Raw genomic sequence first — 56888 nt, forward strand, 5'->3', positions numbered from 1 at the left:
CGATCACTCAGGCGACCGAGGTCGGCACCGTCTACACAGTCGACGACATCAAGGCGATCGCCGAGGTCAGCCGCAGGCATAAACTGCCGCTGCATATGGACGGCGCGCGCTTTGCCAATGCGATTGCCGCGACCGACGTCACGCCGGCGGAAATGACCTGGAAGAGCGGCGTCGACCTCATTTCCTTCGGTGGCACCAAGAACGGTTGCTGGATGGCCGACGCAGTGGTGATCTTCAATCCGGATGTTGGCCGCGATCTGCGCCTGCTTCGCCAGCGCGCCGGACAGACATTTTCCAAGGCGCGCTTCATCTCCGCCCAATTCGAAGCCTACTTCACCGACGACCTGTGGCTGAGGATGGCGCGGCATGCCAATGCGATGGCGGCATATCTCGCCGAGACGATCGAGGACGCGCCGGCAGGCAAGCTCGCCTGGCTGCCGCAGGCCAACGAAGTGTTCGCCATCCTCGACCGCGCGGTTGCCGAAAAGCTGCAGGCCGCCGGCGTCAAATTCTATGAATGGGGCGTGCCGCAGGGTTTTGACGGCCATCTCGGCGACAGCGAAGCGATCTACCGCTTCGTCGCCAGCTTCGCGACCACGACGGCAGAGATCGATCGTCTCGGTCACTTGTTGGCCGAATAGGCGACAAAAAAGCGGCGCCTTTCGGCGCCGCTCTCGTCTCGGGAGGGAGACGTATTTCCAGATGGAGCTCGCGGGTTACGCGGCAGCCTTGGCCTCGATCTGCTTGGCCTTGTCTGAAGACGAGGTGATCGCGATCTTGCGCGGCTTGAGCTCCTCGGGGATGTTGCGCTTGAGGTCGACGAAGAGCAGGCCGTTCTTCAGCGTGGCGCCCTCGACCTCGACGTGGTCGGCGAGCTGGAAGCGGCGCTCGAAGGCGCGCGCGGCGATGCCGCGATAAAGCAGCTCGGAACCCTCGCCGTTACCCTCTTCCTTGCGCTCGCCCTTGACGGTCAGCACATTGCGGTGCGCCTCGATCGAGATCTCGTCTTCCGAGAAGCCGGCAACCGCCATCGAGATGCGATAGGCGTTCTCGCCGGTGCGCTCGATGTTATAGGGCGGATAGGTCTGCGCGCTCTCGGGCTGGCCGAGCGTGTCGAGCATGGTGAACAGCCGGTCGAAGCCGACGGTCGAACGATAAAGCGGGGAAAAATCAACGTGACGCATGATGTGTTCTCCTTGTGAGCAACATGGTTTGCGTTTGACCCGGTGCGAAACCCTCGAAAGGCGTTCCGGTTAGGCCAGCGATCCCGAGATCGGCGACCGCAACTTCCATTTGGGAAGCGCAAAAGGCCATTTCAAGAACCCCGCCCCATCAACTTCCCTTCGATCTCCCCGCCCGATGAACGCCAGATGAACCAAGGCTTCGGCATCCATTCAGCCTGGCCTCGCTAAGTTGCAGTCAACATACGGACATGCGGCGCCTCCATCTCTGCGCCGCGACGAGGCCGAACCGGGTGCAACGTCCCTTCCTCCCGGATCGACAGAGACCGGAAGCGCCGCAGGCGCTTCCGGTCTTCCCCGCTTCATGAAAGCACGCAAATCCCCGCAACGCCTTTGCTTTTGGGCCATGGCCGTCTATCACCATGGCAACGCCTGGCCCGTTCGGGCAAAGAACAAGCAACGAAGCGCCGAATGACGGATCTTTTCTATCTGACTGAAGGCAATCCGCCGCCGGAGAACGCTGCCGGCGGCTTCTTCACCACCCGCGATGGCAGGAAGATCCGCTATGGCGTCTTCGCCGCGGTCGCCCGCCCGTTGCAGGGCACGGTGGTGCTGCTTACCGGCCGTAACGAGTGCATCGAAAAATATTTCGAGACGATCCGCGACCTCGCCGACCGCGGCTTCGGCGTCGCCATCCTCGATTGGCGCGGCCAGGGCGATTCCAGCCGCCTGTTGCGCAACCGGCAGCGCGGCTATGTCCGCAGCTTCCGCGACTACACCCGTGATCTCGAGCAGTTCTTCGAGGAGATCGTGCTGCCGGATTGCCGCGGCCCCTATTACATCCTCGCCCATTCGACCGGGGCGGTGATCGCGCTGCTCGCCTCGCCGTCGATGGTCAACCGCGTGCGGCGCATGGTGCTGATCGCGCCCTTCCTGGCCGTGCCTGACTTGCGGGTTTCGATAACCACCATACGGCGCGTCTGCGCGGTATTCTGCGCGTTGGGCCTCGGCCGCCTCTATGCCGCCTTCGGGCCGCGGCCGAAATTGCCGACGCCCTTCGAAATCAACAAGGTGACGTCCGATCCGGAGCGCTACCGGCGCAACACCGACATCTACAGAGCTTGGCCGCAGCTGGGTCTCGGCGGTCCGACCATCCGCTGGCTGAAGGCGGCCGCCGAGGCCGCGGAGGCCGTCAGTGACCCCGATTTCATGGCCAGGATCCGGGTGCCGATGCTGATCGTCGCCGCCGGCGCCGACCAGGTCGTCTCGACCAAGGCGGTAGAAGCCTACGCCAGGCGGCTGCGCGTCGGCTCGCTCCTGATGATCGACGGCGCGCATCACGAGATCCTGCAGGAAAAGGACCTCTACCGCGAGCAGCTTCTCGCGGCCTTCGATGCTTTCATTCCTGGAACAGGCGACGTCCCCTGACCGGCTCGCCAGCACGCCCGTCCTGAGAGCCAGTCCGCAGCGTGGCTTCCCGATCGACGGGCGAACTTCGCCGCCTCGGCGCTTATTCCCATTCGGGCGCCGAGCGCTACGTTGCTGTCCAAGAGGTCATCCGCCAGTCGACAGGGACCGGGAGGAGAGAACATGAACGCATCGAGCCCGCTATCGCGTCAGGGCCATCGCCTGCTGCAGATCGGCGTCGTCCTCCTGCTGTTTTCGTCCTTCGAAGGGTTTGCGATCCCGTACCTCGCCGCGCCGCGGCTCGGACTGTCCACGCACACGCTCAGCGGCCTGCAGGGCGTTCTTCTGCTGGCGCTGGGTCTCATGTGGCCCAGGCTCAATCTCGGCGCCGCGATGTCGCGGGTTGCATTCTGGTTCCTGATCTATTCGGCCTTGGCCATCCTGGCGGCCTATGTGATGGCCAGCATCTGGGGGGCCGGCAACGAGACAATGCCGCTGGCAGCCGGAGCCTTCCATGGGAGTGCCTTCCAGGAAGGCGTGATCAAAGGGATAGGGTATTCGTCCGCGCCGACCGGCCTGATCTCTTTCGCACTCGTTCTGTGGGGTCTGCGTCTCACGGGCACATAGGCATGCCGGTTGCTCATCCGCGCAGCGCCGCCATCGCCGCGGCGTGCAGCTCCGGCGTCGCCGCCGCCAGTATGTCGCCGCCCTCTTCCGCCGGCCCTCCCTCGAATGTGGTGACGACGCCGCCCGCCTTTTCGATGATCGGGATCAGCGCCACGATGTCATAGGGCTTCAGGCCTGGGTCGGCGACGATGTCGACGCTGCCCGCCGCCACCATGGCGAAGGCGTAGCAGTCCGTGCCGTAGCGGGCGAGCTGAACCTGCTTCTCGAACTGGTCGTAACGGTTGCGCGCCTCGCCCTTGAACAGCGCCGGTGTGGTGGTGAACAGCGTCGCCTGCGAAAGCTCCGTCGTCTTGCGCGTCGCGAGCTTGCGCGGGCCGCCCGGGCCTTCGTAATGCGCGCCGGACGCGTTGGCATAGAACAACTCGCCGGTGAAGGGCTGCGACATCAGGCCGGCGACGGCATCGCCGTCGACCGTCAGACCGACCAGCGTTCCCCAGACGGGCAGACCGGAAATGAAGGCGCGTGTGCCGTCGATCGGATCGATGACCCAGACATGCCGGCTCGACAGGTTCTGGCTGCCATGCTCCTCGCCGAGGATGCCGTGATCGGGGTATTCAGCCGCTATCAGCGCCCGGATCGCCCGCTCGGCCTCGCGGTCGGCCTCCGTCACCGGATCGAAGCTTTCCGCCAGTTTGTTGGCGACCGCGCCCTGGCTGCGGAAGCGCGGCAGGGTCTCGGCCGCGGCCGCACGCGCGATGCGCCGCATGAAATCGGTACTGATATCCAACTCGCTCTCCCCATTGCAGCGCCGTCGGCAGCCGCCGTTTTCTGTCCGGAGCAAAAACGCAAAAACCGGTCAGGCGTCGCGCATTTGTTGCCCGAATGTCACACCTCAGCCGTCGAAACGGAATTTGCACATCATATTGAATTAAAAAGCCCGAAGTCGATTGACATTTGTGCATCGCACAATAGTTTTGTTCTCGGACAGCTTATGCTGTCCATGCCCTCCTTGGGCGTTTCCTCCCTAGACTTCGACCGTGTCGTGAAAACGATGCGGTCTTTTTTTCAGCCGCGAACCGTCGGGTCCCGATCATTCCGCGGCGAGCGGCAGATCGACGAAATCATGGCCGGGCATAGACATCAGCTCGGCCGAAAACCGCGTCAGGTCGTCGGCTAAAGCGTCGAAGCCGGCCGATTTCTGGAACGTCCGCTCGTTCATGTAAAGCCCGCGATTGACCTCGATCTGCAGCGCGTGAAGATGACGCGCCGGCCGCCCGTAATGCTCGGTTATGAAGCCCCCGGCATAGGGCCTGTTGTGCGCGACCGCGTAGCCCATGCCCGTCAGCAGGCCGATCGCCGTCTCGGTCAGGGCCGCGCTGGCGGAAATGCCGAAGCGGTCGCCGATGATGAAATCCGGCCGCACCCCATTGTCGCCGACCCGGATGCTGGCCGGCATCGAATGGCAGTCGATCAAAACCGCGTAGCCGAACCTGGCATGGGTCCTGGTCAATAGCCGCTTCAGCGTCTCGTGATAGGGCTTGTAGACGGCCTCTATGCGTCCCACGGCCTCGGCCAGAGGCAGGCGGCCGGGATAGATGTCGAGCCCCTCCCCCACCAGCTTCGGCACCGTGCCCAGTCCGCCAGCGACGCGGGCCGAACGGATGTTGCAAAAGGACGGCACCGGCTCCGCGAACATGCGCGGATCGAGCTCCCATGGCTCGCGGTTGACGTCGAGATAGGCGCGCGGGAAATTCGCCGCCAGCATCGGCGCGCCGAGCGCGATGGCGCCGCCGAACAGCTCATCGACATAGCAATCCTCCGACCGGCGTATGGCGCTGCGGTCGAGCCGCGCCATGGCCAGGAAGCGCTCGGGATAGTGGCGGCCGCTATGCGGCGAATTGAACAAGAAAGGGACGCGTTGCTCGGCGCCCGATCGGATTTCGAAGGGTGGTACGACCGAAAAATCCTCGGCTGCCGTCTTCAATTTGAACGAACCACGATGAAGCACTGCATCATGACGCAAAACTGCCATCTTGCGCCCGGCATGTCCAGCATTTCAGCCTCGCCAAAAGGCAGCCCGAAGTGGTAGGCACCAACCCAACGTTCACTTGATGTTTACCGTCTCTTCCTCATATACAGGATGGTTAACGGGCTTGCCCGGCGACAGTCTTGGGGCGGGTGATTCGGACGGGATATGATGGCACGCATTCTGCTGGCGGAAGACGACGACGATATGCGCCGGTTCCTCGTTAAGGCGCTCGAACGAGCAGGCTACCAGGTAAGCGATTTCGACAACGGCGCCAGCGCCTATGAGCGGCTGCGCGAGGAGCCTTTCTCACTGCTTCTGACCGACATCGTCATGCCGGAGATGGACGGCATCGAGCTCGCCCGCCGCGCCACCGAGATCGATCCGGACCTCAAGGTCATGTTCATCACCGGTTTTGCCGCCGTCGCACTCAACCCGGATTCCAAGGCGCCCAAGGACGCCAAGGTGCTGTCGAAGCCGTTCCATCTGCGCGACCTCGTCAACGAGGTCGAAAAGATGCTGCAGGCGGCCTGAGATATTTTCCGGCAACACATCGGCGGCGCTTCCGCCGGTGCGGCAAAACGGAGCTTCTTTTCACAATTCCTGCTATTGACGCGCCGGACCAAAAATGGTGTATGCGCGGCTTCGGATGGGCGTGTAGCTCAGCGGGAGAGCACTGCATTGACATTGCAGGGGTCACAAGTTCAATCCTTGTCACGCCCACCATCCTCTCAATAACTTAGATACCAGCCGCTGCGGCGCGGACGCAGGCTCCTGTCCTGCAAGGACCTTCTTTCCGGAATCACCTCGGATCATCAACTCGTCGCCGATTGCCGAAAGCAAAGGGCACGTTGATTTGCGCAAGTGGCCAAACGGGCAGATGTAGGCGTTTAGTTTGGATCGCCGGCCCTTGAACCGCCGTGAGATCCGCCACCATAGTTGTCGCCGCCGGAATGGCCTCCACCGGAATTGAGGGCTCGGCCGTGAGGGCGAAAGGGGTTGCCTCCCCCTCCGTTGACCGGAGTTGAGCCGCCAGAATTGCCTGGAAGTGATCCGCCAGATTTCGCGATAGCCTTGGAGTTCAGGCTTGTGCCAAGAAGAAGCGTTATGGCTGGTGGAGTTACCGCTGCGAAACGGCCAGCCTTTTTGAGAAAATCACGGCGTGCCTGAGCCTCTGATACCAAGTTCTCGGGCGCAAAATCTGTACATTTGGTGCTTTCGGTTGCCATGCTAGCCCCACTATTTTCAGAAAATCACATTAGTCCTTCTGCGCAAAGACAGTAGCTCTCCAAAAGGCTTAGATTTCGCCAATCAGCTTCAGATTTGTGCTCAGGGGCAGCGATGCAGCCTCTGCGGCCGAACAACAGCCACTTCGGACCACAAGATTAGCTCTGGCTGAATGCTAGTGGCGGATGCGGGGAGACTACATGCGAACGGTCGCACGACGGGCGGGGACTTGGATTCGCCAAGAGGAAGGCGGCCCGGCGCGCTGGCGGGGTAGGCCAGTACGAGCCGGGCCTAGCCGGCGAGGATCGCTACAAGGCCACCGGCTGGCGAATAAATATACGCTCCTGCCAATATAACCGGGAATGCATCCATATGGATGAAGGCGAGTAAGCCGCCAAGTCTGGCTCGCCGCCGTCACCGGCGCGGCTAAATTAGCTAACTAGAAGCGCGGCCTGGTTCTCGGTCCAGGCAAGGTTTCACACGGGTTTGCAGCCAATCTCGCGAGTCGCCGATCTGCAAATCGCAGGGATCTCGTTTCTCGTTTCGGTATCTCATCATGGTGATCGTCATCAGCTGTCGCCCTGGCTTGCATCGCGGCAACCACATAATCAGCCCTGTTGGTTCGATAGTCTTCTTTTTGGGCGGACATCGTTTCCTCCCAGTCTGCTGGCCTCCCGCCTTTGGCCCTCAGGAAAGCCAGTAGCTGCCGATGCATCGTGGGAGTCTACCAATTGGGGATTGTATTAAAATGGCACACTCCATCACACGCCCCCGTAGGGGGCCAGGTTAGGCCTGAAGAGGCCATCCTCGTCACGCCCATCATCGAGTGAGATGGGCAATAAGGGAATACGGAGGGCTTTGCTGCTGCGTACCCGAATTCCCCTATTGCCCTATTCCCTTACTGCCCTATTCCCATGCTCTCATTGCGGCTCCGGATCCGGCGAATGGCCGGGATTGCCGCCGCCGCCCTTGCCTTCGTGGCAGGGCGCACCGATACCGCAGCACTTGCCGTGATAGGTGACGTTCGGCTTGAGATTGTCGCACTCCCTCGTGGTCGCCGTCTTGCAACCGGCCAGGACCGAAACCGCCATTGCCGCGATAAGGACATTTCTTGAAGCATTGAACACGAGGCGTTCTCCTTGATGAACCTCGTTTCTTGACGCAGCGCTTGGTCGCGCCTCATCGCGGAATGGTTCAAAGGGACCCCAAATAAATATTTCGAAGGTTTTTCGATGCGCGGCAGCTGCCGGCGATCACCGATTGAGCCGCGACGTACGGGCTGTTAAGGGTTAGGACCAAATCTATACTTGTCGATCGGGGGGTCAGACAATGGATGGCGGCAAGCGGAGGCTCGTGGCGGCCTGCGAGGCTGACCGCCTTTGCGCGCTTGCGGGCGGGCAGCCATGACAGCGAGCCCGGCCCGGCGGCCGGCGTGGCAGCGTGTATATCGCGAGCTCAAGCGGGCGAGGAAGCATTTCAGATCGCCATTGTCGAGCCTCGGCGGCGCGTTGGGCTGGGCCAAGCGCAAGCTCGAATATGGATATGTCGTCAGGCACCGGATCAAAGCCGCGCGCGACGGCTACAAGGCCTTGCCGGTTTCAAAGATGAAGGACAGCTTCGTGCTTGTCCGGATCATCGGCAATGATCTGGAGCCGCGGCACCGAAAGGGCCAGTCATACGACAACGCCCTGTTCATTTTGGACAATGAATCCGACTTCCCGGACTGCGAGAAGGTCTGGATCGTCAACCGGATAACGGATCCTGGCGAAGAGGCGCGCGTCATCGGCCTGTTGGAAAGCCGTGGTCAACGCTTTCACAGGATCCCGTTCGATCTCGACGCCTATCGGCAAGTTCCCTGGAACACCGACGGGCTGGCGGCGAACGAATCCAGGTTCTCCAACGCCGACAATCGGCCGGGCGGACAGAATGCGTCGCGCTACGAAACGCATATCCGGCGCCGTAAGAACCTCTATGCGATGAACAACAACGGGGCGCGCAACACGGCGCTGGAGATTGCCCGCGGGCGCGCCAAATGGCTGATGCCCTGGGACGGCAATTGCTATCTGACGCTGCCGGCCTTCCGGCAGATCCGGGCGGCGATCGAGGAGAACCCTCATTTTCGCTACCTCGTCGTGCCGATGGCGCGCATCGTCGACAATGCGCTTCTGCTCGACGAGACTTTGACGCCGCCGGCACAGGAAGAGCCGCAGATCATTTTTCGGAACGACACGACCGAGTTGTTCGACGAAGAATACGGCTACGGGCGCCGGCCGAAGGTCGAAATGCTGTGGCGGCTCGGCATCCCCGGACTATGGGACCGGTTTCGCGACGACGCATGGGACATCCCGCGCCCGCCCCTTGCGGCGGATGCCGGGCTTTTCCAGAGCGCGGGCTGGGTTGCGCGCCTTGATTCAGGGCGTTCGCATCTGGAAATCGGCCGGGCCGGTTTCCGCGCCAGGCTGGTCAAGCGCGACGAGGCGATCGTCGGCATGCTCGACCGCTGCGACGCCAGGGCGATCGCCCGAACGCTCGATCCCGCACGCCTGGCCTACTACGACGAGGACATGCTCGTTGCCGCGCGCCGGGAGCAAAACGCGCATGTTCACCAGGAGCTGCGCGCCTGCGCGGAGCAAGCGCTCCTGCGCGGTCCGTTCAGTGTCGTGGACAAGACCGGCCGTGCCCCGAGCGGCGATCCGCATGATTACTTTCAGCCGGCCCCCTATTGGTGGCCCGATCCGCGAAAGCCGGATGGCCTTCCCTTCGTCCGTCGCGACGGCGAACACGCCCCCGGCACAGCATTGTATGATGCTGCCGGCGAAGCCTACGATCGAACGCGCCTGCAACGGGTTCTCGACGACACCACCGTGCTTGCCTTGGCCACGACCGTGCTTGGCGAGGCACGCTACGCCACTCATGCCGCGCTGCTCATCCGTACATGGTTCGTGGACCCGGCGACGAGAATGAACCCGAACATGCGCTATGCGCAGGTGCGATGCGAGCGCGACAACAATGAAGGCCCGGGATATGGCATCATCGAACTCGCGGATCTCCACTTCTTTCTCGACGCGGTCAGGTTGATCGAGCGAAGCGGAGCGCTGGACAAGCGGGACAGCCAAGCCTTCAGAGCCTGGCTTTCTTCATATTGCGAATGGCTGGACACCGCGCCGGCCGCGAGATTTGAATTCCACCGACTGAACAACCACGGTGTCTTCTTCGACCTACAGCGCGCTGCCATCGCGGCATTCCTGGGTGACGGCGCGGCGCTTGCAAAAGCAGGGCTCCATGCCCGGGAAAGGATCGCGGACCAGATCGCGGCCGACGGCTCCCTGCCCGAGGAACTGTCACGCACCCGCCCGAGGCACTACGCCATGTTTACCTTGCAGGGATGGACGGCGCTGGCGCGGATCCTGTCCTCGGTCGGCGACGATCTCTGGGCCTACCGGGCGAAGGACGGACAGGGGCTGGTCAAGGCTCTGCGCTGGGTGGCGGCGCATGCCGATACACTGGCCACGATGCCCGGCGAAACATTCGACCAGGAGCGCATCCGGCCTTTGCTGGACGATCTGGCGCGGCATCATTTCGACGAAACCGTGCCTGCTGGCATGCAAGCGGAAGCAACGAAGCAGATCTTCCATCCGGACTGCGCGATCGCGCCATTCTGGATATGGCGCCGGCCCTGATCGCGCCGCTCCCCAATCACGCCGCCCCCCCAATCACGCCGCCCCCCCAATCACGCCGCCCCCCCAATCACGCCGCCCCCCCCAATCACGCCGCCCCAAGACCACGCAGCCAGGCGATCCGCCATCTTGCCTTGGTGATCAGGCCGGAGCTCGGCTTTTTGCCTTGCAGAATCCGCCGTTTGACCTTCCTCAGGATCTGATCCGATGGGTCGGCCTTCACGGCGCGATCCGCCATGGCCAGCGCCCGCCCCTGGTCCGCCTTCGCTTGCTGCAGTATCCAGGCCGAACACGCCGCGGCATAGGGATAGCCTGCTTCCGCCGCGGCAAAGAAGAACTCGAAATCCCCCGCGAACGGATATCTACGGAACAGCTCGTCGCCGAGCAGCCGCATAATCGTCAGCGGGATTTTGGGACGTTGCCGAAACTGCCGGATCATCACCGATTTGAGCACAGCTTCGCCCGAAGCATAGTCACGCTCGCGAAAACAGGCCGAGGCGATCTTCAGGGCATAGGCATCGTTTTCCGGATCGAGCGCATAGGCCTTGTCCAGGATCTCACGCGCCTGCCTGGGCTCGATCCTGTCTTCCATCGCCAGGAACGCCGCCTGATAGCCGAAGGCCGCTTCGCGCGGATGGTAGTTGGCCTGGCGATGCTTCAATTCATCGAGGACGATTTCTGCGGCGCGCGGCGCATCGAACAAGGCGGCCGCGCGCATGAGCGGGACATCGCCCATAAGCGACGCTATCTCCGCGTAGATGCTGCTTCCCGAATAGATTTGCCGGCAGCGCGCCATCAGCGCCATCTCGAAGAATGCCTTCAAGGTCTCGTCCTCGAACGCGTCGGCGCCGAAATCGCTGGCCAGCACCGCGCCGGTTTCAGCCTTGAGATAATCGAGCGTCGGACGGTGCTGGCCGATCAGCAGCGTCGCCATGCCCATCGACGAAAGCCGCGAGATGACCGCCCGGGCCAGTGTCGAAGGGATGACCTTTCCGGCAAAGATCAGGGTCGCGCGATGCTTGCCGTGCACGATATCGCCGCTGCGCAGGTGAAGCGCCGCCATCGGCTGGAGGAACCGGCTCTGATTGGCGGCATCGATGGCTTCCTTCACCGTTCTCGAAAAATCGAAACTGCGCAGCGTCTCCGACTGGGCAACGAGCCGCGCCTCATCGCCGCGAAAATGTCTCAGAATTTGAAAGTCGTCGCAGATCCAGCCGCGCAGCTTCTTCTCTTTCGCGACCTCGCCGAGGCTGCGCCCGGCAAGCGCGGCTGCGTCGAGAATGCCGAACTTGGACGCCTTGACCCTTTCGCCCAGCCAATGCCTTTCGATGAAATCGGGCGAGAAAATCCTGTCGGCGACATCGACGACGTGGAACGCCTTGTCGGCGGCGACCTTCCGGTTCCAGGTGAAGCCGAAACGATAACCGAACGTGTCGGCCAGCGTCTTGGCATTCGCCATCGCCAGCAGGCGACCGCCCAGCCCGTCGTTCCTGGTGGCGGCGATCAGTGTCGAAAGGGGATCAGGTGCCGAGACGGACATCGCCTTTCCCGACATGTTCGAGGAACCATTGATAGGTCTGTTCAAGCCCGTCGCGAAGCGAGTATCGCGGCCGCCAGCCGGTTGCGAACAGCCGCGACACGTCCATCAGCTTGCGCGGCGCGCCGTCCGGGTTCGTCGGATCGAATGTGATCCCGGCGTCTGCGCCGACGACCGAGACGATGGTTCGGGCAAGCTCCGCAATGGTGACATCCTCGCCGGAGCCGACATTGACATGGCCGTCGCCGGAATAGTTCTTCAGCAGCCAGACCAGCGCGTCGGCGGCATCGTCCACATGCAGGAACTCGCGCCTCGGCCTCCCCGAACCCCAAACGGCGATTGTCCTGCCGCCGGAGCGCTTCGCCTCATGCGCCTTGCGCAGCAGCGCCGGCACGACATGGCTGCTTGTGAGGTCGAAATTGTCGCCCGGCCCGTAGAGGTTGGTCGGCATCGCCGAGACGTAGTCGACGCCATGCTGACGGCGATAAGCCTGACAAAGCTTGATGCCCGCGATCTTGGCGATCGCGTACCATTCGTTGGTCGGTTCCAGCGGACCGGTCAGCAGCGCATCTTCCGGAATCGGTTGCGGCGCCAGTTTCGGATAGATGCAGGATGAACCGAGGAACAGCAGCTTCTGCACCTCGCTGCGGAACGCGGCCTCGATGACGTTGGTCTCAACGACGAGGTTTTCGTAAAGGAAGTCGACCGGCAGGCTGTCATTGGCCAGGATGCCGCCGACCTTGGCGGCCGCCATCAACACCGCGTCGGGCCGATGCTCGCTCATCCAGCGCCGCACGCCGGCCTGGTCGAGAAGGTCGAGCTCGCTGCGCGCGACCGTCAGGACCTCGCAATCCTCGCGCGCCAGCCGGCGCACCAGCGCTGAGCCGACCATGCCGCGATGACCGGCAACGAATATCCGCTTGCCCTTGAGGTCGAAGGTCGTGTCCATCGTGAACCGCTCTACGTCGAATGGCCGTTGCGCCAGGTGCCGCCGGCGGCGCGCGCCAGGTCGGCCTTCACCATCTCGGCCACCAGATCCCTGAAGGTGACCGTGGTCGACCAGCCCAGCCTGCTTCTCGCCTTGGAGGCATCGCCGACAAGCGCGTCCACCTCGGTCGGCCGGAAATAGCGCGGATCGACGCGCACCAGCACGGTGCCCGAAGCTTGATCGACACCGACTTCGTCGACTCCCTCGCCCTGCCAGCGGATGGTCCGCCCGGTCTCAGTGAAGGCCAGTTCGACGAACTCGCGCACCGAATGCGCGTCGCCGGTCGCAAGCACGAAATCATCCGGCTCGTCATGCTGCAGGATGCGCCACATCCCCTCGACATAGTCGCGCGCGTGGCCCCAGTCGCGCCGGGCATCGAGATTGCCGAGATAGAGCGCGTCCTGCAGCCCGTGGTGGATCGCGGCCACGGCGCGCGTGATCTTGCGCGTGACGAAGGTTTCGCCGCGCGTCGGGCCTTCATGGTTGAACAGGATGCCGTTGGCGGCGAACAGGCCGTAGGCCTGGCGATAGTTCACCGTGATCCAGTAGGCATAGAGCTTGGCTGCCGCATAAGGCGAGCGAGGCCGGAATGGCGTGTTCTCATGCTGCGGAGTTTCCGCCACCTTGCCGTAAAGCTCCGACGTCGAAGCCTGGTAGAAGCGCACCGATTTCTCGAGCCCAAGGATGCGGATCGCTTCGAGCAGCCTCAGCGTGCCCAGCGCATCGGCATTGGCCGTATATTCAGGCGTCTCGAAACTCACCTGGACATGGCTCTGGGCGCCAAGATTGTAGATTTCGCCGGGCTGTGTCTCCTGGACGAGGCGGATCAGGTTGGTCGCGTCGGTCAGGTCGCCGTAATGCAGGAAGAACCGTGTGTCGCCCTCGTGCGGGTCGACATAGATATCGTCGACGCGCTCGGTGTTGAACGAGGAGGAGCGGCGTTTGACGCCATGGACGATGTAACCCTTGTCGAGCAGCAGTTGAGCCAGATAGGCGCCGTCCTGTCCGGTCACGCCGGTAATAAGGGCGACTTTGTCTGCCCGAGCCACTTTGTCCGTCATTGTCCCACCACCCGCATAGTTCGGCAAGCGATTGCAGATTTGCAGGCGGAAGGCAAATCCCTATGCGGGGGAAGATTTAGACTAAATAGGCCAATCTCGTTCAGACGCCTGAGACGGCGCAGACGGCTTTCATCCTGTCGACGGCGAGGTCGGGGTTGGCCAGCAAACCAGCCCGATCGGCGAGGCGAAAGATGTCGGCGTAGTGGCATATGCCACGCGCCGACTGCATGCCGCCGACCATGGCGAAATGATCCTGGTGCCCGTTCAGCCAGGCCGTGAAGACAATGCCTGCCTTGTAGTATTCGGTCGGCGCCTCGAAGATCTTGCGCGACAGCGGCACCGTCGGCGCCATCAGCGCGTCATAGCCGGCCCGGTCACCCTCGCCGAGCTTTGCCAGAGCGGCGTTGGCCACCGGCGCGATGGCGTCGAAGATGCCGAGCAGCGCATGCGAGTGCCTCTTGCCGTCGCCGGCGATCAGCTCCGGATAGTTGAAATCGTCACCCGTGAACATCACCACGCCGTCAGGGAGGCGATCGCGAAGCAACACCTCCTTGCCGGCATCGAGCAGCGATATCTTTATGCCCTCGACCTTGTCGGCATGCCGCTCGATGATGGCGACGACGGTCTCCAACGCTGCATCGAAATCGCCACTTCCCCAGTAGCCCTTGAGCGCCGGATCGAACATGTCGCCCAGCCAGTGCAGGATCACCTTGCCGGAAGCCTGTGAAAGGATGCGCTCGTAGACGCGCGCATAGTCGTCCGGTCCCTTGGCCACCGCCGCCAGCGCGCGGCTCGCCATCATGATCGCCTTGCCGCCCTCGCCTTCGATGAAGGCGAACTGCTCCTCATAGGCACGGATCACGTCGTCCAGCGTCTTTGCCGCCGCGGGCGCCAGATGGTCGGTGCCGGCGCCCGAAGCGAGATCGGCGCCTTTCACCGTCCGCGCCTCGGCGATCGAGCGACGGATCAGTTCCTTTGCGTTAGCCCAGTCGAAGCCCATGCCGCGCTGTGACGTGTCCATGGCTTCGGCGATACGGAAACCGAGCCGCCACAAATGATGGCGAAAGGCCATGGTCTTGTCCCAGTCGACCACCGGCCGCGACCAGGGATCGGTCATGGCGAACGGATTGACGACGACATGGGCGGCGGCATAGGCGACGCGCGGAAAATCCGCGCCGATGACCGGCTCCGCCGGTTGGCCGACGAGCCGGTAGCCGACACGGTCGCCATTCTCCGCAGGCAGGATGATGTCCATCGAAATCTCCCTTTGCGGCAGCCTATAAATGGAACGTTCCAATAAATCAAGAACCTTTATGATTCTTGCAGCTGAAGCGATCCAATGTTGCGTCATGCCCCTGGGTCCCGCATTTTCGGGCTATCCATCAATTTTTCGAATTTCGCGAGAATCCCGATTGACTCCGGTTTGGCACAGCGTTTAGAACGTTCCAATAGATTTAAAGCCGAACGCGGAGGAAAGCACGGACATGGCCAGCCGGGCCAAGGCGACGATCCTGGATATCGCCCGCGAGGCCGGCGTGTCCAAATCGACGGTATCGCTCGTGCTGCAGGGCAGCGGGCTGATCCGGCCTGAGACCGCGGTCAAGGTGCGCAAGGCGATCGAGGATGTCGGCTATGTCTACAACCGCGGCGCCGCCAATCTGCGCAAGGCGCATTCCAACGTCATCGGCATGGTGATCAACGATCTCACCAACCCCTTCTTCGCCGAGCTGGCGGTCGGCATGGAGCGCGTCTTCCAGGCCGCCGGCATCGTGCCCTTCATCGCCAACACCGCGGAAAACCCCGTGCGCCAGGAAGAAGTGCTGAAGTCGCTGATGGAGCAGGGCGTCGCCGGCCTGATCGTCTCGCCTGCGCGCGGCACCACGCCCGGCGCCTTCCGCCGCATCGAGGCCGCCGGCGTGCCGGTCGTCTTTGCCATGCGCCGTCTGCCCGAGAGCCGCATACCGGCGATCGCGCCCGACAATCATCGCGGCGCCTATCTCGCCACCCAGCATCTGATCGGCAAGGGCCACCGCCGGCTGGCCTTCTTCGGCGGTTCGTCCGACCTCGTGGTCTATCACGACAGGCTCGGAGGCTTCATCGAAGCCTGCGAGACGCTTGGCATCCCGGCCGCCAACCGAACGATTGTCGAAGGAGAGACCAGCCGCAGGGGCGGCATGGCTTGCCTGGAAACCGCGCTTGCAGCGGCCGAGCCGCCGACGGCTGCCCTTTGCTTCAACGACGCCGTCGCTTTTGGCGTGATGCTGGCGCTGCGCAAACGCGGCCTGGAGGCCGGGGCGGATTTCGCCGTCGTCGGCTTCGACGACGTGGCCGAGGCCGAGCACTATATGCCGGCGCTGACCAGCGTCGCTGTCGACACCGCCGGCCTCGGCGAGCGCGCCGCCCACGTCATGCTGAAGATGATCCAGTCGCGCACGACGCGCGCCGAGGATCATATCGGCGCGGTCAGCCTGGCCGTCAGGGAGAGCTGCGGCCCGGATCGCAATGCGCGCGACGCTGGAATGGGAGATGCGGCATGAGCGTGAGATGGGGCCTGATCGGCGCGAGCACGATCGCCAGACAGTTCATGATCGACGCCATCCGTGCGCAGGCCGACGGCGAGGTCGCCGCCGTGATGAGCTCGAGCCCGGAGCGCGCTCAGGCCTATGCCAGGGAAAACGGCATCCCAGCCGCCGCCTCGACGCTGGACGCGCTGCTCGCGGCCGACATCGACGCCGTCTACATCTCGACCACCAACGAGCTGCACCTCGAACAAGGACTTGCCGCGATAAAGGCCGGCAAGCATGTGCTGTGCGAAAAGCCGCTGGCGCTGACCAGCGCCGATGCGCGCAAGATGGTTGCGGCGGCAAGGAAAGCCGGCATCGTGTTCGGCACCAACCATCATCTGCGCAATGCGGGTGCCCACCGCGCGATGCGCGAGGCGATTGCGGCCGGGCGCATCGGCAAACCGATCGCCGCGCGTGTCTTCCATTCGGTCTTCCTGCCTGAAAACCTGCAGGGCTGGCGCATCACCAAGCCCGAGGCCGGCGGTGGCGTCGTGCTCGACATCACCGTCCACGATGCCGACACGCTGCGCTTCGTGCTCGGCGACGATCCGGTCGAGATCTCGGCCTTCACCCAATTGGCGGGCATGGCCAGCGGCGGGCTGGAGGATGGCGCCATGTGCATCTGGCGCTTCAAGTCCGGCGTCATTGCGCAATCGCACGAGGGCTTCATGACGAAGTTCGCCGGCACCGGCTTCGAGGTGCATGGCTCCGAAGGCTCGCTGATCGCCACCAATGTCATGACGCAGAAGCCGGTCGGCTCGGTGCTGCTGCGCACGGCAAACGGCGAGGAGGAACTGAGCTTCGACCGCGAGGACCTCTACACCCGTTCGCTGCGCCAGTTCCATGCCGCGATCCGCGGCGAGGGACAGCCTTCGGCCACCGGCGAGGACGGCATCTGGTCGCTGGCATCGGCTGAAGCAGCGCTGCAATCGTCGAAGGCCGGCAAGGCGGTGACCATCGACCCACAACTCGGGAGCCTCGCGTGAGCAAGCTCGTCTCGGCGGCCCATGCCGCCAGCCTGATCAAGGACGGCATGGTCGTCTCGGTGTCGTCGTCGAGCGGCCTCGGCTGCCCCGACGCCGTGCTTGCCGCGATCGGCGAGCGCTTCGATGCCGAAGGTCATCCGAAGGCGATCACCACCCTGCACCCGATCGCCGCCGGCGACATGTACGGCATTAAGGGCATCGATCACCTCGCCAAGCCAGGGTTGCTGAAGCGCACGCTCTGCGGCTCCTATCCGTCCGGCCCTTCTTCCTCCGAGCCGCCGCAAATCTGGAAGATGATCGGCGACAACTCGGTCGCCGCCTACAACGTGCCCTCGGGCATCCTGTTCGACATGCATCGCGAGGCCGCAGCGAAACGGCCCGGCGTGCTGACCAAGGTCGGCCTCGACACTTTTGTCGACCCGCGCCACCAGGGCTGCGCCATGAATGAAGCGGCCAGCGAGCCGATCGTTTCGGTCGAGCAGTTCGACGGTGAGGAATGGCTCTATTTCCGCGCCATCGTCCCCAACATCTCGATCATCCGCGCCACCTCCGCCGACGAGCGCGGCAACCTCACCTACGAGCATGAGGGCGCCTATCTCGGCGGGCTGGAGCAAGCTTTAGCCGCCCGCAACAATGGCGGCATCGTCATTGCACAGGTGAAGCGCGTCGTCGAAAACGGCACGCTGAAGCCGCATGACGTCCGCGTGCCCGGCGTGCTGGTCGACCATATCGTGGTGCAGCCCGACCAGCTGCAGACGACGCAGACGCCTTACGATCCGGCGATCTCCGGCGAGATCTTCCGCCCGCTCTCGACTTTCCGCACGCCGGAGATGAACGTCCAGAAGGTGATCGCGCGCCGCGTCGCCATGGAATTGCGCGACGGCATGGCCGTCAACATCGGCTTCGGAATTTCCGCCAACGTGCCGCGCATCCTGTTGGAGGAAGGCCAGCACGGCAAGGTCACCTGGGTGATCGAGCAGGGCGCGGTCGGCGGCGTGCCGCTGCTCGACTTCAAGTTCGGCTGCGCCTCCAACGCCGAGGCGATCATGCCTTCGCCGCACCAGTTCATCTACTTCCAGGCCGGCGGCTTCGATGCTTCGCTGCTCTCCTTCCTGCAGATCGACCGCCACGGCTCGGTCAATGTGTCGAAGCTTTCGGCAAGGCCGCATGTCACGGCCGGCGCCGGCGGCTTCGTCGACATAACCGCGCGGGCGAAGAAGATCGTCTTCTCCGGTTTCTTCAACGCCGGCGCGAAACTCTCGCTGGCCGATGGCGCCATCCGCATCGACCAGGAAGGCAAGGTGAAGAAGGTGGTCGAGGAGGTCGAGCACATCTCCTTCTCCGGCAAACGCGCGGTCGCGCAAGGCCAGGACATCACCTATGTCACCGAGCGCTGCGTAATGAAGCTGACGCCGGACGGGTTGATGGTGACCGAGCTGGCGCCCGGCATCGATCTCGAACGCGACGTGCTGGCGCAGGCCGACATTCCGCTCGCGGTCGCCAACGACCTCAAGGTCACGCCTGCCGCCCTCTATCAGGATCGGCCAATCGGCCTGTCGCTCAATGGCGGCGCCTCGCTTGGAGGCACGCATGGCTGAGCGACTCGTCACCTTCGAGCAGGACGACGCCATCGGCATCGTTACGCTGCGCCGGCCGGAAAAGTTCAACGCGCTCGACGTTCCGATGCTGCGCGCACTCGAAGCAGCACTGGATGAGGCAGAGCTGGCCGAGGGCGTCCGCGTCGTGCTGATCCGTGGCGAAGGCAAGGGCTTCTGCGCCGGCGGCGACGTCGAAGCCTGGGGCGCGATGAGCGCCGCCGATTTCCAGGTACAATGGGTCCGCTATGGCCACCGCGTCTTCGACCGGCTGGCGCGGCTCAGGCAACCGACCATCGCCGTGCTCTCCGGCCATGCGCTGGGCGGCGGGCTGGAATTCGCCGCGGCCTGCGATTTCCGCGTCGCCGAAACTCAGGTAAAGCTCGGCTTCCCTGAAACCTCGATCGGCGTCGTGCCCGGCTGGTCCGGCACGCAGCGTGCGGTGCGCCGCTTCGGCGCGCAGGCGGTGCGGCGCATGGCAATAGGGGGCGAGATTTTTCTGGCGGCCGATGCACTCGCGCTCGGCATCGTCGACCGCGTCGTGGAAGGCGGCAAGGCGTTCGATGAATCCAAAGCCTGGGGCGAAAAGATCGCGGAACGCGGCCCGCTGGCGACCGAAGCCGCCAAGCTGATGATCGGCATTGCCGAGGGCGAGGAAGATTCTGCCGCGACCGAGGCGCTGGCCAGCGGCTTCATCGCGCTGACTGGCGACCTCAAGGCCGGCGTCGGCGCCTTCAAGGCCAAGCGGAAGCCGGCCTTTTCGAGATCCTAGGGAAAGAATGATGAACGCACCCCTCAACATTGCCATGCCTGCCGAGGCGTCCCGGGCGCCGAAGGCCTACAAGCTTTTGATCGACGGCAAGCATGTCGACGCCCGTGACGGTCACACCATCGAGCGCATGAGCCCCGGCCACGGCTTTGCCGTGTCGCGCTACGCCCAGGCGGGCGCTGCGGAAGTGGAAGCCGCGGTCCAGGCCGCGCATAGAGCCTTCGAGACCGGCCCATGGCCGCGCATGAAGGCTTCCGAGCGCGCCGCGGTGCTGCTCAAGGCGGCCGACCTGATCGAGGCCCGGCTTGAAGAGATCGCCCGGCTCGACGCGTTGGAATCCGGCAAGCCGATCGCCCAAGCGCGCGGCGAGATCGGCGGCGCCGTCGACATCTGGCGCTATGCGGCTTCGCTTGCCCGCACGCTGCATGGCGAAAGCTATGCCAATCTCGGCGATGCCATGCTGGGCGTGGTGCTGCGTGAGCCGATCGGCGTCGTCTCGATCATCACGCCCTGGAATTTCCCGTTCCTGATCGTCAGCCAGAAGCTGCCGTTCGCGCTCGCCGCCGGCTGCACGGTGGTGGTGAAGCCGAGCGAGATGACCTCGGCCTCGACCTTCGTGCTCGGAGACATCCTGCTGGAGGCCGGCCTGCCGGCGGGCGTCGTCAACATCCTCGCCGGTTTCGGCGCCGATGTCGGCGCGCCGATGGTCAGCCATCCGCTGGTCGAGATGGTCTCCTTCACCGGCTCGACCCGCGTCGGCAAGATGACCATGGCGGCGGCCTCGAATTCCTTGAAGAAGGTCTCGATGGAGCTCGGCGGCAAGAACGGCCAGATCGTCTTCCCCGACGCCGATCTCGAGGCGGCGGCGGACGCGGCGGTGTTCGGCGGCTTCTTCAACGCCGGCGAATGCTGCAACGCCGGGAGCCGGCTGATCGTGCATCAGGCGATCGCCGACGACTTCCTCAGGACCGTCAAGGCGCTGGCCGGGAAGGTCAGGGTCGGCGATCCGCTTGACGACCGCACCAAGGTCGGCGCCATGATCTCCGCCGACCACATGGCAAAGGTAGCCGGCTATGTGAGCGCCGCGAAAACCGACGGTGGCAGCGTTTACAGTGGCGGCGGACAGCTCACGTCCAACGCCGGCCAGTATCTCGATCCGACCATCGTTAGCAACGTCACCGAGGACATGGCCATCGCCCGCGAGGAAGTATTCGGGCCGGTGCTGTCCGTGCTCACTTTTGAAACGATTGAAAAGGCATTGCACATCGCCAACAACACGCCCTATGGTCTGTCTGCGGGAGTGTGGAGCGCCAGCATCGACACATGCATCTCGGTGGCGCGCGGTGTGCGTTCGGGGACGGTTTGGGTGAACACGTTCATGGAAGGTTATCCCGAACTGCCCTTCGGCGGCTACAAGCAGTCCGGTCTCGGACGCGAACTCGGCAAACGTGCCGTCGAGGATTATACCGAGGAAAAGACCATTCAGTTTCATCGCGGCCAGCGCACCGGGTGGTGGGTCGGCTGAGTTGGGAGACCCCGGCGGCAATCCCGCCGGTGATGTGAATGCAACAAGGGAGGAAGTTCATGTTGCGCAAACTGCTTATCGGAACGGCTCTTGCGACGAGCTTTGCGTTCTCGGCGCATGCCGCGGACGTCAAGGAAGTGCAGATGCTGCATTGGTGGACGTCGGGCGGCGAAGCGGCCGCTCTGAACGTGCTGAAGCAGGATCTGGCCAAGGAAGGCTATGCCTGGAAGGACGTGCCCGTGGCCGGCGGCGGCGGCGACGCCGCCATGACCGCGCTGAAGGCTATGGTCGCGGCCGGCAACTATCCGACCGCCTCGCAGATGCTCGGCTACACCGTGCTCGACTATGCCGCCGCCGGCGTCATGGGCGACTTGACCGAGACCGCCAAGAAGGAAGGCTGGGACAAGTCGGTTCCGACCGCCCTGCAGAAGTTCTCCGTCTATGACGGCAAGTGGGTCGCAGCTCCGGTCAACGTCCACTCCGTCAACTGGCTGTGGATCAACAAGGCGGTGATGGACAAGATCGGCGGCACCGAGCCGAAGACCTTCGACGACTTCGTGGCATTGCTCGACAAGGCGAAGGCGGCCGGCGTCATCCCGCTCGCGCTCGGCGGCCAGAACTGGCAGGAAGCCACCATGTTCGACTCCGTTGTGATGTCGACCGGCGGGCCGGAGTTCTACAAGAAGGCGATGAACGACCTCGATGACGAGTCGCTCAAGTCCGACACGATGAAGAAGTCGTTCGACAACCTCGCCAAGCTCATCAAATATGTCGACCCGAACTTCTCGGGCCGCGACTGGAACCTCGCCACCGCCATGGTCATCAAGGGCGACGCGCTGGTTCAGGTCATGGGCGACTGGGCCAAGGGCGAGTTCCACGCCGCCAACAAGACCCCGGGCACCGACTTCCTGTGCTATCGCTTCCCGGGCACTGACGGCACCGTGATCTACAACTCCGACATGTTTGGCATGTTCAACGTTCCGGACGACCGCAAGGCCGCCCAGGTGGCGCTTGCCACCGCCACATTGTCGAAGAGCTTCCAGTCGGCCTTCAACGTCGTGAAGGGCTCGGTTCCGGCCCGTACCGACGTGCCTGACACCGATTTCGACGCCTGCGGCAAGAAGGGCATCGCCGACCTGAAGAAGGCCAATGAAGGCGGCACGCTGTTCGGCTCGCTGGCCCAGGGCTACGGCGCGCCTCCGGCGGTTGCCAACGCTTACAAGGACGTCATCTCGAAGTTCGTCCACGGTCAGATCAAGACCTCGGACGAGGCCGTGACCGAACTGGTGAAGGCGATCGACGACGCCAAGTAAGCCGTTTTGCCGTAAACTCGAGTCTCCCCCGCCTTGGCGGGGGAGGTCTCCTGTCGAGACGATATCCGGGACTGTTGCCTGGCGTGCCCGCGCGCCAAGCCGATCCCCGCTAACCGGTACTGGATGAGCCGATGAGCACAGTTGCCGAAACCACCATATCGCTAACGCCGGAGCATAACGGCCGTCCGAGCACCACGGTGCGCTCGCGGTTGCAGGATCTGCTGCCGAAGATCGTTCTGGCGCCGAGCTTCGCGGCGACAATCGTCTTCGTCTATGGCTTCATCCTGTGGACGATCTATCTGTCGTTCACCAACTCCAAGACCTTCCCGTCCTATAACATCACCGGCGCGCGCGCCTATCAGCGGCTGTGGCGCTGGACCTTCGAGAGCGACCCGCCGTCGAGCTGGTACACCTCGATCACCAACATGGGCATTTTCGGCTTCCTCTACATCCTGATCTGCCTGGCGCTCGGCCTGTTCCTGGCCATCCTACTCGACCAGAAGATCCGCGGCGAAGGCATGCTCAGGCCGATCTACCTCTACCCGATGGCGCTTTCCTTCATCGTCACCGGCGTGGCCTGGAAATGGTTCCTTGATCCAGGCCTCGGCCTCGAGCAGACGCTGCATGAATGGGGCTGGACGAGCTTCCATTTCGACTGGATCAAGAACAAGGATTTCGTCATCTACACGGTGGTGATCGCCGGCGTCTGGCAGGCCTCAGGCTTCATCATGGCGATGTTCCTGGCCGGACTTCGCGGCATTGACGGCGAGATCATGAAGGCCGCCCAGATCGACGGCGCGACAACCTTCCAGCTCTACCGCCGCATCGTCATCCCGCTCTTGCGGCCGGTGTTCCTCTCGGCCTTCATCGTGCTCGCCCACCTCGCCATCAAGTCCTATGACCTTGTCGTGGCGCTGACCAGCGGCGGGCCCGGCGGCTCGGCCTGGCTGCCGTCCAACTTCATGTATGAGTTCACCTTCAAGCGCAACGAGATGGCGGTCGGCTCGGCCAGCGCGGTGATCATGCTGATGACGCTGACCGCGATCATCGTGCCTTACCTCTATTCCGAGCTCAGGGAGAAGTCGCGATGAGCGCCGTCACCTTACCTGCCCGCCAGGCCGGCAGCGGCATCAGCGCCAAGGCGGTCAACCGCATCGTCATCTACGGGCTGCTCGCGCTGTTCGCGTTGTTCTACCTGATGCCGCTCTTCGTCATGCTGGTCACCTCGTTCAAGACCATGGACGAGATCCAGAACGGCAACATGCTGGCGCTGCCGCAGGCGCCGACCATCGCGCCGTGGTTCAAGGCCTGGGGCGAAACCTGCGTCGGTCTCACCTGCGCCGGCATCAAGGGCTATTTCTGGAACTCCATCAAGATGGTGGTTCCGGCGGTGCTGATTTCGACGCTGCTCGGGGCGCTGAACGGCTATGTGCTGACCAAATGGCGCTTCCGTGGCCACACGCTGGTCTTCGCGATGATGCTGTTCGCCTGCTTCATCCCGTTCCAATCGGTGCTGCTGCCGATGGCGACGATCCTCGGCAGCATCGGCCGCTTCGGCGTCACCTTGCGGAACGCGACCGGCTTCTCGTTCGGCCTCGGCAACTCGACGGTCAACCTGGTCTTCGTCCATGTCGTCTATGGCCTGGGCTTCACCACGCTGTTCTTCCGCAACTACTACGAGGCCTTCCCGACCGAGCTGATCAAGGCGGCGCAGGTCGACGGCGCTTCCTTCTTCCAGATCTTCCGTCGGATCATGCTGCCGAACTCGATGCCGATCTTCGTCGTCACCGTCATCTACCAGTTCACCAACATCTGGAACGACTTCCTGTTCGCCTCGGCCTATGCCGGCACCGGCGACGTGATGCCGATGACGGTGGCGCTGAACAATGTCGTCAACACCTCGACCGGCGTCGTCGAGTACAACGTCAACATGGCCGCGGCGATGATCGCCGCGCTCCCCACCCTGATCGTCTATGTCGTCGCCGGCCGCTATTTCGTGCGCGGGCTGATGGCGGGCGCGGTCAAGGGCTGATCTCTTTTCTTGAAGGAACGACCATGGCTTTTCTGGAAATTGATGGGCTGAAGAAGCGTTTCGGGAATGTCGAGATCCTGAAGGGCATCGATGTCGAGCTCGAAAAGGGCGGCTTCCTCGTGCTGGTCGGTCCGTCCGGCTGCGGCAAGTCCACGCTGCTCAACACCATCGCCGGGCTGGAGAACATCACTGAGGGAGAGATCCGCGTCGACGGCCGCGCGATCAACGACCTGCACCCCTCCAAGCGCGACATCGCCATGGTGTTCCAGAGCTACGCGCTCTATCCGAACATGACGGTGGCCGGAAACATCGCCTTCGGCATGGAGATGCGCGGCGTGCCGGCCGACGAGCGCCAGAAGGCGATCGACAAGGTGGCCAAGACCCTGCAGATCGGCCACCTGCTCAACCGCAAGCCGAGCCAGCTCTCCGGTGGCCAGCGTCAGCGCGTCGCCATGGGCCGGGCGCTGGTGCGCGACCCGAAACTCTTCCTGTTCGACGAGCCGCTCTCCAACCTCGACGCCAAGCTGCGCGTCGACATGCGCATCGAGATCAAGCGCCTTCATGCCACGACCGGCACGACGATCGTCTATGTCACCCACGACCAGATCGAGGCGATGACGCTGGCGACCAAGATAGCCGTGATGCGCGACGGCGAGGTGCAGCAGTTCGGCACGCCGGCCGAGATCTACAACAACCCCACCAATGTCTTCGTCGCCGACTTCATGGGCTCGCCGGCGATGAACCTCATCCCGGCCAAGATCGGTGCCAATGGCAGCGGCTTGTCCGTCGTGCTCGATCGCGAGGCGCGCCAGCCGATCACGCTGTCGCTTCCCGGCGCGCCGGCTGGCCTTGCGGCCTTCAAGGACAAGCCGGTCATTTTCGGCGTGCGTCCCGAAGCGCTGACCGATCCGGAAGGTGCGGAGCGCAACGGGTCCGCCATCGCCACCGCCGACTGCCACATCGAAGTGGTCGAGCCGGCTGGTTCCGACACCTTCGCCGTCACCAATCTCGGCGGCAAGGGCGTGGTGGCGCGGCTGCGGGCGGATGCCAGGATCCAGCCTGGCACGGTGACGCCGCTTGCCTTCAACCTGACCAAGGCGGTGTTCTTCGACCCGGCGACTGAGAAGCGCATTCTCTGATGCATGTCGCCCAAAAGTGGCTCCGGTTTTGGGGCAACGACATGCATCAAAACAAAGACCTTTAGACTATGACAAATCCGGATATCGTCATCATCGGCTCCGGCATTGGCGGCGCCACGACCGCCTCCGGCTTGGCCGGCAGCGGCGCCTCGATCCTGATCCTGGAGCGCGGCGAACCGCTTCCCGCAACGCCGCACGCGCGCTCGACGCGGTCGATCTTCGTCGACGAGCATTACCGGCCGAAGGAGATGTGGCGCGAGGCTGGCGGCCCGGCCTTCAACCCCGGCAACTACTACTATGTCGGGGGCAATTCGAAGTTCTTCGGCGCCGTGCTGATCCGCTACCGCAAGGAGGACTTCTCCGAGCTCGAGCATTTCGGCGGCGTCTCGCCCGCCTGGCCGTTTTCCTATGATGAGTTCGAACCTTGGTACTCGAAGGCCGAGCAGCTTTTTCGCGTGCGCGGAACGCTCGGCGAGGATCCGACCGAGCCGTTCCACTCAATCCCCTACGCCTTCAAGCCGGTGCCCGACGAACCTTCGATCGCCCGCGCCCGCGCCGAACTGAAAGGCCTCGGCCTGCATCCGGCCTCGTTGCCGCTCGGCGTCGACATCGAAGCCTGGCTGAAGGAGGGCAAGACGGGTTGGGATGCTTTCCCGAACACCGGCCAGGGTAAGGTCGACGCCCAGACCGGGCCGCTGACTGCGGCGCTTGCGGACAAGAACATCAAGCTCGAAACCGGCGCGCATGTCGACTGGCTCGAGGCCTCGCCGGACGGCAAGTCGATCGCCGCCATCCACTACACCCAGAACGGCTCGCAAAAGACGCTGTCGCCGAAGCTGGTGATCCTCTCGGCCGGCGCGGTCAACTCGGCCGTCATCCTGCTGCGCTCGCCATCGCCCAATACCGGCAAGAAAGGGGGCAAAGGCCTCGCCAACAGCTCCGACCAGGTCGGACGCAATTTCATGAACCACAATTCGAGCGCGATGCTGGCGATCAACCCGCGCCGTCGCAACGATGCGGTCTACCAGAAGACGCTGATGCTCAACGACTACTATCTGTCGGATGGCAAGGGCGGCAAGCCGTTGGGCAATGTGCAACTGCTCGGCAAGATCGACGGCAACATGCTGAGGGCCAATGTGAAGCTGGCGCCGAAATTCGCGCTCGATTTCATGGCCGGCCACGCCGTCGACTGGTACCTGATGTGCGAGGACCTGCCGGACTCGGAAAGCCGCATCATGGTCGACGGCAAGGATATCGTCATGCAGTGGCGGCGCTCCAACATGCAGTCGCTGGAAGGCCTGACCAGGGTGATGCGCGAGAATTTCCGCGCCTGCGGCTACCCGATCGTGCTGTCGCGCCCCTTCGACAAGCGCACGCCCTCGCACCAGTGCGGCACCGTGCGCATGGGCAACGATCCGGCAACAGCGCCGCTCGACCCGTTCTGCCGCGCCTACGACCACCGGAACCTCTTCGTCGTCGACGCCGGCTTCCTGCCGACTTCGGCCGCGGTCAACCCGGCGCTGTCGATCGCGGCCCAGGCGCTGCGCGTCGCCGACCACATCCGCAAGACGGAGCTTTCGGCATGACAGGTCGGCGCCGCCCCTCACCCCTACCCCCTCCCCGTGAAGAACGGGGAGAGGGAGTCGCCGGCGTCGCGGCCATCCCCCTTCTCCCCGTCACTATACGGGGAGAAGGTGCCGGCAGGCGGATGAGGGGCAGTGCTGCCGTCCAAGGAGACATGCTCAAATGACCCGCCCAGCAGCCATCGTCACCGGCGGTGCGCGCGGCATCGGGCTTGCCTGCGCCGAAGCTTTGGCCGATGCCGGCTTCGACATCCTTGTCGCCGACCTTGCCGACGACCCCACCAAACGGCTTATGGAGAACATCACAGCGCGTCGTGCAGCGTTCGCCTACCATCGTTGTGATATCGCCAACCTTGCCGATCACATAACGCTTGTCAGTGCCGCCATGCGCGCCTTCGGTCGCATCGACTGCCTCGTCAACAATGCAGGCGTCAGCGCCGTGGTGCGCGGCGATCTTCTGGAGCTGAAGCCGGAGAATTTCGACCGCGCGATTGCCATCAACCTGCGTGGCACGCTGTTCCTCAGTCAGGCAGTAGCCAAGGCGATCCTGGCGACGCCCGCCAAGTCAGCCAGATCGATCATCACCATCACCTCGGTCAGCGCCACAATGGCCTCGCCGGAACGCGCCGACTATTGCATCTCCAAGGCCGGTCTTTCGATGTGGGTGAAGAACCTGGCGCTGCGGCTCGCGGCGGAAAACATCGGCGTGTTCGAGGTGCGGCCGGGCATCATCCGCACCGACATGACCGCGGGTGTTTCCGCAAAATATGACGCGCTGATCGACGGCGGCCTGGTGCCGGCCAGACGCTGGGGCGAGGCCGCCGATATCGGCGCGGTGGTGGCCGCGTTGGCCTCCGGCAAGTTCGGCTTTTCGACCGGATCGGTCATCGATGTCGACGGCGCGCTTTCCGTGCCTCGCTTGTGAGTGGTGGAACAATGGCTGATTACATCATTGTTGGCGCCGGTCCGGCCGGCTGCGTGCTGGCCAACCGGCTGAGCGAGGATCCATCGAATTCGGTCCTGCTGCTGGAGGCCGGCGGCAAGGACTGGCATCCGCTGATCCACATGCCGGCGGGCTTCGCCAAGATGACCAAGGGGATCGCCTCCTGGGGCTGGTCGACCATGCCGCAGAAGAACATGAAGGACCGCGTCTTCTGGTACACCCAGGCCAAGGTGGTCGGCGGCGGCTCGTCGATCAACGCCCAGATCTACACGCGTGGCAATGCGCGCGACTATGACGCCTGGGAGAAGGAAGAAGGGCTGACCGGCTGGGGCTATCGCGACGTGCTGCCCTATTTCAAGCGCGCCGAGAACAACCAGCGCTTCGCCAACGACTATCACGGCGACCAGGGGCCGCTCGGCGTCTCGAACCCGATCTCGCCGCTGCCGATCTGCGAGGCCTATTTCCGCGCCGGACAGGAGATGGGCATTCCCTTCAATTCGGATTTCAACGGCGCTGCCCAAGAAGGCGTCGGCTACTACCAGCTCACCCAGAAGGACGCGCGGCGCTCATCCGCTTCCGTCGCCTATCTGAAGCCGATCCGCGCCCGCAAGAATCTGACGCTCAGGACCGACGTGCTGGTCACCCGCATCGTCGTCGAGAAGGGCCGCGCCATCGGTGTCGAGATCGTCGACAAGCCGGGCGGCGAGAAGGCGATCCTGCGCGCCGAACGTGAAGTGATCGTCTCCTCCGGCGCCATCGGCTCGCCGAAGCTTCTGATGCAGTCGGGCATCGGCCCGGCCGATCATCTGAAGTCGGTCGGCGTGGCACCTGTCCACGACCTGCCCGGCGTCGGCTCGAACATGCAGGACCATCTTGATCTGTTCGTGATTGCCGAATGCACCGGCGACCACACCTACGACAACTACGCCAAGCTGCACCGCACCATGTGGGCGGGCCTGCAATATCTGCTTTTGAAGAAGGGCCCGGTCGCCTCCAGCCTCTTCGAGACCGGCGGCTTCTGGTACGCCGACCCGACCGCCGCCTCGCCCGACATCCAGTTCCATCTCGGCCTCGGCTCCGGCATCGAGGCCGGCGTCGAGAAGCTGAAGAACCCCGGCGTGACGCTCAATTCCGCTTTCCTGCGCCCGCGCTCGCGCGGCACGGTACGGCTGAAGAGCGCCGACCCGGCCGACCATCCGCTGATCGACCCGAACTACTGGTCCGATCCTTACGATCGCGACATGTCGATCAAGGGGCTCAGGCTGGCGCGCGAGATCATGCGCCAGAAAGCGCTGCAGCCCTATGTGCTGCGCGAGGTGCTGCCCGGCCCTGCGCTGCAAAGCGATGCCGACCTCTTCGACTATGCCTGCCGAACCTCGAAGACCGACCACCACCCGGTCGGCACCTGCCGCATGGGTCATGACGCAATGAGCGTCGTGACGCCGGATCTGAGGCTGCGCGGCATCGAGGGCCTGCGCGTCTGCGACGCGTCGGTGATGCCGCGCGTCCCCTCCTCCAACACCAATGCGCCGACGATCATGGTCGGCGAAAAGGGCGCCGACCTGATCCTCGGCCGCGAGCCACTACCGCCGGCGGTGTTCAAGGGCAACAAGGCGGCTTGAGGGGCGGTCGATGATCAGGCACTGCGTCCTTGTCCGCTTCCGCAACGATGTCCCCACTTCCGAGCGCGCAGCGATCCACGCCGATCTCGAAGCGCTGCGTTCGCTCGTCAATGGCATGGGCAAGGTCTATTTCAGCGCCAGCGCATGACCCCGAAAATCGTTTACGATTTTCGGAAAGGATCATGCGCAAAATCAAAGTGTTACAGCGTCCTTTGCGCGTCCGAAGGACGCGCGGCGCTGTAATGTCAGCCCAGAACCCTTCGCGCGCGGCTTCAGCCACGGCTTCACTATCGACTTCCGCGATGCGGTCGCCCGTGACGCCTATCTGGTGCACGAGGCGCATCAGTGCGCCGGCGCTCGTCTGGTCACTGCGCTCGACGGCGGCACCGAGGGGCTGATGGTGGTCGATTTGGAGATTCTCGGCTGACCGGCCGAGAAATCAGCCCATTCTCAGCGCGACGACGCCAGCGACGATACCGAGCGCGGCCGCGGCGCGCCATGCCGTCATCTTCTCGCCCAGCGCCAGCACCGAGATCAGCATGGCGAACAGGATCGAGGTCTCGCGCAGCGAAGCGACCGAGGCGATCGGCGCCTTGGTCATCGCCCACATCACGATCCAGTAAGCGGCGCCGCTGAGCACCCCGGTGAACAGCCCCGCCTTCCAGTCGCGCGCCAGCACGGGCAGCGATTGCGGTCCGCGAAAGGCGACGCACAGCACCAGCGCCCATGCCGCGTCGCAGACGAACAGCCAGGCCGCATAGCTTTGCGCGGTTGCCGCGAGCCGCGCGCCGCTGCCGTCGGAGAGCGTGTAGCTGGCGATGAAGATCGAAGTGCCGAGCGCGAAGCCGACGGCGCGAAGATTGAACCGTTCGAGATGCACGCCGCCACGAAATGACATCACCATTGTGCTGGCCGACAAAAGCACGATGCCGAAGATGGCGAGCGGCGCCGGCACCTCTCCGAGCAGGATGATGGCGCCGAGCGCCGACAAGAGCGGCGCCGTGCCGCGCGCCAGCGGATAGGTCTGGGCGAAATCGCCGGCCTTGTAGGCGCCGACCAGAAAGGTCCGGTAGCCCATATGGAAGATCACCGAGGCGATGATGTAGGGCCACACCTCGGCCTTCGGCACTTCGACGAAGGGAAGCGCGAACAGCGCCGCAAATCCCATGCCGAGCGTCATCAGCGTGATCGACAGGAAGCGATCGAGATGCACCTTGACCAGCGCGTTCCAGATCGCATGCATGGCGGCCGCCGAGAGCACCGCGAGGAAGACGAAGAGCGTCATACCCGCCTCACCTGCCCGTCGGGCATGGGGCGATGCCCGGCGTCTCCAGATCGATATCGACGCGGAGCGGGAAATGGTCGGAAGCCACCTCGCCGATGTCGGCCGTTATCGAACGCACCCGCCCGGCCAGCATGCCGCTGACGAAGCAATGATCGAGCCGTCGTTTCACCAGCCTGCCGTCGATGATCTTCTCGTGCGTATGGAAGTCCCCGGGCTCGTCGGCGACGGCCACGGCATCGACGAATCCGTCGATATAGGCGGCGCCGCGATGGTAGGGCGTGCTGCCGACGATGCGCCGGTATTCGGCGCTTCCAGGCTCCATGTTGAAATCGCCAAGCCAGATCGCCGCCAGCGGGTTTTCGGGCTCCGGCTCGCCGTTGCTCCAGTTGCGCTGCGGCTCGTCGTCAGCGCCGCTCCAGGGGCCGCCGTCGGATGGCGCGCGGCGATGCTCGGCAAGCAGATAGTCGATCTGCTCCAGCCGCTCCTCGGCCGCGATATGGGCAAGATGCAGCGAGAAGACCCGCACCGGCCCCGCCGGCGTGCGGATCATGCACTCGAGCGCGGCGTTGCGGGTGTTGAGCGGCCTCAGCGTGCGGCGCAGCGGCAGCGTATGCAGCCGCGACCAGTCAATCGGCAGCTTCGACAGCACCATGGTGCCGAACTGCCGCCGGCGGTTGACGACGCGGCCGTTGCGCTTTTCGCTGGCATCCGTGTCGAAAGCCGGGCCGTAGACCCAGTAATAGTCCGGCAGCAGCCTGGAGAGAATTTCCGGCTGGTCGTCGCCATTGCTGCGCTGCCAGTGCCGCTCCACTTCCTGCAAGGCGATGATGTCGGCCCCGTCGACAAGACGCGCCGCGCGCGCGAGGTCATAGCGGCCGTCGCTGCCGAACCCATACTGGATGTTGTAGCTGATCAGCTTCATCGATTAACCGGCTCAGTTCCGGCGATGGCAGTAGCGCCCCGCATGCGGCGTTGCAATGGACCGTGTTGGCGAGCGCGATATGCCAGTGTTGACCCGCCGGACGGCCGCTCTCCAATAAGATCGTTTCTAATAAGTGGTAAGCGGCTGGAAACGTCCGGCCGGCGACGCCGCCAGTTCCGACCAGTCGATCTCTTCTTCCAGCCGGTGATAGGCCTCGTCGCCGATCGTGCCGTTGCGGCGCAGTTCCTCGAGCGTGTCGCGCTGGCGGTTGATGGCATAGAGGCGAAGCCGGTCGTATTCGGTCGCGGCCTGTGCGTCCTCCGGATTCTCGGCGACCAGACGCTGAGCCTCATACTGCTCGCGCACGACCGCCGCCGCGGCCGATGTCTTGCGGCTCAGTACGTCGAGCGCGGCCTGCATGATGGCGACGCGTGCCAAAGCCACCTCGCGGTCGATCGTCGTGTCCCGCTCGAAGTTAAGCCGGCGCAGCAAGGGCTTCAGGCTGATGCCCTGCAGCACCAGCGTGCCGAGCACGACCGCGAAGGCAGCAAGCACGATCGGGTCACGGCCGGGGAAGCCCGCTGGCAGGGCAATAGCCGCGACCAGCGTCACCAGTCCGCGCATGCCGCACCAGCCGACGAGCACCGCACCGCGAAACGTCGGCGCATCCCGCCTTTGTTCTTCGCTGTCGAAGCGGGCAAATCGTCTCATGATGGCGACATAAGCCAGCACCCAGACCAGACGCGCCACGATGACGACGGCCAGCACGGTTGCGGCGAAGAGAAATGCATCGCCTTGCCCGTCACCGGAGAGCCGGCCGACGATCGACCGCGCCTGCAGGCCCATCAGCACGAAGGCCAGCACGTTGAGCACGAACACCGCCGACTCCCAGACCGAATAGGTGCTGACGCGGCGCCTCGCCGACATGCGGCGCGGCGCGGTGCGCGCGATGGTGATGGCATAGACGACGATGGTGATGATGGCAGAAAGGCCGATCCTGTCGGCAATGATCCAGACAGCGAAGGTTCCGGCGAACTGCACCACGGTGCTGCTTGCCGCATCCTCGATGCGTGTCAGCGTCAGCAGCGAGATGCGGCCGAACAGATAGCCGGCGGCAACGCTGCCAATCGTCGACAAAAGAACCACGGGCACCGCGTCCTTCAGCATGACCGAGCCGATGGCCGCCGAAACGGCGATCCGGTAGATCAGAAGCGCCGTGGCGTCGTTGAGCAGGCTCTCGCCCTGCAGGATCGCGGTGAGGCGATGCGGCACCTTGAACTGATTGAGCACGGCGCTCGCCGCCACCGCGTCCGGCGGAGCGACGATGGCGCCGAGCGCGATCGCCGCCGCGATCGGCAGGCCGGCCATCTTCCAGCCGACGAAGGCAACGATCACGGTGGTGAAGACGACAGCGCCGAGCGCCAGCAGCGCCAGCGACAGCCTGTAGCGTTTCAGGTCGCGCAGCGATGTGTCATAGGCGGCATCGAGCAGCACCGGCGCGATGAACAGCGCCAGAGCCAGTTCCGGATCAATCTCGATCATCGGGGCGCCGGGCAGGAACGCGAGCCCTGCCCCGGCTAAAGCCAGCAGAGAGGGATAAGGTACCTCCAGCCAACGCGACACCGCCGTCAGCGCGACGGCAATCAGCAGCAGGACAAGAGTGAGTTCGAAGAGCGCCATGGCTCATCGTAGCGGCGAAGCGCCACGGTTGGCAGTACCCTCGAGTCAGGATGCTGTTGATTGTCGGAGCCTTGGCCGGCCCGGAAAGAGGGGGAACTGCTTCGCCTGGGATTTCAAAGCTACCGGTTCAGGTCAGCGCTGCCCCTCATTGCCCTGCCGGGCATTTCTCCCCGTATAGTGACGGGGAGAAAGACGCCGCCACCAATGGTTTCGCCAATTGTCCCCGTTGCAGAATGAGGCGCCAGCGTCACGACCAGCGCCTTCTCCCCGTCACTATACGGGGAGAAGGTGCCGGCAGGCGGATGAGGGGCGGCGCCGACGGTTGGTCATTGCAGGCACATCGGCTACCGATGGTTTGCAAGGGTCGACGACGTGCGAAAGAACGCTGTTCGTCCCCTAGTGCAGCACCAGCATGTCGCCTGACGAGAAGGAGATATCCGCCTTCTCGCCGACGACGGGCGGCGGCGTAGCGGAGTTGTTGAAGGTGTCGAGCGACACCGTATTGCCGCCGATGCCGACGCGCACCCGGATCACCGAGCCGAGGAAATGCACTTCGGCGATCTCTCCCGACAGGCTGGTGTCGTGGCCGGGCTGGCGCGCCAGCGAGATCGCTTCCGGCCGCAGCGCAAGCGACAGCGTGTCGCCGGACTTCGAGCCGTTGAGCTTGCCCTTGAGCGAGACCTCCTGCGTGTTGACCTGCACCTTGCCCGAGGCGGGGTCGGTGACCTTGCCTTCCAGCACGTTGAGCGTGCCGACGAAATTGGCGACGAACTTGGTCGCCGGCCGGTTATAGATCTCGAACGGCGTGCCGACCTGTTCGGCCTTGCCGCCATACATGACGGCGATGCGATCGGAGATCGACAGCGCCTCTTCCTGGTCGTGCGTAACGAAGATCGTGGTGATGCCGAGCTTTTTCTGGATCGAACGGATTTCCTCGCGCAGCGAGATACGCACCTTGGCGTCGAGCGCCGACAACGGCTCGTCGAGCAGCAAAAGCTTCGGCTTCGGCGCAATGGCGCGCGCCAGCGCGATACGCTGCTGCTGGCCGCCGGAGAGCTGGTAGGGATAGCGGTCGGCCATCTGCGGCAGCTTGATAATGTCGAGCATCTCGGCGACGCGCCTGTCGGCGTCGGCCTTCGGCATGCCGGCAACTTTCAGTCCGAAGGCGATGTTTTGCGCCACCGTCAGGTTTGGGAACAACGCGTAGGCCTGGAACACCATGCCGACATTGCGCTGGTTGGGTTTCAGCCTGGTGATGTCCTTGCCGCCGACGACGATCTTGCCGGCCGAGGGCTCCTCGAAACCGGCCACCATGCGCAGCACCGTCGTCTTGCCGCAGCCGGACGGGCCGAGGAAGGAGACGAATTCGCCCGGCTCGACATCGAGGTTGAAATCCTCGACCACGGTGGTGGCGCCGAAGGACTTTCGTACGTGCTGGATGGAGAGGAACGGCTCGGCCATGGCTTTTGCTTTCAGTTCGGGCGGTTCGCCGATTTCGGCGCAAAACGCGAAAGGATCTGGATCAGCGACATGCAGCCCCAGGTAATGGCGAAGGCGATGATGGCAAGCGCCGCCGGCTCATAGGCGCGGTTGGCGCCGATATTCTGCAGATAGGGACCGAACGCCGGCCGGTTGAGCAGGCTGGCCATCGTGAATTCGCCGATGACGATGGCGAAGGTCAGGAATGCACCGGAGAGCACAGCGATCAGCACGTTTGGCAGGATCACCCGGGTAATGATCGTGGACCAGCCGGCACCCAGGATCTGCGCCGCTTCCGTCAGCGTGCGCACGTCGATGGTGCGAAGGCCTGTATCCACAGCGCGGTACATGTAGGGCAGCGACAATGTCGCGTAGCCGATCACCAGCAGAGCGTTGGTGGCCGTATCGTTTGCCAGGAACGGCAGCGGCGAATTCGACCCATACATCCTGATATAGCCGAAGACGATGACGATGGCCGGTATGACCAGCGGCAGCAGCGTGATGAACTCGACGAGCGGCCTGATTTGCGGCAGCCGCAGCCGGATCCAATAGGCCGCCGGCACCACCACCAGCACGCCGAGGATGATGGTGAATATGGCGGCAACCACCGAATACATGAATGTCGCCTGGAAGCGGGCGTCGCCAAGCACGATCTGATAGGCGTCGAAGGAATAGGCGCCGCGCCGCATGCGCATGGAAAATTCCACCGTCGCGATCAGCGGAATGAAGAAATAGGCCGCGCCGAGGATGAAGACCACCCAGGCCCAGAATCTGCCGGTCTTCATTTCAGCCACCTTTCGGAACGGGTCCGGAACCAGATGTAGAAGACATTGGCGAGGCCGGTGATGACGATCATGCCGAAGGCGATCGCATAGCCGAGATGGGCATTGTGCAGCACGTCGCCGCGGATCTGCGCATAGAGCAGGATCGGCACGATGTTGAGCGAGGAACCGGTCAGCGCATAGGCAGTGGCAATCGCCCCGAAAGCGTTGGCGAACAGCAGGATAACGGTGCCCAGGAAGCTCGGCCAGATCACCGGAATGACAACCATGCGCCAGTATTGCGCCGTGGTGGCGCCAAGTGTCGCGGCGGCCTCGCCCCATTCTTTCTTCAGCCCGTCGATCGCCGGCACGATGATCACCACCATCAATGGGATCTGGAAATAGACATAGGTCAGCGTCAGGCCCCAGAACGACAGGATGTTGAAGCCATGCGCGTAGATGTTGAGGCCAAAGAGAGTGTTCAGGATCACCGTGGCGAGACCGAGCCGGCCAAGCGTGGCGAGGAAGGCAAAGGCCAGAGGGACGCCGGCGAAATTGGAGGCTACCCCGGAAAAGGTCAGTGTCGCCGACCGTATCCAGTTGGGTAGGCCGCCGCGCACGATGGCGATCGCGATTGCCAGGCCGGCAAATGCGCCGATAAGCGCCGAAGCCAAGCTGACCTTGATCGAGATCCAGTAGGCGGCAACGATGTTTGGCTCCGACAGCGCGATGAGATTTTCCAGCGTGAACTCGCCAGCCTCGTTCTGGAACGCGCCCAGCATCAGGTAGAGCGTGGGCAGGATAAGGAACATGACTGCGAAGATGAAGAAGGGCGCAACGCCGATCCATTGCGTCGGCAGCCGCAACGCGCGCGCTTCGCTGGGCGGCGCGGTCTTTCCCGCAATTGTCTGGTCGGAAAGCGAGAGATCGGTCATGCGCCGGCTACCGTCTGTGAGAAGAGCCGGGCGGCCAGAGCCGCCCGGCCATATCATTCTGCTACTTCACGTTGGCGCCGACAGTGGCATCCCAGTTCTTGGTGATCGCTTCCTTGGCCTTGCCCTGCTCATCGAGGGTCGGGAACACGGCCGATGCATAGGCTTCAGCCGGCGGCAGCTTGGCCATCACGTCGGCCGGGAGCTTGCCGTTCTTGGCGAGGTCGTTGAAGCGGATCGGATGGCAGTAACCCTTCAGCCAGCCGATCTGACCCTCGTCGGAGTAGAGATACTCGAGCCAGAGCTTGGCCGCATTCGGATGCGGCGCATAAGCGCTGATCGCCTGCACATAGACGCCGGCGACCACGCCGGTCTTCGGCACGACGACGTCGACCGGCGGGTTGCCCTTCAGCGTGTCGCGGCCAGCAAGCGCGTTGTAGTCCCAGGTGACCAGGATCGGGGTCTGGCCTTGGGCCAGCGTGGCCGGCTTGCCGATCACCGGCACGAAATTGCCAGCGGCGTTGAGCTTCTTGAAGAAGTCGAGACCTGCCGTGCCCGCTGCTTCACCAGCAGCAGCACCGCCGGACAGGCCGGCCGCGTAGACCGCCTGGATCGCCTGGTTCGAGGCACGCGGATCACCGGCGAGGGCGACGGTGTTGGCGTAATCCGACTTCAGCAGGTCGGCCCAGTCAGCCGGAGCTTGCTTCACAAGATCCTTGTTCACCAGGAAGGACAGCACGCCGTAATAGTCGCCGGTCCAAAAACCATCGGCATCCTTGGCGCTGTCCGGGATCGAATCCCAGGTCGATACTTTGTAAGCCTGGATCAGGCCGTCTTTCTTGGCGGTCGGGCCGAAGGAGAGACCGACGTCGATGACGTCGGGCGCCTGCGGGCCCTTATTGTCCTTGTTGGCCTTGATCGCCTCGACCTCGTCGCCAGAACCGGCATCGGGGTTGAGCTCGTTGACGGTGATATCTGGATACTTAGCCTTGAAAGCGTCGATCACTGCCCCGTAGCCGCACCAGTCATGCGGAAGCGCGATGACAGTCAGCTGGCCTTCAGCCTTCGCGGCTTTGACGAGATCGTCCATCGAATCCGCGGACGAAATCATCGTCGACGCAAACAGCGCCGCGGCCGAGAGGGAAAGCACCTTCCCCGTGAACTTGAACATGTGTTCTCTCCGTTGAACTGGCGCTGTTGGGCGCCTGCGATGCGGGTACCGTTTTCGTGTGACAGCCAGATGAAGGCTTTTTGAAACCCGAGCCCCGCGGCACAAAAAGTTAACTCTTTTTAACGGACTGTAGCAATTAGCCCGCACTTAATTTTCCGGCTAATGGTTAGTCGCCTTGCCTCTCGCCCCTTCTCCTCCTCCTCCCTCAGATGTCGCCTCTTCAACTTTTCGGCACCCGAAGCCGGCTCATACGGAGCCGGCGATCGCGTTTTCGAGCAGCGTCAGCGCCGCCTTCTTGGTGAGCTTGACCGGGTTGCCGCCGGCAGTCGGATCGACCACCGCCATGTCGGCGATCAGCGTCTTGCGCTTCTTGTCCATGTCGAGGCCCTTGATCAGGCCGGGCAGCGCGTGCGGCACCTTGAGTTCCTTGCGCAGCTTGACGATCGCCTTGGCGAAACCGTCGAAGCCGCCCTTGATGCCGCAATAGGCGGCGAGCCGCGCGATGCGGTCCTCGATCGCCTCGCGGTTGAAGGCGAGCACATAGGGCATGAACACCGCATTGGTCATGCCGTGATGGGTGTCGTAGAGCGCGCCGATCGGATGCGACAGCGAGTGGATGGCTCCCAGCCCCTTCTGGAAGGCGGCGGCACCCATCGCGGCGGCGCTCATCATATGGGCGCGGGCGACCAGGTCCTTGCCGTTGGCGAAGGCCTTGGGCAGGTTCTCGAACACCAGCCGGATGCCTTCCACCGCGATACCGTCGGCCATGGGATGATAGCCCGGCGCGCAATAGGCCTCGAGGCAGTGCGCCAGCGCGTCCATGCCGGTGCCGGCGGTGATGAAGGCGGGCATGCCAACCGACAGCTCCGGATCGGCGATCACGATCGCCGGCAGGAGCTTCGGATGGAAGATGACCTTCTTGGTGTGGGTCTCCTCGTTGGTGATGACGCCGGCGCGGCCGACCTCCGAGCCGGTTCCTGCCGTGGTCGGCACCGCGATGATCGGCGCGATGGCGTCGGAATCGGCTCTGGTCCACCAGTCGCCGATATCCTCGAAATCCCACACGGGGCGCGTCTGCCCGGCCTGGAAGGCGATCAGCTTGCCGAGATCGAGCGCCGAGCCGCCGCCGAAGGCGATGACGCCGTCATGCTTGCCCTTCTTGAACACGGCGATGCCGGCGGTGAGGTTGGACTCGACCGGGTTCGGCTTCACCTCGGAAAACACGCCATAGGGTACCTTGGCGTCGTCGAGGATCTTCAGCGTCGAGGCGACGACCGGAAGTTTCGCCAGGCCGGGGTCGGTGACGAAGAGCGGGCGCTTGATGCCGGCCGCTGCCAGCGCATCCGGCAATTCCTTGATGCGGCCGGCGCCGAAGCGGACAGTGGTGGGGTAGTTCCATTTGGAGATCAGCTTGGACATGGATCGTCTTTCGAAAAATCAGATTGCTTCGCGCAGGTGGTAGGATTTCGGCCGGGTCAGGTTGTCGTAGCCGATGGCCGAGAGAGCCGCGCCCTTGCCGGTATCCTTGACGCCGGTCCAGACCAGCGCCGGATCGAGATAGTCGCAGCGGTTCATGAACACCGTGCCTGTCTCGACGCGGTCGCCGATCGCCACCGCGCGCTCGGTGTCGCGCGTCCAGATCGACGCCGTCAGCCCATAGGGGCTGTCGTTCATCAGCGCGATCGCCTCCTCGTCGTTGCGCACCTTCATGATGCCGACGATCGGGCCGAAGCTTTCCTCGCGCATGACGCTCATCTGGTGGTCGACGTCAGTCAGCACTTCCGGCGCCAGATAGGGCGAACCGGCTTTGTCGTTCTCGACCTTCATGCCGACGTGCGCCTTGGCGCCCTTGCGCAGCGCCTCGGCCTTCTGCTCGCGGATCAGGTCGGCGAAGCGAGCCTGCGCCATCGGCCCCATGGTCGTCGCCTGCTCCAGCGGATTGCCGACGACATAGTTCCTGGTCTCGGCGATGAAGCCCTCGACGAACTCGTCATAGACCTTCTCATGCACATAGACGCGCTCGATGCCGCAGCAGCACTGGCCGGAATTGTAGAAGGCGCCGTCGACCAGGTTGGCGACCGCATGGTCCATCTTGGCGTCGGGCAGCACATAGGCCGGGTCCTTGCCGCCGAGCTCGAGACCAAGCGTCATGAAAGTGCCGGCCGCCGCCTTCTCGATGGCGCGCCCGCCCGCCACCGAGCCGGTGAAGTTGACGTGGTCGATCTTACCGGAGCCGAGCAGCTTCTCGGTCTGGGCGTGGTTCATGACCAAGTTCTGGAACAGGCCCTTGGGCAGGCCCGCCTTCTCGAAGGCCTGTTGAAAGCGCTCGCCGACCAGCAGCGTCTGCGCCGCATGCTTGAGGATGACGGCACTGCCAGCCATCAACGCCGGGACGATGGTGTTGACCGCTGTGAGATAGGGATAGTTCCAGGGCGCGATCACCAGGACGACGCCGAGCGGCACCTTCTTCACATAGCGCCGAAAACCGTCCTTCGGATTCGAGGCCATGACCGGCTTCAGCGCCTGTTCGGCGATCTCGACCATATAGTTGGTGCGTTCCTTGACGCCGCCGAACTCGCCGCCATAGCGCACCGGCCGGCCCATCTGCCAGGCGATCTCCGGCACGATCTCGTCGGTCATCGCAACCAGGGCCTCGAGCATTGCCAGCATATATTTGCCGCGCTCGACGACCGGCGTCTCGGCCCATTTCTCCTGAGCGGCTTTGGCTCGCTCGACCGCTGCGTTGATCGCCTGGTCGGTCGCGACCGGCCGCTCGGCATAGATCGAGCCGTCGATGGGGGATTTCAGTTTGACCGTTTCGGTCATGTCTTCCTCGCAGTTTTACAACAATCGAAAATCACGTGGCTGGCGCTGCATTCACGCGCCTACCGGCATCATCGTCCCGCATGCCGGCGGCGAGACGGTGGAGTGCTGATCTCACGGCACGCTAGTACCGCTCGAACCCCCGGTGCAGCTCCCAATCCGTGATGCGGCGATCGTATTCGAATTGCTCCCAGCGGGCGGTATGCACGTAGTGTTCGACCACATCCTCGCCGAAGGCCTGCTTCAGCATCGTGGAGGTCGCCAGCGTCTCGGTGGCATCGCGCAGCGTCTTCGGGATTTCCGGCAGTTGCGACGCCTGATAGGCATCGCCGACGAAGGGCTTCTGCAGTTCCAGCTTCTCGTCGATGCCGGCAAGGCCGGCCGCGATCAGCGCGGCGAAGGCGAGATACGGATTGAGGTCGGCGCCGCCGATGCGGCATTCCATGCGGATGCCTTTGGTGCCCTCGCCGCACAGCCGGAAGCCGGCGGTGCGGTTGTCTTCGCTCCACATGATCTTGGTCGGCGCGAAGGTGCCGGCCTGGAAGCGCTTGTAGGAGTTGATGTAGGGCGCCAGGAACCAGGTGAACTCCTTGGCGTATTTGAGCTGGCCGGCCGCCCATTGCTGGCCGAGGGTCGACAGCGTCCATTCCGCATTTTTGTCGAAGAACAGCGGCGTCTTGCCGTCGGCGCTCCACAGCGAATTGTGGATGTGGCTGGAATTGCCGGCGAGGCCATAGTTGTATTTGGCCATGAAAGAGATCGCCTTACCTTCGGAATCGGCGATCTCCTTGGCACCATTCTTCAGGATGACGTGGCGGTCGGCCATTTCGAGCGCCTCGGCATAGCGGACGTTGATCTCTTCCTGGCCTGGCCCCCACTCGCCCTTGGAGTTCTCGATCGGGATGCCGGCGGCTTCCATTTCGTTGCGCAACCGGCGCATCACGCCTTCTTCCTTGGTGGTGATGCCGATCTGGTAGTCGCCGATATAGGGCGAAGCCGAGTCGAGGCCCTGCCAGTGCTTCTTGCGCGCGGATTCGTAGGTCTCGCTGAACAGGTAGAATTCGAGCTCGGAGGCGAAGTAGCCAATATAGCCGCGCTCCTTGAGCCGATTGACCTGCTTCTTCAGGATCGCGCGCGGCGAGTGCGCCAGGTCCTCATGGTCGTGATGGTCGAGCACGTCGCAGATGACCAGCGCCGTCTTTTCGAGCCAGGGGATCCGCCGCAGCGTCGACAGGTCGGGCTTCATGACGAAGTCGCCATAGCCCTTCGACCAGCTCGCCGCCTTGTAACCGGGCACCGGCTCCATATCGACATCGCAGGCGAGCAGATAATTGCAGCCATGCGTCTCGCCATGTGCGGAATCGACGAAGTACTGGGCCAGGAAGCGCTTTCCCGCGAGCCGGCCCTGGATGTCGACAATGCAGGCCAGCACCGTGTCGATCTCGCCGTTCGAGACCGCTTCCTTCAACTGATCGAAAGAGAAATTCCCGGCCATTCCTTTGGCACTCCAACACTTGTCTATTGAAAGGAAACCATGGCCGGCACGACGCCGGCCATGGTCATGAAGACGGATATCAGTTGCCGGTCTCGCCGACTGCCTGTTCGGCTACCTTGATGGCTGCCTGGCGCTTGGCGATCTCATCGCCGATCGGCGGCCCCCGGAAGCGGCGGTTCTCGAAGCCGTACCAAAGCACCGCGGTCAGCAGGATGAAGGCGATGGTGATGTAGAGCACCTTGTCGTTTGGCGGCTGGACGGCGATGTAGAAGATGATCGCCATGCCGATGACCGACAGGATGCAGAACAGCTTGAACAGGCCACCACCGAGATTCCATGGGCCGGCGTTTGGCCATTTCGCCGTGCCGAAGGCCAGCATGCCGAGCACGATCGGAATGGTGAACGACAGGAACAGGAACACCAGCGTCGAATTGACGACGATGGTGTAGATATTCGTGCCGCCGATCGAGATGAACTGGGCCAGAAAGACATAGATGATCTCCAGGACAGCAGCCGTCCAGATCGCGTGGACGGGCGTGCGCCAGGTCGGGCTGACCTTGGCAAGCGAGGCCGAGCCAACCGGCATGCCGCCATCGCGCGAGAAGGCAAACAGCATACGCGAGGCAGAGGTGACGGTGGCGAGGCCGCACAGGAACTGGGAGATCAGGATTGCCAGATAGAGCAGTTCCTTGAGCCATACGGGCAGGATCGCGTCCATCGTCGAGAAGAAGACGCTCCAGCCCTGCTTGGCGCCGGCCGCCAGATCGGGGATTGCCAGAGTGATCGCGCAGACCATCGCCCAACCGATAAGCGACGACCAAAGCACCGACGAAATGATTGCTCTGGGAACGGAATGCGCGGCCTTCAGCGTTTCTTCCGACGTATGCGCCGACGCGTCATATCCGGTGATGGTATAGACCGGCAGCAGCAGGCTGAGTAGGAACAGGTAGCTCATGGAATCCGACTGCGGGAAAACCCCGCCGCCGGCGTCGCCCGAATAGTTGGTGAACGTCCAAAGCCTGGTGACGTCGATTGCCGGGGCAAATGCCAGACAGGCGACGATCAGCACCGCCGTTGCGCCAAGGATCAGGAAGCCGGAAGCGTCGGTCAGCATGGCGGTAAGTTTGATGCCGAAATGATTGCAGAGCGCCTGGATCACAGTGATGATAGCAACGAACCCTACAACCTCGCCCGCGGTTCCGGTCATGCCGAACCAGCTGCCGAATGTTCCGACGAAGAAGAAGGCGGTGCCGATGTTGATGGCGCCGAGCACGGTGATCAGGCCAAGCAGGTTGAGCCAGGCGGTAAGCCAGCCGGTGAAGCGGTTGCCGAGGATCGACGCCCAGTGATAAAGGCCGCCCGCCGTAGGGAATGCCGAGGCGATCTGCGCCATGGCGAGGGCAAAGAATCCGGAAACGGCGCAGCCGACAATCCAGCCGATGCCCGCACCGGCGCCGCCGATCGAAGACGTCGCCTGGGCGAAGGAGTTGATGCCGCCTGACAGGATGCAGATGATCGAGAACGAGATCGCGAAATTCGAGAAGCGGCTCATGCTTCGCGACAGTTCCTGGGCATAGCCCATTCCGTGGAGAACCTTTAGGTCCTCGTGCTTGTCGACTTCCGTGTAGTCTTGCGCTGACATTTTAGTCCCCTATTCGTTCGTTTTTAGCTGGCCGACTGTACTGACTTTCCCATTACGCGTTGTCGGGAGCCTCTGGCCTCCTCGGGCTCCAGATTCGAAAATATGCCTGTGAGCAGATCCGCCCATTTCCGCTGCCCGGTCTCGCCGGAGATTTCATCGTTGCGGATTTCGATCATCGCGCAGGCAAGGCCGCGCGAGCGCGCGTGCCGTTCCAGCGTGAAGTAAACACGGTCGGCCGGCGAATAGGGTTCGTTGACGCCGACGGTGACGCCTGCAAGCCGCTGCAACGCCGATATCAGCGGCGCCGCCAGCCTGCGGTCGTCGTCATGGATGACGCCAATATGCCAGGGCCGGCTCTTGCCTTTGAAAAGCGGCGTGAACGAGTGCACCGACACGAGCCACGTCTCCTGGCCGCGCGCCAGCCGCTCGTCGATGAGACGGGCGACCGTGTCGTGGAACGGACGCCAAGCCAGGTCGACCCGTGCGGCGCGCTGCTTTTCGGAAAGACCGGCATTGCCGGGGATGGCCGTCGTTTCGCTGACCGGCGGCACGAGGTCCGGCGCGTCGAGTGGCCGGTTGCAGTCAATCACCAGGCGCGAGACACAGGTCTCGACCAGCGTGGCATCGAGCGCATCGGCCATGCGGCTGGCGACAGGCAGCGCGCCGGGATCCCAGGCGATATGGCGGGAGAGGTCCTCGGCGGGCAAGCCGAGCGTGCCGAATTCGGCGGGCAGGAAGTTCGAGGCGTGGTCGCAGGTGAGAACGAAGGGGCTCGAGCCGCCGGGGTTGGTCACCCTTACGGTTTCCGACGCTGCAAGGCTAGCCGGCCGTGCTTTCTCCATACTGCAGTCCCCTGGGGAGCGCTGTATCTTATGTTACGTATTTTGCCTCATTGCGTCCCTGTGAATGATTTCATACACTTTATCCGGCTTTGTCAAACGCGGAATTCCGAAAACGCCGGCGACCGGGTCGAAGGGTGGGGAAAACGATGATCTCCAGCATTGCCGAACTGATCTCGGACCGCATCGGGACAATGCCCGCCGGCGAGCGCCGCGCCGCGCAGACGCTGATTGCCAACTATCCGCTGACAGGGTTGAAGACGGTGGCCGAGTTCTCGACCGCGGCGGGAGTCTCATCACCGACAATCCTGCGTTTTGTCGCGAGATTGGGCTTCCAGAACTATCCCGAATTCCAGTCGGCGCTGCAGGATGAACTGGCCGCGCAACTTCAGTCGCCGGCGTCGCGCACGCTCAACCCGGCGTCGCCCGCCGGCGGCGGTGCCGTTTCGCCGATGCTGGAGGCGACGCTGGAAAACATGCGCGAGACATTCCGACACCTCTCCGACAGGCAACTCGCCGACATCGCCACAAGGCTTGCCGAGCGGCGCGGCAAGACCTTTCTGATCGGCGGCCGCTTCACCGATCCACTGGCGCGCTACATGGCCGCCCATCTCGCCATCATCCAGCCGGATGTCTACCACCTCGCCGGCCAGGAGAGCATCTGGCGCGACCGGCTGATCGACATGGGCAAGCGCGACGTGCTGGTGATCTTCGACATCAGGCGCTACCAGGAAAGCCTGGTCCGCTTTGCCGAGAAGGCGCACCAGCGCGGCGTCCAGATCGTGCTCTTCACCGACCAGTGGCTGTCGCCGATCGCCCGCTTCGCCCGCCATGTGATCGCCGGGCGCACCGCCGTGCCTTCGGCCTGGGATTCGTCCGCCGCCCTCTTCGTCGTCGCCGAAACGCTGATCGCCGCGGTCACCAGGCAACTCGAAGCCGCCGGCGCCAAACGCATCCGGGACCTGGAGAGCCTGCGCTGAGCCGATCGCCACCCACAATATGCGCTATGGCTTAATAAACACCTTGCCATTCGGTTTGGCCAACTCGGCCGGCAGCCGCGCCATCGCCTCGTCAAGGGGCACCACCGCGGTGACGTCCGTCGACCAGCGTCCATCGGAAAAACGCTTCTGCGCCTCGAGCACCGCCGGGCCGAGCCGGTCGCGGAACTGCCGCATCCATTCGGCCAGCCAGAAGCCTTCGATGCGCTTGTGCTGGAAGATCAGCTGCCCCGGCTCACGGATGACCGTCGGCTCGGCATCGAGCCTTCCATAGACGATCCAGCGCGAACGCTTCGGCATCGCATTGAAGATGGCCGAGGCCAGCGGTCCGGTGACGGCGTCGAGGAAGATGCGCGGCTGCTCGACCTTCATCGCCTCGCGCAGCGCCTTATCGAAATCCGCCGCCTTCTCGTTGAGCACATGGGTGGCGCCGAGTTCCTTCAACAGCGGAATCTGCTCGTCGCGGCGCACGGTGACGATCGGCCGAAAGCCCTCCTCCTTCGCCAGGCCGATGATCAGCTTGCAGAGCTGGCTCGCGCCGGCGGTCATGATGAAGGCCTTGTCGCCTTCCTGCTTGACGATGTCGAACATGGCTAAAGCAGTCAGCGGATTGACGATCATCGCCGCGGCATCCTCGTCGCGCACCGTGTCGAGCAGCGGAATGCAGGACGCGGCCTCCGCCACCGCATAGTCGGCCCATGCGCCCCAGTTCGACACACCGGTGGCGAAGGCGACACGCTTTCCTTCGAGACTCTTTGCATACGGGTCGTCGCCCGTCGCGACGACGATGCCGACGCCCTCGAAGCCGGCCGGCCGGCCCTGCACGCGCGGCTGGCCGTATTGGCCCTTGATGAAAGCGATGTCGGACGGATTGATCGAGGCGAGGCCGACCTTGATCAGCGCCTGCGACGGGCCGGGCGTCGGCACGGCGATGCTACCAGGCTTCAGATAAGGCTCCATCGCCTCCAGCGTGCCGGCCGAAGGTGTCCTGGTGTAGCCGTCGCCGACAAGCAACAAGGCCTTCATTTCCGATGCAAGCGCCATGGCGGTCAGACCTTTTCCTGGGTGTATTTCCTGAGTTCAGTGCGCGCCACCTGCCGCCGATGCACGGCATCCGGTCCGTCGGCGAGCCGCAGGGTTCTCAGATGCGTCCATGAGCGCGCGAGCGGCGTGTCCTGGCTGATGCCTTGCGCGCCGAACATCTGCACCGCCTCGTCGGTAACTTTCAGCGCGACGCGCGGCGCCACCACCTTGATCTGGCTGATCCAGGGCGCGGCGGCGCGCGCGTCGCCCTGGTCGATCATCCACGCCGCCTTGAGGCACAAGAGTCTCGCCATCTCGATCTCCATCCGGCATTCGGCGATGATGTCGAAATTGGCGCCGAGCTTGGCCAGCGACTGGCCGAAGGCCTCGCGCCGCACGGAACGCTGGCACAGCATCTCCAGCGCCATCTCGGCCTGGCCGATGGCGCGCATGCAGTGATGGATACGTCCCGGCCCCAGCCTCCCTTGCGCAATCTCGAAACCCCTGCCCTCGCCGAGGATCAGGTTCGCCGACGGCACGCGCACGCCCTCGAATCTGAGATGCATATGGCCATGCGGCGCGTCGTCGTCGCCATAGACCTGCATGGGTCGCAGCTTGGTGACGCCCTTGCTGTCGGAGGGCACCAGGATCATCGAATGCCGGCGATGCTGCGGCTCGTCGTCAGACCCGGTCCTGACCATGACGATGTAGATGGCGCAGCGCGGATCGCCGGCGCCCGACGCCCACCATTTCTCGCCGTTGAGCACATAGTCGTCGCCCTGCCGCTCGCAGCGCATCGAAATGTTAGTCGCATCCGAAGAGGCGACGTCCGGTTCGGTCATCAGATAGGCCGAGCGGATTTTCCCTTCGAGCAGCGGCTCCAGCCATTGCCGCTTGTGCTCTTCCGAGCCGTAGCGCTCCAGCACTTCCATGTTGCCGGTGTCAGGCGCCGAGCAGTTGAAGGTCTCGGCGCCGAGATGCGCCTTGCCCATCTCCTCCGCCAGATAGGCATATTCGACCGTCGACAGGCCGTAGCCGCGCTTGGAATCGGTGAGCCAGAAATTCCACAGGCCGCGCTCCCGCGCCGTCTTCTTCAGCCCTTCGAGGATTTCGGTCTGTCTGGCCGTGTAGGCCCAGCGGTCGCCGCCCTTCCCGACCTCGGCAAGAAACGCCTCGCCGAGCGGCGCGATCTCGTCGCGCACCATCGCGGCCACGCTCTGGTGGATCGGCTTCAGCCGCTCGGTCATGCCGAGATTCATGTCCGCCATCGGTTCAGGCCCTTTCGCAGATGCATCTTTACCCGTGGCTAGGATGACCGTACTTCGGCTAGCCTTGTCAACGCGAGTCCTTCGGTTCCGGCCGGGACGAAGCACGTGGGAGGAGTTAGGATGAGCTATCTCGACAGGCTGTTCTCGGTCGCCGGCAAGACCGCGCTGGTGACCGGTGCCGCGACCGGCATCGGCCGCATGGTCGCGACCGGACTGGTGCGGGCCGGCGCCACCGTGATGATCGCCTCGCGCAAGGGCGAGGACTGCATCCGGGTCGCCAGCGAGCTCAATGCGCAGGGCGGCGACGGCCGGGCCGAGGGCTTTGCCGGCGACGTCTCCAGCGAAGCGGGCATCGCCGCTTTGGTCGCCGAGGTGAAGGTGCGCACGGACCGGCTGCACATCCTGGTCAACAATGCCGGCATTTCCTGGGGCGCTCCGCTGGAGGAGTTCCCCTACCATGCCTGGGCCAAGGTGTTCGGCGTCAACGTCACCGCGGTCTTCCACCTGACGCGCGAGCTGCTGCCACTGCTCGACGCCGCCGCAAGCGACGAGGATCCGGCCCGCGTGATCAATCTGGGCTCGGTGATGGGCACCCAGCCGCTGGCCGACTACGCCTACTCCTACACCGCTTCCAAGGCGGCGGTGCATCACCTGACGCGCACGCTGGCGATCGAGTTCGCCGGCCGCCGCATCACCGTCAATGCCTTTGCCCCCGGTCCCTTCCAGAGCCGGATGACGGCCTTTGCCACCGCCACGGAGGAGCAGGCGAAACATGTCGGTAACCATGTTCCGCTCGGCCGCATCGGCGTGGCGGATGACATTGCCGGCGCAACGCTCTATTTGTGCAGCCGTGCCGGAAGCTACGTCACCGGCGCCATCCTGCCGATCGACGGCGGCCAGTCGGTGCAGCACGGGATGACATTGTTCAAGGAATGAAGCGCTCGTTATCCGGGCGGGGTGCGGAGGACATCAGCGTGGAACCGATCAGTCTCGATACGCTTCTGGCCAGCGTCGGCAAGGAAGTCGGCGTGTCGCCCTGGCGCACGGTGACGCAGCGCATGATCGACCAGTTCGCCGACGCCACCGACGATCATCAGTTCATCCATTGCGATCCGGAGCGCGCCGCGCGTGAGACGCCATTCGGCGGCACCATCGCGCATGGCTTCCTGTCGCTGTCGCTGCTGTCGGCCATGACCTTCGAGACCATGCCGCCGATCGAAAACACCAAGATGGGCGTCAACCATGGCTTCGACACGCTGCGTTTCCTGGCGCCGGTCAAGACCGGCTCGCGCATCCGCACGCACTTCGTGCTGGCCGACGTCAAGGTCCGGCCGTCCGGCTGGGTGCAGACGGCGCATGACGTGACCATCGAGATCGAAGGATCGAAGAAGCCGGCCCTCACCGCGCGCTGGCTGACGCTGACGCTGATCGAGCGCCAGCCCGAGACCGCATGAGCGGCGACGCCAACGCGTTCAATCAAGCGGCGCTTGCGCCGTACCTCGAAGCGCATATCCCGGGCTTTGCCGGGCTTTCCGCGATCGAAAAGTTCAAGTCGGGGCAATCGAACCCGACCTATCTGCTCACCGCCGCCAGCGGCCGCTACGTGCTGCGCGCCAAGCCGCCGGGACAACTGCTGAAATCGGCGCACCAGGTCGATCGCGAATTCCGGGTCATGCAGGCGCTTAGCTCGACCGCCGTGCCGGTGCCGCGCATGCTGCATCTGTCCGGCGAGGACTCCCCGATTGGTCGCATGTTCTATGTCATGGAGTTCCTCGACGGTCGCATCTTCTGGGATCCCTCATTGCCGGACGCATCTGGCAATGACGAGCGGGCAGCGATCTACGACGCCATGAACGCGACGCTCGCCGCCCTGCACGACGTCGATATCGAGGCCGTGGGCTTAAGCGATTTCGGCAAGTCCGGCAGCTATTTCGAGCGCCAGTTCGCCCGCTGGACCAGCCAGTACCGCGCTTCCGAGACCGAAAAGATCGTCGACATGGATCGGCTGATTGCCTGGCTGGAAACGCATATGCCGGCCAATGACGGCCGGGTTTCGCTGGTGCATGGCGACTACCGGCTGGACAACATGATCTTCGCCAAGGACAAGCCGAAGGTGATCGCCGTGCTCGACTGGGAGCTGTCGACGCTCGGCCACCCCTTTGCCGACCTCGCCTATCAGTGCATGCAGTGGCGGCTGCCGCATGCTTCCGGCTTTCGCGGCCTCGGCGGCGTCGACCGCGCCACGCTCGGCCTGCCTTCCGAGGAGGCCTATGTCGCCGCCTATTGCCGCCGGCGCGGCATCGACGGCATCGGCAACTGGACCTTCTTCCTGGCCTTCTCCTTCTTCCGGCTGGCGGCGATCTGCCAGGGTGTCTACCGCCGCGCGTTGGACGGCAACGCCTCCAATCCGGAAAAGGCCAAGACCTATGGCGAGGCGGTGAAGCTGCTCGCCGCGCTGGCGGTGGACCTGATCGACAGGAAGATTTGAATACGGGGAGCTGAACAATGGGCCGTTTCGATGGAGCCACCGTGCTGATAACCGGTGCGACCGGCGGCCTCGGCAGCGGCGCGGCCAAAGCCTTCGCCGCCGAGGGCGCGCGGCTGGTCCTTTCCGATCTCGACGAAACGGCACTCGGTGATTTCGCGGCAAGCCTAAATACCGAAACCGCTATCCTTGCCGGCAACATTGCCGACGAGAAGCTCTCCGAGGATCTGGTGAAACTCGCCGTCGAGAAATTCGGCCGGCTGGACATTGCCGTCAACAACGCGGGGATCGTGCATGCCTTCGTGCGCCTGCCGCAGGTGACGTCGGAGGAAGCGCGCCGCGTGCTCGAGGTCGACCTGCTCGGCGTCTTCTACGCCATGAAGCACCAGATCGCGCAGATGGAGCGGCAATTCCGGGAAAGCGGCAAGGGCGGTGCGATCGTCAACGTCGCCTCGGTCGCCGGCCTTTCCGGCGCGCCGAAGCTGTCGGTCTACGCCGCCGCCAAGCACGGCGTAGTCGGGCTCACACGCTCGGCCGCTGTCGAATATGCCAGCAAGGGGATACGCATCAACGCGGTCTGCCCGGCGCACACCAGGACGGCGATGGTCGACGGCTTCGTGCGCTCCACAGGCGCGCCGGAAGCCGAAGCGCTTGCCGAACTCACGCGCGGCGTGCCGATGAAGCGCGTCGGCGAAGTCGACGAGATCGTGACCGGCATCCTTTATCTCGCCGACCCCGGCAACTCCTTCATGACCGGCCACGCGCTGGCGCTCGACGGCGGCATCGGCGCGATCTAGTTCAGGCAAACTGGTAGCGGCTTTTCCGAGCGGAATTGAGTTGGAACAAAGCGTTAGGCCGTACCTTGCGGAACCAACCCGCCGGCTTGTCCGTTGCCGTACAGCGTATATAATTTCGTCAGGCAACCAACCACAAAAGGCAGGCGAACATTGGCGCTGAGCGTTCAGAAACGCCGCGAAAAGCAGAAGGCTGAACTTCGCTCCGAACTGGTCGACGCGGCCCACAAGCTCGTCCAGGAAGAGGGTTACGAAGGGCTGACCATCCGCAAGCTGGCCAAGCGGGTCGGCTACGCGCCGATGTCGGTCTATTCCTATTTCGCCGACAAGCAGGACATCCTGTTCGCGCTGGCCGAGGACGCCTTCGAGACGCTTGCCCGGCGCATCGAGGAGCATCCCGCCGACGACCCGATCGAGGCGTTGCGTGCGGTGATGACCGAATATGCCGCCTTCGGGCTCGGCAACCCCAATGAATACCGCACCGTCTTCATGACCGAGAAGACGCGGCTGCCGGAAGGCCGCAGCTACGAGGACATGGAGGAGAGCAACCCGGCGATGAAGGTGCTGATCAAAAGGGTCGAGGCCTGCGTGGCCGCCGGCAAGCTCAAGGGCGACCCGCGCGCCATCGCCACCATGCTGTGGACGGTCGGCCACGGCACGATCTCGCTGCTGATCACCTTCCCCTTCTATCCATTCGGCGATCCCCAGGCTTATGTGAAGCGGATGTGCGACTTCACGCTGGCTTCATTGTCGGCGCAGGACATCCCCCCGCTCACCGAAACACCGGTCAACTGCTGACCGGTCATCTTTGACCGTTTTGCCCATCCGATCGCTTGATCCGCGGCGGCGAATACCTACGTTCTAGAAAATTTGTCGTACACGTACAAATTCGCCCTTGAATTCACCTTCCGTTAACCGTATATGTACGGCATATCGTACATGTACGAAACTGGAGACGGAAGATGAAACGGACAATCCTCGCTCTCGCTGCCGTGCTGGCCTTCTCGGGCGCCGCTTTCGCTGGCGCGAACCAGTCGGCCAAGCACGTTACGGCCTGCGCCGAGACCCACACCAATGTGAAGCTCGACTGCACGGCGACCGGCTCGGTGGAAAAGACCGACGCCACGAACACCCAGACCAAGGGCCCGCGGCTCGGCATGGACGTGAACCCGTGGTTCGTGCCCGGCCTCTAATGCATGTCGCCCAAAAGTGTGCAGCGGTTTTGGGAAAACGACATGCATCAAACAGTGCTTAAAGCGCGTCGCGCTTTAAGCACTGCGAAATTGGAAACGAAAACGGACGGCACTTGGCCGCCCTTTTTCGTTTCGGCTGTTCCAACGCTCGAAGCGATCCGCAAGCCCGCTATTTCTGACGTGGCTTCGTTCCCGCCGCGCTTTTGGCCTTCCTAGGCTTCGCGGGAGAGCCGGAAATGGAAGTGCCGGTGATCGACACCGGATCGCTGGCCGGAAATGTATCCTCGAGGCCTTCCTCGAGTTCTTCTTCCTCGATCTCGCGATGTCGCTCCCGCTCCAGCGAACGGACCGCAGCTGTTTTCTTGGGCGACTTCGGCGCGGATTTGGACGGCATCGGCTTCTCCCTCGCTGGAGCAATTCCAGGAAAAGTGCGCAGCGGTTTTCCGTCCGGAATTGCGACGACACAAATGCCCGAGCGGGTCCGCGATTCATGAGGCGCCGAGCCGCTCCAGTCGCAAACAACGGAACGGGCGAGCGATGGTTCCTGCAGCACCGTTCCTTTCGGAGCGGCCGCTGCAAAGCTCAGTGCGCCGCGTCGCTCGCCGCTTCCGACAGCAGAGTAAAGACATAGTCCGAGAAGGAACGCCAGCACTCCACCCGGAACGTGTCTTCCGCGGTGCGCAGCAGCACGATCTCGGCCTTGCCCAGGATGGTGCGCGACGCCGCTCCGACCGGGAAGGCTTCGAGCGACAGATCCTGCGGGCAGCCGGAGTTGACCGTCACGGCAGCGGCAGGCCCGGCGACCGAGATCGCGACATTGCGATGCGAGATGCCGACCGCCGAATGCAGCGCCGAGACCTTGGCGCAGTCGGCCAGCGGATCGTTGCCGGCCTCGTCGACGACCAGCCATTCGTCCGGCCCGAGCCACAGCACGGTGCGCCCGCCCTTCGTGGCCGAGCTTTTCGGCTTCGCCGGCAGCGTCACGCTCAGCGCCTTGGAGAGCGCAGCGAGCGAAGCCTCCGGCGCGCGCAGCGAGATGCGTTCGGCCGGCGGCAGGATCTCGACCTTGACGCCCGGCGCCGACACGGCACGCCCGGCGAGCGCAGGGCGCCGCTCGGCCGAGGTTTCGGCGGCTTTTGTCTTGGCGGCAGCCTTAGCCATTGAGGCGCTCTCCCTTCTCGTCGACGAACACCATGCCGGTGACCTCCACCTCGATCGTGCCGTTCGGCATCGGCACGTAGAGCGTCTGCCCCATGCGGTCGCGGCCGCCGGTGACCAGCGCCAGCGCGATCGAGCGTCCGCAATTCTCCGACCAGTAGCTGGAGGTGACGTGGCCGATCATCTTCATCGGGATCGCCTGTTTCGGGTCGTCGACGATCTGCGCGCCCTCTTCCAGCACGACCTTCGGGTCCTTGGTCTTCAAACCGACCAGTTGCTTGCGGCCCTTGGCGACCAGATCGGACCGGGCCATGCCGCGGATGCCGACGAAGTCGGTCTTCTTCTTGCCGACCGCCCAGTCGAGACCGGCATCGTTCGGCGTCACCGTGCCGTCAGTGTCCTGGCCGACGATGATGTAGCCCTTTTCGGCGCGCAGCACGTGCATCGTTTCGGTGCCGTAGGCGGTCGCGCCATGCTTCTGGCCTTCGGCCCACAGCGCTTCCCACACTGCCTCACCATAGTCGGCCGGCACGTTGACCTCGAAGCCGCGCTCGCCGGTGAACGACATGCGGAAGAGCCTCGTCGGCACGCCGCAGATCTTGCCCTCGCGCACCGACATATGCGGCAGCGCCTCGTCCGACATGTCGATGCCTTCGACCAGCGGCGCGATGATCTCACGCGACTTCGGCCCCTGCACCGCGATTACCGCCCATTGCTCGGTGATCGAAGTCAGCCAGACGTTCAGATGCGGAAATTCGGTCTGGAGGTAATCCTCCATGTGATGCATGACGCGCGGCGCGCCGCCGGTCGTCGTCGTCACATGGAAACGGTCCGGCGCCAGCCTGCCGACCACGCCGTCGTCATAGATGAAGCCGTCCTCGCGCAGCATGATGCCGTAGCGGCAGCGGCCGGGCTCCAGCTTCTCCCACGGATTGGTGTAGAGCAGTTCCATGAACTTGGCGGCGTCCGGCCCGACCACCTCGATCTTGCCGAGCGTCGAGGCGTCGAACAGGCCGGCCGACTTGCGAACCGTCACGCATTCGCGGTTGACGGCGGCATGCATGTCCTCGCCGGCCTTGGGGAAATACCAGGCGCGCTTCCACTGGCCGACATCCTCGAACACAGCACCCTGGGCGGCCGCCCAGGGATGGGTCGCCGTCCTGCGGGTCGGGTCGAACAGGGCGCCACGCGCATGGCCGACGATCGAGCCGAAGGTCACCGGCGTATAGGGCGCGCGGAAGGTGGTGAGGCCGACCTGCGGGATCGCCTTGCCGAGCGTCTCGGCCGCGATCGCCAGGCCGTGCATGTTCGACGTCTTGCCCTGGTCGGTCGCCATGCCGTTGGTGGTGAAGCGCTTGACATGCTCGATCGAGTGCATGCCCTCATGCACCGCCTGGCGGATGTCCTTGGCGGTGACGTCGTTCTGGAAATCGACGAAGGCCTTGACCGTGGTGTCCGGCCCGGCGCCGGGGGCAGCGCCCAACATACCGCGGGACCAGCTTTCGCTGGCGTCGACCTTCGGCTTGGCGCTCTTGCCCGTCTTGACGCTGGAATCCTTGCCGCCGGCCTCCTTCGCAGCCTTGGCGCCGGCCGCATAGGCCTCGTCGATCGTTGCGGAGAGCCCGTCCGTGCCGTTGCAGGCGCCGACCGAGACGCAGTCCTGCGCATAGGTTCCCGGCACGAAGCGCCGCGTCTCCTCGTTGAAGGCGACCTTGCCGCGCGACTGCGAGAAGAGATGCACCGACGGCGTCCAGCCGGCCGACATCAGGATGGCGTCGACCGCAATGGTGCGCTCGCCGCCGCCGATCTTCGGCTGCACGGTCATCGACGAGACGCGCAGCTTGCCGCCGGCGCGAACCACCGCGCGGCCGAAATTGATCTCGATGCCGAGGCCTCTCGCCTCGTCGATCGCCGGTCCGGTCGGATGGTCGCGCAGGTCGACGATTGCGGCGATATTGACGCCGGCCTTCTTCAGGTCGATCGCGGCAGCGTAAGCCGAGTCGTTTGCCGTGTAGATGCCGACATTCCTGCCGACGGCGACGCCATAGTGGTTGAGATAGGTGCGCGCGGCCGACGCCAGCATGATGCCCGGCCGGTCGTTGTCGGCGAACACCATGTGGCGCTCGATGGCGCCGGTCGCCAGCACCACGCGCCTGGCGCGGACCTGCCACAGGCGCTCGCGCGCCAGCTCACGGCCGGGGCTCTTGAGATGATCGCTGACCCGCTCGACCAGGCCGACGAAGTTCTGCGCGTAATAGCCGAAGGCCGTCGTGCGCGAGAGCACGCGGACATTGTCCATCGCCTTGAGCTTGGCGATCGCCCCTTGAGCCCAGGCAAAGCCATTCTCGCCATCGATTTTCGCGCCGCTCTCGAAGCGCAGGCTGCCGCCGAATTCGGCCTGCTCGTCTGCGAGTATCACGCGTACGCCCGTTTCGGCAGCGGCGAGCGCCGCGGCGATGCCGGCAGCACCGCCGCCCAACACCAGCACGTCGCAATGCGCATAGCGCGCGGCGTAATGGTCGGGATCCGGCCGGTCGGGGGAGACGCCAAGGCCGGCCGCGGCGCGGATCTTCGGCTCGTAAAGATCCTTCCAGGCCCATTTCGGCCACATGAAGGTCTTGTAGTAGAAGCCGGCCGAGAACATCGGCGAAGCGATGTCGTTGACCGCGCCGACGTCGAAGGCGAGCGAGGGCCAGCGGTTCTGCGAGTGCGCCGTCAGCCCGTCATAGAGCTCCTGCACGGTCGCCCGCACGTTCGGCGTCTTGCGCGCGTCGTCGCGCACGATCTGCACCAGCGCGTTGGGCTCTTCCGCGCCGGCCGACAGGAAGCCGCGCGGCCGGTGGTACTTGAAGGATCGGCCGACCAGATGCACGCCGTTGGCGAGCAGCGCCGAGGCGAGCGTATCGCCCTCGATGCCGGCATACGGCTTGCCATCGAAGCTGAACGAGGCGGTCCTCGCCTGGCTGAGGCGCCCGGCGCCGGAAATGCGGAAGGCGGCGTTCATTTCGAGGCTCCAGGCAGCTTCGCGGGCTTCGGCTCGCCGGCCTTGTAGGTCATGACGAACTTGTCAGTGACGGTGTCGCGCACGGCATTGAAGAAGCGCGCGCAGCCATGGATATGCCGCCAGCGCTCATAGAT

53 protein-coding genes and 1 tRNA gene (2 of these 54 cut by a window edge) are annotated in these 56888 nt (G+C 63.9%); 27 read left to right on the forward strand and 27 right to left on the reverse strand.

Annotated elements, in window-relative coordinates; all coding sequences use genetic code 11:
- Positions 1-641 carry the 3' portion of a threonine aldolase family protein gene (locus tag RFN30_RS17820; RefSeq protein ID WP_320263386.1) on the forward strand. It extends 412 nt beyond the left edge of the window, so only the last 641 of its 1053 coding nucleotides appear in the window; its start codon lies beyond the left edge, outside the window; it ends in the stop codon at positions 639-641.
- A 75-nt stretch (positions 642-716) separates the two neighbouring features.
- Here RFN30_RS17820 and RFN30_RS17825 read toward each other — a convergent pair whose 3' ends face one another.
- Positions 717-1184, reverse strand: coding sequence for an Hsp20 family protein (locus RFN30_RS17825; RefSeq protein ID WP_320263387.1), 468 nt, complete (start codon positions 1182-1184; stop codon positions 717-719).
- Between the two features lie 468 nt (positions 1185-1652).
- Here RFN30_RS17825 and RFN30_RS17830 point away from each other — a divergent pair, with 468 nt between their 5' ends.
- Both RFN30_RS17830 and RFN30_RS17835 read left to right on the forward strand, forming a co-directional pair.
- Complete coding sequence (locus RFN30_RS17830) at positions 1653-2609, forward strand: alpha/beta fold hydrolase (RefSeq protein WP_320263388.1); 957 nt, start codon at positions 1653-1655, stop codon at positions 2607-2609.
- 162 nt (positions 2610-2771) lie between these two features.
- Positions 2772-3215, forward strand: coding sequence for a styrene oxide isomerase (locus RFN30_RS17835; protein WP_320263389.1), 444 nt, complete (start codon positions 2772-2774; stop codon positions 3213-3215).
- A 13-nt stretch (positions 3216-3228) separates the two neighbouring features.
- Here the strand turns inward: RFN30_RS17835 and hisN are convergent, their stop codons facing one another.
- On the reverse strand, positions 3229-4002 hold the full coding sequence (gene hisN, locus RFN30_RS17840; protein WP_320263390.1) for a histidinol-phosphatase: 774 nt from the start codon (positions 4000-4002) through the stop codon (positions 3229-3231).
- Between the two features lie 303 nt (positions 4003-4305).
- Positions 4306-5247, reverse strand: coding sequence for an N-formylglutamate amidohydrolase (locus RFN30_RS17845; protein ID WP_320263391.1), 942 nt, complete (start codon positions 5245-5247; stop codon positions 4306-4308).
- A 165-nt stretch (positions 5248-5412) separates the two neighbouring features.
- Here RFN30_RS17845 and cpdR point away from each other — a divergent pair, with 165 nt between their 5' ends.
- Both cpdR and RFN30_RS17855 read left to right on the forward strand, forming a co-directional pair.
- Entirely contained in the window at positions 5413-5775 is a 363-nt protein-coding gene (cpdR, locus tag RFN30_RS17850) for a cell cycle two-component system response regulator CpdR (protein WP_006199474.1), read from the forward strand.
- 117 nt (positions 5776-5892) lie between these two features.
- A tRNA-Val gene (locus RFN30_RS17855) sits at positions 5893-5967 on the forward strand.
- A gap of 164 nt (positions 5968-6131) precedes the next feature.
- Here the strand turns inward: RFN30_RS17855 and RFN30_RS17860 are convergent.
- Both RFN30_RS17860 and RFN30_RS17865 read right to left on the reverse strand, forming a co-directional pair.
- Complete coding sequence (locus tag RFN30_RS17860) at positions 6132-6470, reverse strand: hypothetical protein (protein WP_320263392.1); 339 nt, start codon at positions 6468-6470, stop codon at positions 6132-6134.
- Positions 6471-7388: 918 nt separating this feature from the next.
- Positions 7389-7595 carry a hypothetical protein gene (locus RFN30_RS17865; protein ID WP_320263393.1) on the reverse strand — a complete coding sequence of 69 codons (207 nt, stop codon included), beginning with the start codon at positions 7593-7595 and terminating at the stop codon, positions 7389-7391.
- A 276-nt stretch (positions 7596-7871) separates the two neighbouring features.
- On the opposite strand from RFN30_RS17865, the gene RFN30_RS17870 reads away from it, so the two are divergent.
- Positions 7872-10148 (forward strand): alginate lyase family protein, encoded by a 2277-nt coding sequence (locus RFN30_RS17870; RefSeq protein WP_320263394.1) that lies wholly within the window; start codon positions 7872-7874, stop codon positions 10146-10148.
- An 85-nt stretch (positions 10149-10233) separates the two neighbouring features.
- On the opposite strand, the gene RFN30_RS17875 is transcribed toward RFN30_RS17870, so the two are convergent.
- From RFN30_RS17875 to RFN30_RS17890, 4 genes are all read right to left on the reverse strand, one after another.
- Positions 10234-11685: a hypothetical protein gene (locus tag RFN30_RS17875; protein WP_320263395.1), complete on the reverse strand. Its 1452-nt coding sequence runs from the start codon at positions 11683-11685 to the stop codon at positions 10234-10236.
- Positions 11666-12631 (reverse strand): GDP-L-fucose synthase, encoded by a 966-nt coding sequence (gene fcl / locus RFN30_RS17880; protein WP_320263396.1) that lies wholly within the window; start codon positions 12629-12631, stop codon positions 11666-11668. Before fcl ends, RFN30_RS17875 begins: the two co-directional genes overlap by 20 nt.
- 11 nt (positions 12632-12642) lie before the next feature.
- Positions 12643-13731: a GDP-mannose 4,6-dehydratase gene (gene gmd / locus RFN30_RS17885; RefSeq protein ID WP_320263397.1), complete on the reverse strand. Its 1089-nt coding sequence runs from the start codon at positions 13729-13731 to the stop codon at positions 12643-12645.
- 100 nt (positions 13732-13831) lie between these two features.
- Entirely contained in the window at positions 13832-14986 is a 1155-nt protein-coding gene (locus tag RFN30_RS17890) for a dihydrodipicolinate synthase family protein (protein ID WP_320263398.1), read from the reverse strand.
- Positions 14987-15215: 229 nt separating this feature from the next.
- Between RFN30_RS17890 and RFN30_RS17895 the strand changes: the two genes are divergently transcribed.
- The 14 genes from RFN30_RS17895 to RFN30_RS32415 all read left to right on the forward strand — a co-directional run bounded on the left by RFN30_RS17895 (position 15216) and on the right by RFN30_RS32415 (position 30229).
- Positions 15216-16268: a LacI family DNA-binding transcriptional regulator gene (locus tag RFN30_RS17895; RefSeq protein ID WP_320263399.1), complete on the forward strand. Its 1053-nt coding sequence runs from the start codon at positions 15216-15218 to the stop codon at positions 16266-16268.
- Positions 16265-17281 (forward strand): Gfo/Idh/MocA family protein, encoded by a 1017-nt coding sequence (locus tag RFN30_RS17900; RefSeq protein ID WP_320263400.1) that lies wholly within the window; start codon positions 16265-16267, stop codon positions 17279-17281. Before RFN30_RS17895 ends, RFN30_RS17900 begins: the two co-directional genes overlap by 4 nt.
- Positions 17278-18879, forward strand: a complete 1602-nt coding sequence (locus RFN30_RS17905; protein ID WP_320263401.1) for an acyl CoA:acetate/3-ketoacid CoA transferase — start codon at positions 17278-17280, stop codon at positions 18877-18879. Before RFN30_RS17900 ends, RFN30_RS17905 begins: the two co-directional genes overlap by 4 nt.
- On the forward strand, positions 18872-19648 hold the full coding sequence (locus RFN30_RS17910; protein ID WP_320263402.1) for an enoyl-CoA hydratase/isomerase family protein: 777 nt from the start codon (positions 18872-18874) through the stop codon (positions 19646-19648). Before RFN30_RS17905 ends, RFN30_RS17910 begins: the two co-directional genes overlap by 8 nt.
- A gap of 10 nt (positions 19649-19658) precedes the next feature.
- Complete coding sequence (locus RFN30_RS17915) at positions 19659-21170, forward strand: aldehyde dehydrogenase family protein (protein ID WP_320263403.1); 1512 nt, start codon at positions 19659-19661, stop codon at positions 21168-21170.
- A gap of 59 nt (positions 21171-21229) precedes the next feature.
- Positions 21230-22483: an ABC transporter substrate-binding protein gene (locus RFN30_RS17920; RefSeq protein ID WP_320263404.1), complete on the forward strand. Its 1254-nt coding sequence runs from the start codon at positions 21230-21232 to the stop codon at positions 22481-22483.
- Positions 22484-22614: 131 nt separating this feature from the next.
- On the forward strand, positions 22615-23574 hold the full coding sequence (locus RFN30_RS17925; protein ID WP_320263405.1) for a carbohydrate ABC transporter permease: 960 nt from the start codon (positions 22615-22617) through the stop codon (positions 23572-23574).
- On the forward strand, positions 23571-24515 hold the full coding sequence (locus tag RFN30_RS17930) for a carbohydrate ABC transporter permease (RefSeq protein ID WP_320263406.1): 945 nt from the start codon (positions 23571-23573) through the stop codon (positions 24513-24515). The genes RFN30_RS17925 and RFN30_RS17930 overlap by 4 nt, the downstream gene beginning before the upstream one ends.
- Before the next feature lie 23 nt (positions 24516-24538).
- A complete protein-coding gene (locus RFN30_RS17935) occupies positions 24539-25654 on the forward strand; it encodes an ABC transporter ATP-binding protein (RefSeq protein ID WP_320263407.1) in 1116 nt (371 codons plus the stop codon).
- Positions 25655-25722: 68 nt separating this feature from the next.
- Positions 25723-27240 carry an FAD-dependent oxidoreductase gene (locus RFN30_RS17940; protein WP_320263408.1) on the forward strand — a complete coding sequence of 506 codons (1518 nt, stop codon included), beginning with the start codon at positions 25723-25725 and terminating at the stop codon, positions 27238-27240.
- 160 nt (positions 27241-27400) lie between these two features.
- Complete coding sequence (locus RFN30_RS17945; RefSeq protein WP_320263409.1) at positions 27401-28162, forward strand: 3-ketoacyl-ACP reductase; 762 nt, start codon at positions 27401-27403, stop codon at positions 28160-28162.
- Positions 28163-28173: 11 nt separating this feature from the next.
- Positions 28174-29802 carry a GMC family oxidoreductase gene (locus RFN30_RS17950; RefSeq protein WP_320263410.1) on the forward strand — a complete coding sequence of 543 codons (1629 nt, stop codon included), beginning with the start codon at positions 28174-28176 and terminating at the stop codon, positions 29800-29802.
- 10 nt (positions 29803-29812) lie between these two features.
- Positions 29813-29950 carry an antibiotic biosynthesis monooxygenase family protein gene (locus RFN30_RS17955; RefSeq protein ID WP_320263411.1) on the forward strand — a complete coding sequence of 46 codons (138 nt, stop codon included), beginning with the start codon at positions 29813-29815 and terminating at the stop codon, positions 29948-29950.
- Between the two features lie 141 nt (positions 29951-30091).
- Positions 30092-30229: an antibiotic biosynthesis monooxygenase family protein gene (locus RFN30_RS32415; protein WP_430699062.1), complete on the forward strand. Its 138-nt coding sequence runs from the start codon at positions 30092-30094 to the stop codon at positions 30227-30229.
- A 12-nt stretch (positions 30230-30241) separates the two neighbouring features.
- Here the strand turns inward: RFN30_RS32415 and RFN30_RS17965 are convergent, their stop codons facing one another.
- The 12 genes from RFN30_RS17965 to RFN30_RS18020 form a co-directional block, all read right to left on the reverse strand.
- Positions 30242-31087, reverse strand: a complete 846-nt coding sequence (locus tag RFN30_RS17965; RefSeq protein ID WP_320263412.1) for an EamA family transporter — start codon at positions 31085-31087, stop codon at positions 30242-30244.
- A gap of 7 nt (positions 31088-31094) precedes the next feature.
- Positions 31095-32009, reverse strand: coding sequence for an endonuclease/exonuclease/phosphatase family protein (locus RFN30_RS17970; protein WP_320263413.1), 915 nt, complete (start codon positions 32007-32009; stop codon positions 31095-31097).
- Between the two features lie 126 nt (positions 32010-32135).
- Positions 32136-33689 (reverse strand): cation:proton antiporter, encoded by a 1554-nt coding sequence (locus tag RFN30_RS17975; protein ID WP_320263414.1) that lies wholly within the window; start codon positions 33687-33689, stop codon positions 32136-32138.
- Between the two features lie 396 nt (positions 33690-34085).
- Positions 34086-35150 carry an ABC transporter ATP-binding protein gene (locus tag RFN30_RS17980; RefSeq protein WP_320263415.1) on the reverse strand — a complete coding sequence of 355 codons (1065 nt, stop codon included), beginning with the start codon at positions 35148-35150 and terminating at the stop codon, positions 34086-34088.
- Positions 35151-35161: 11 nt separating this feature from the next.
- Positions 35162-35953, reverse strand: coding sequence for an ABC transporter permease (locus RFN30_RS17985; protein WP_278206856.1), 792 nt, complete (start codon positions 35951-35953; stop codon positions 35162-35164).
- The gene (locus tag RFN30_RS17990) at positions 35950-36864 is read right to left on the reverse strand and encodes an ABC transporter permease (RefSeq protein ID WP_126087753.1); all 915 of its coding nucleotides are present in this window, start codon (positions 36862-36864) and stop codon (positions 35950-35952) included. Before RFN30_RS17990 ends, RFN30_RS17985 begins: the two co-directional genes overlap by 4 nt.
- A 61-nt stretch (positions 36865-36925) precedes the next feature.
- On the reverse strand, positions 36926-38032 hold the full coding sequence (locus RFN30_RS17995) for an ABC transporter substrate-binding protein (protein ID WP_292329613.1): 1107 nt from the start codon (positions 38030-38032) through the stop codon (positions 36926-36928).
- A 246-nt stretch (positions 38033-38278) separates the two neighbouring features.
- Positions 38279-39451 carry an iron-containing alcohol dehydrogenase gene (locus RFN30_RS18000; RefSeq protein WP_320263416.1) on the reverse strand — a complete coding sequence of 391 codons (1173 nt, stop codon included), beginning with the start codon at positions 39449-39451 and terminating at the stop codon, positions 38279-38281.
- 18 nt (positions 39452-39469) lie between these two features.
- Entirely contained in the window at positions 39470-40858 is a 1389-nt protein-coding gene (locus RFN30_RS18005) for an aldehyde dehydrogenase family protein (RefSeq protein WP_320263417.1), read from the reverse strand.
- A gap of 121 nt (positions 40859-40979) precedes the next feature.
- Complete coding sequence (locus RFN30_RS18010; RefSeq protein ID WP_320263418.1) at positions 40980-42350, reverse strand: glutamine synthetase family protein; 1371 nt, start codon at positions 42348-42350, stop codon at positions 40980-40982.
- A 79-nt stretch (positions 42351-42429) separates the two neighbouring features.
- Positions 42430-43992, reverse strand: a complete 1563-nt coding sequence (locus tag RFN30_RS18015) for an amino acid permease (protein ID WP_320263419.1) — start codon at positions 43990-43992, stop codon at positions 42430-42432.
- 23 nt (positions 43993-44015) lie between these two features.
- Positions 44016-44834 (reverse strand): N-formylglutamate amidohydrolase, encoded by an 819-nt coding sequence (locus RFN30_RS18020; RefSeq protein ID WP_320263420.1) that lies wholly within the window; start codon positions 44832-44834, stop codon positions 44016-44018.
- A gap of 146 nt (positions 44835-44980) precedes the next feature.
- Between RFN30_RS18020 and RFN30_RS18025 the strand changes: the two genes are divergently transcribed.
- A complete protein-coding gene (locus tag RFN30_RS18025; RefSeq protein WP_320263421.1) occupies positions 44981-45811 on the forward strand; it encodes a MurR/RpiR family transcriptional regulator in 831 nt (276 codons plus the stop codon).
- A gap of 24 nt (positions 45812-45835) precedes the next feature.
- Here the strand turns inward: RFN30_RS18025 and RFN30_RS18030 are convergent, their stop codons facing one another.
- The gene (locus RFN30_RS18030) at positions 45836-46873 is read right to left on the reverse strand and encodes a zinc-binding dehydrogenase (protein WP_320263422.1); all 1038 of its coding nucleotides are present in this window, start codon (positions 46871-46873) and stop codon (positions 45836-45838) included.
- 5 nt (positions 46874-46878) lie between these two features.
- Positions 46879-48120 (reverse strand): acyl-CoA dehydrogenase family protein, encoded by a 1242-nt coding sequence (locus tag RFN30_RS18035; RefSeq protein ID WP_320263423.1) that lies wholly within the window; start codon positions 48118-48120, stop codon positions 46879-46881.
- A gap of 120 nt (positions 48121-48240) precedes the next feature.
- On the opposite strand from RFN30_RS18035, the gene RFN30_RS18040 reads away from it, so the two are divergent.
- The 6 genes from RFN30_RS18040 (at position 48241) to RFN30_RS18065 (ending at position 52592) form a co-directional block, all read left to right on the forward strand.
- Entirely contained in the window at positions 48241-49056 is an 816-nt protein-coding gene (locus RFN30_RS18040) for an SDR family oxidoreductase (RefSeq protein ID WP_320263424.1), read from the forward strand.
- Positions 49053-49574, forward strand: a complete 522-nt coding sequence (locus RFN30_RS18045) for a MaoC family dehydratase (protein WP_320263425.1) — start codon at positions 49053-49055, stop codon at positions 49572-49574. Before RFN30_RS18040 ends, RFN30_RS18045 begins: the two co-directional genes overlap by 4 nt.
- Positions 49571-50608, forward strand: coding sequence for a phosphotransferase (locus tag RFN30_RS18050; RefSeq protein ID WP_320263426.1), 1038 nt, complete (start codon positions 49571-49573; stop codon positions 50606-50608). Before RFN30_RS18045 ends, RFN30_RS18050 begins: the two co-directional genes overlap by 4 nt.
- A 17-nt stretch (positions 50609-50625) precedes the next feature.
- A complete protein-coding gene (locus tag RFN30_RS18055) occupies positions 50626-51402 on the forward strand; it encodes an SDR family NAD(P)-dependent oxidoreductase (protein ID WP_320263427.1) in 777 nt (258 codons plus the stop codon).
- A gap of 150 nt (positions 51403-51552) precedes the next feature.
- Positions 51553-52197 carry a TetR/AcrR family transcriptional regulator gene (locus RFN30_RS18060; RefSeq protein WP_320263428.1) on the forward strand — a complete coding sequence of 215 codons (645 nt, stop codon included), beginning with the start codon at positions 51553-51555 and terminating at the stop codon, positions 52195-52197.
- A 164-nt stretch (positions 52198-52361) separates the two neighbouring features.
- Positions 52362-52592, forward strand: a complete 231-nt coding sequence (locus RFN30_RS18065; protein ID WP_320263429.1) for a DUF680 domain-containing protein — start codon at positions 52362-52364, stop codon at positions 52590-52592.
- A gap of 169 nt (positions 52593-52761) precedes the next feature.
- On the opposite strand, the gene RFN30_RS18070 is transcribed toward RFN30_RS18065, so the two are convergent.
- The 4 genes from RFN30_RS18070 to RFN30_RS18085 form a co-directional block, all read right to left on the reverse strand.
- Entirely contained in the window at positions 52762-52986 is a 225-nt protein-coding gene (locus tag RFN30_RS18070; RefSeq protein WP_320263430.1) for a hypothetical protein, read from the reverse strand.
- A 188-nt stretch (positions 52987-53174) separates the two neighbouring features.
- On the reverse strand, positions 53175-53753 hold the full coding sequence (locus RFN30_RS18075) for a sarcosine oxidase subunit gamma (RefSeq protein WP_320263431.1): 579 nt from the start codon (positions 53751-53753) through the stop codon (positions 53175-53177).
- On the reverse strand, positions 53746-56754 hold the full coding sequence (locus RFN30_RS18080; protein ID WP_320263432.1) for a sarcosine oxidase subunit alpha: 3009 nt from the start codon (positions 56752-56754) through the stop codon (positions 53746-53748). Before RFN30_RS18080 ends, RFN30_RS18075 begins: the two co-directional genes overlap by 8 nt.
- A protein-coding gene (locus tag RFN30_RS18085) for a sarcosine oxidase subunit delta (RefSeq protein ID WP_067002607.1) crosses the window boundary here: on the reverse strand, positions 56751-56888 show its 3' portion. 159 nt of this gene lie beyond the right edge of the window; the window shows 138 of its 297 coding nt (coding positions 160-297); its start codon lies beyond the right edge, outside the window — the gene reads right to left on this strand; the stop codon is at positions 56751-56753. Before RFN30_RS18085 ends, RFN30_RS18080 begins: the two co-directional genes overlap by 4 nt.

This window comes from Mesorhizobium dulcispinae (genome assembly GCF_033977345.1).
Lineage (GTDB): Bacteria > Pseudomonadota > Alphaproteobacteria > Rhizobiales > Rhizobiaceae > Mesorhizobium > Mesorhizobium dulcispinae.

Bases quoted from the DNA above. Each gene is read 5' to 3' on its own strand.
- RFN30_RS17825 (WP_320263387.1), bottom strand. From the start codon at position 1,184: ATGCGTCACGTTGATTTTTCCCCGCTTTATCGTTCGACCGTCGGCTTC.
- RFN30_RS17830 (WP_320263388.1), top strand. From the start codon at position 1,653: ATGACGGATCTTTTCTATCTGACTGAAGGCAATCCGCCGCCGGAGAAC.
- RFN30_RS17835 (WP_320263389.1), top strand. From the start codon at position 2,772: ATGAACGCATCGAGCCCGCTATCGCGTCAGGGCCATCGCCTGCTGCAG.
- RFN30_RS17845 (WP_320263391.1), bottom strand. From the start codon at position 5,247: ATGGCAGTTTTGCGTCATGATGCAGTGCTTCATCGTGGTTCGTTCAAA.
- cpdR (WP_006199474.1), top strand. From the start codon at position 5,413: ATGGCACGCATTCTGCTGGCGGAAGACGACGACGATATGCGCCGGTTC.
- RFN30_RS17860 (WP_320263392.1), bottom strand. From the start codon at position 6,470: ATGGCAACCGAAAGCACCAAATGTACAGATTTTGCGCCCGAGAACTTG.
- RFN30_RS17870 (WP_320263394.1), top strand. From the start codon at position 7,872: ATGACAGCGAGCCCGGCCCGGCGGCCGGCGTGGCAGCGTGTATATCGC.
- RFN30_RS17875 (WP_320263395.1), bottom strand. From the start codon at position 11,685: ATGTCCGTCTCGGCACCTGATCCCCTTTCGACACTGATCGCCGCCACC.
- fcl (WP_320263396.1), bottom strand. From the start codon at position 12,631: ATGGACACGACCTTCGACCTCAAGGGCAAGCGGATATTCGTTGCCGGT.
- gmd (WP_320263397.1), bottom strand. From the start codon at position 13,731: ATGACGGACAAAGTGGCTCGGGCAGACAAAGTCGCCCTTATTACCGGC.
- RFN30_RS17890 (WP_320263398.1), bottom strand. From the start codon at position 14,986: ATGGACATCATCCTGCCTGCGGAGAATGGCGACCGTGTCGGCTACCGG.
- RFN30_RS17895 (WP_320263399.1), top strand. From the start codon at position 15,216: ATGGCCAGCCGGGCCAAGGCGACGATCCTGGATATCGCCCGCGAGGCC.
- RFN30_RS17900 (WP_320263400.1), top strand. From the start codon at position 16,265: ATGAGCGTGAGATGGGGCCTGATCGGCGCGAGCACGATCGCCAGACAG.
- RFN30_RS17910 (WP_320263402.1), top strand. From the start codon at position 18,872: ATGGCTGAGCGACTCGTCACCTTCGAGCAGGACGACGCCATCGGCATC.
- RFN30_RS17915 (WP_320263403.1), top strand. From the start codon at position 19,659: ATGAACGCACCCCTCAACATTGCCATGCCTGCCGAGGCGTCCCGGGCG.
- RFN30_RS17920 (WP_320263404.1), top strand. From the start codon at position 21,230: ATGTTGCGCAAACTGCTTATCGGAACGGCTCTTGCGACGAGCTTTGCG.
- RFN30_RS17925 (WP_320263405.1), top strand. From the start codon at position 22,615: ATGAGCACAGTTGCCGAAACCACCATATCGCTAACGCCGGAGCATAAC.
- RFN30_RS17930 (WP_320263406.1), top strand. From the start codon at position 23,571: ATGAGCGCCGTCACCTTACCTGCCCGCCAGGCCGGCAGCGGCATCAGC.
- RFN30_RS17935 (WP_320263407.1), top strand. From the start codon at position 24,539: ATGGCTTTTCTGGAAATTGATGGGCTGAAGAAGCGTTTCGGGAATGTC.
- RFN30_RS17940 (WP_320263408.1), top strand. From the start codon at position 25,723: ATGACAAATCCGGATATCGTCATCATCGGCTCCGGCATTGGCGGCGCC.
- RFN30_RS17945 (WP_320263409.1), top strand. From the start codon at position 27,401: ATGACCCGCCCAGCAGCCATCGTCACCGGCGGTGCGCGCGGCATCGGG.
- RFN30_RS17950 (WP_320263410.1), top strand. From the start codon at position 28,174: ATGGCTGATTACATCATTGTTGGCGCCGGTCCGGCCGGCTGCGTGCTG.
- RFN30_RS17955 (WP_320263411.1), top strand. From the start codon at position 29,813: ATGATCAGGCACTGCGTCCTTGTCCGCTTCCGCAACGATGTCCCCACT.
- RFN30_RS17965 (WP_320263412.1), bottom strand. From the start codon at position 31,087: ATGACGCTCTTCGTCTTCCTCGCGGTGCTCTCGGCGGCCGCCATGCAT.
- RFN30_RS17970 (WP_320263413.1), bottom strand. From the start codon at position 32,009: ATGAAGCTGATCAGCTACAACATCCAGTATGGGTTCGGCAGCGACGGC.
- RFN30_RS17975 (WP_320263414.1), bottom strand. From the start codon at position 33,689: ATGGCGCTCTTCGAACTCACTCTTGTCCTGCTGCTGATTGCCGTCGCG.
- RFN30_RS17980 (WP_320263415.1), bottom strand. From the start codon at position 35,150: ATGGCCGAGCCGTTCCTCTCCATCCAGCACGTACGAAAGTCCTTCGGC.
- RFN30_RS17985 (WP_278206856.1), bottom strand. From the start codon at position 35,953: ATGAAGACCGGCAGATTCTGGGCCTGGGTGGTCTTCATCCTCGGCGCG.
- RFN30_RS17990 (WP_126087753.1), bottom strand. From the start codon at position 36,864: ATGACCGATCTCTCGCTTTCCGACCAGACAATTGCGGGAAAGACCGCG.
- RFN30_RS17995 (WP_292329613.1), bottom strand. From the start codon at position 38,032: ATGTTCAAGTTCACGGGGAAGGTGCTTTCCCTCTCGGCCGCGGCGCTG.
- RFN30_RS18000 (WP_320263416.1), bottom strand. From the start codon at position 39,451: ATGTCCAAGCTGATCTCCAAATGGAACTACCCCACCACTGTCCGCTTC.
- RFN30_RS18005 (WP_320263417.1), bottom strand. From the start codon at position 40,858: ATGACCGAAACGGTCAAACTGAAATCCCCCATCGACGGCTCGATCTAT.
- RFN30_RS18010 (WP_320263418.1), bottom strand. From the start codon at position 42,350: ATGGCCGGGAATTTCTCTTTCGATCAGTTGAAGGAAGCGGTCTCGAAC.
- RFN30_RS18015 (WP_320263419.1), bottom strand. From the start codon at position 43,992: ATGTCAGCGCAAGACTACACGGAAGTCGACAAGCACGAGGACCTAAAG.
- RFN30_RS18020 (WP_320263420.1), bottom strand. From the start codon at position 44,834: ATGGAGAAAGCACGGCCGGCTAGCCTTGCAGCGTCGGAAACCGTAAGG.
- RFN30_RS18025 (WP_320263421.1), top strand. From the start codon at position 44,981: ATGATCTCCAGCATTGCCGAACTGATCTCGGACCGCATCGGGACAATG.
- RFN30_RS18030 (WP_320263422.1), bottom strand. From the start codon at position 46,873: ATGGCGCTTGCATCGGAAATGAAGGCCTTGTTGCTTGTCGGCGACGGC.
- RFN30_RS18035 (WP_320263423.1), bottom strand. From the start codon at position 48,120: ATGGCGGACATGAATCTCGGCATGACCGAGCGGCTGAAGCCGATCCAC.
- RFN30_RS18040 (WP_320263424.1), top strand. From the start codon at position 48,241: ATGAGCTATCTCGACAGGCTGTTCTCGGTCGCCGGCAAGACCGCGCTG.
- RFN30_RS18045 (WP_320263425.1), top strand. From the start codon at position 49,053: ATGAAGCGCTCGTTATCCGGGCGGGGTGCGGAGGACATCAGCGTGGAA.
- RFN30_RS18050 (WP_320263426.1), top strand. From the start codon at position 49,571: ATGAGCGGCGACGCCAACGCGTTCAATCAAGCGGCGCTTGCGCCGTAC.
- RFN30_RS18055 (WP_320263427.1), top strand. From the start codon at position 50,626: ATGGGCCGTTTCGATGGAGCCACCGTGCTGATAACCGGTGCGACCGGC.
- RFN30_RS18065 (WP_320263429.1), top strand. From the start codon at position 52,362: ATGAAACGGACAATCCTCGCTCTCGCTGCCGTGCTGGCCTTCTCGGGC.
- RFN30_RS18070 (WP_320263430.1), bottom strand. From the start codon at position 52,986: ATGCCGTCCAAATCCGCGCCGAAGTCGCCCAAGAAAACAGCTGCGGTC.
- RFN30_RS18075 (WP_320263431.1), bottom strand. From the start codon at position 53,753: ATGGCTAAGGCTGCCGCCAAGACAAAAGCCGCCGAAACCTCGGCCGAG.
- RFN30_RS18080 (WP_320263432.1), bottom strand. From the start codon at position 56,754: ATGAACGCCGCCTTCCGCATTTCCGGCGCCGGGCGCCTCAGCCAGGCG.